The sequence below is a fragment of the Mycobacterium sp. genome, assembly GCF_032159775.1.
Lineage (GTDB): Bacteria > Actinomycetota > Actinomycetes > Mycobacteriales > Mycobacteriaceae > Mycobacterium.
Map to the genome: position 1 here is coordinate 1 of NZ_JAVHWK010000046.1, position 48551 is coordinate 48551.

General features: G+C 66.6%; 48 protein-coding genes. 33 read left to right on the forward strand and 15 right to left on the reverse strand.

What is annotated here, in order from left to right:
* Positions 1-846 (forward strand): vitamin B12 dependent-methionine synthase activation domain-containing protein (locus tag QOJ24_RS04730; RefSeq protein WP_526259606.1); only part of this gene is annotated, 846 nt, incomplete at its 5' end.
* On the opposite strand, the gene QOJ24_RS04735 is transcribed toward QOJ24_RS04730, so the two are convergent.
* The gene (locus tag QOJ24_RS04735) at positions 828-1652 is read right to left on the reverse strand and encodes an SDR family oxidoreductase (protein ID WP_526259608.1); all 825 of its coding nucleotides are present in this window, start codon (positions 1650-1652) and stop codon (positions 828-830) included. The genes QOJ24_RS04730 and QOJ24_RS04735 overlap by 19 nt on opposite strands.
* Positions 1653-1691: 39 nt before the next feature.
* Here QOJ24_RS04735 and QOJ24_RS04740 point away from each other — a divergent pair, with 39 nt between their 5' ends.
* The 6 genes from QOJ24_RS04740 (at position 1692) to QOJ24_RS04765 (ending at position 7083) form a co-directional block, all read left to right on the forward strand.
* Positions 1692-2375, forward strand: coding sequence for an HAD family hydrolase (locus QOJ24_RS04740; RefSeq protein ID WP_526259610.1), 684 nt, complete (start codon positions 1692-1694; stop codon positions 2373-2375).
* 85 nt (positions 2376-2460) lie between these two features.
* Entirely contained in the window at positions 2461-3939 is a 1479-nt protein-coding gene (locus QOJ24_RS04745; RefSeq protein ID WP_526259612.1) for a sugar porter family MFS transporter, read from the forward strand.
* Positions 3940-3975: 36 nt separating this feature from the next.
* Positions 3976-4257 (forward strand): phosphoribosyl-ATP diphosphatase, encoded by a 282-nt coding sequence (locus QOJ24_RS04750; protein WP_526259613.1) that lies wholly within the window; start codon positions 3976-3978, stop codon positions 4255-4257.
* A 5-nt stretch (positions 4258-4262) separates the two neighbouring features.
* Complete coding sequence (hisG, locus tag QOJ24_RS04755; protein WP_526259691.1) at positions 4263-5114, forward strand: ATP phosphoribosyltransferase; 852 nt, start codon at positions 4263-4265, stop codon at positions 5112-5114.
* A 70-nt stretch (positions 5115-5184) separates the two neighbouring features.
* The gene (locus QOJ24_RS04760) at positions 5185-5685 is read left to right on the forward strand and encodes a DUF4126 domain-containing protein (protein ID WP_526259615.1); all 501 of its coding nucleotides are present in this window, start codon (positions 5185-5187) and stop codon (positions 5683-5685) included.
* Complete coding sequence (locus QOJ24_RS04765) at positions 5686-7083, forward strand: FAD-containing oxidoreductase (protein ID WP_526259617.1); 1398 nt, start codon at positions 5686-5688, stop codon at positions 7081-7083.
* Here the strand turns inward: QOJ24_RS04765 and QOJ24_RS04770 are convergent.
* The 4 genes from QOJ24_RS04770 to QOJ24_RS04785 form a co-directional block, all read right to left on the reverse strand.
* The gene (locus QOJ24_RS04770; RefSeq protein WP_526259619.1) at positions 7016-7651 is read right to left on the reverse strand and encodes a flavodoxin family protein; all 636 of its coding nucleotides are present in this window, start codon (positions 7649-7651) and stop codon (positions 7016-7018) included. The genes QOJ24_RS04765 and QOJ24_RS04770 overlap by 68 nt on opposite strands.
* A gap of 2 nt (positions 7652-7653) precedes the next feature.
* Entirely contained in the window at positions 7654-8148 is a 495-nt protein-coding gene (locus QOJ24_RS04775) for an SRPBCC family protein (RefSeq protein ID WP_526259621.1), read from the reverse strand.
* Positions 8145-8462 carry an ArsR/SmtB family transcription factor gene (locus QOJ24_RS04780; RefSeq protein WP_526259623.1) on the reverse strand — a complete coding sequence of 106 codons (318 nt, stop codon included), beginning with the start codon at positions 8460-8462 and terminating at the stop codon, positions 8145-8147. Before QOJ24_RS04780 ends, QOJ24_RS04775 begins: the two co-directional genes overlap by 4 nt.
* 66 nt (positions 8463-8528) lie before the next feature.
* On the reverse strand, positions 8529-9428 hold the full coding sequence (locus QOJ24_RS04785) for a RecB family exonuclease (protein WP_526259625.1): 900 nt from the start codon (positions 9426-9428) through the stop codon (positions 8529-8531).
* 75 nt (positions 9429-9503) lie between these two features.
* Between QOJ24_RS04785 and QOJ24_RS04790 the strand changes: the two genes are divergently transcribed.
* Positions 9504-10340, forward strand: a complete 837-nt coding sequence (locus QOJ24_RS04790) for a class I SAM-dependent methyltransferase (protein WP_526259627.1) — start codon at positions 9504-9506, stop codon at positions 10338-10340.
* On the opposite strand, the gene QOJ24_RS04795 is transcribed toward QOJ24_RS04790, so the two are convergent.
* From QOJ24_RS04795 to QOJ24_RS04805, 3 genes are read right to left on the reverse strand one after another with little or no spacing between them, the layout of a single operon-like run.
* Positions 10337-10633, reverse strand: coding sequence for a DUF503 domain-containing protein (locus QOJ24_RS04795; protein ID WP_526259629.1), 297 nt, complete (start codon positions 10631-10633; stop codon positions 10337-10339). The genes QOJ24_RS04790 and QOJ24_RS04795 overlap by 4 nt on opposite strands.
* 17 nt (positions 10634-10650) lie before the next feature.
* The gene (gene lppK, locus QOJ24_RS04800; protein WP_526259693.1) at positions 10651-11181 is read right to left on the reverse strand and encodes a lipoprotein LppK; all 531 of its coding nucleotides are present in this window, start codon (positions 11179-11181) and stop codon (positions 10651-10653) included.
* An 8-nt stretch (positions 11182-11189) separates the two neighbouring features.
* Positions 11190-11618, reverse strand: a complete 429-nt coding sequence (locus tag QOJ24_RS04805; protein ID WP_526259631.1) for a hypothetical protein — start codon at positions 11616-11618, stop codon at positions 11190-11192.
* Positions 11619-11765: 147 nt separating this feature from the next.
* Between QOJ24_RS04805 and arc the strand changes: the two genes are divergently transcribed.
* A complete protein-coding gene (gene arc, locus QOJ24_RS04810) occupies positions 11766-13586 on the forward strand; it encodes a proteasome ATPase (protein ID WP_526259633.1) in 1821 nt (606 codons plus the stop codon).
* On the opposite strand, the gene QOJ24_RS04815 is transcribed toward arc, so the two are convergent.
* Complete coding sequence (locus QOJ24_RS04815; RefSeq protein WP_526259634.1) at positions 13583-14746, reverse strand: hypothetical protein; 1164 nt, start codon at positions 14744-14746, stop codon at positions 13583-13585. The genes arc and QOJ24_RS04815 overlap by 4 nt on opposite strands.
* Positions 14747-14803: 57 nt before the next feature.
* Positions 14804-15967 (reverse strand): hypothetical protein, encoded by a 1164-nt coding sequence (locus tag QOJ24_RS04820; RefSeq protein ID WP_526259636.1) that lies wholly within the window; start codon positions 15965-15967, stop codon positions 14804-14806.
* Between the two features lie 40 nt (positions 15968-16007).
* Between QOJ24_RS04820 and dop the strand changes: the two genes are divergently transcribed.
* The 12 genes from dop to QOJ24_RS04880 all read left to right on the forward strand — a co-directional run bounded on the left by dop (position 16008) and on the right by QOJ24_RS04880 (position 31542).
* The gene (dop, locus tag QOJ24_RS04825) at positions 16008-17504 is read left to right on the forward strand and encodes a pup deamidase/depupylase (RefSeq protein WP_526259638.1); all 1497 of its coding nucleotides are present in this window, start codon (positions 16008-16010) and stop codon (positions 17502-17504) included.
* Between the two features lie 106 nt (positions 17505-17610).
* Positions 17611-17805, forward strand: coding sequence for a ubiquitin-like protein Pup (locus tag QOJ24_RS04830; RefSeq protein WP_264010673.1), 195 nt, complete (start codon positions 17611-17613; stop codon positions 17803-17805).
* Entirely contained in the window at positions 17802-18710 is a 909-nt protein-coding gene (gene prcB / locus QOJ24_RS04835; protein WP_526259640.1) for a proteasome subunit beta, read from the forward strand. Before QOJ24_RS04830 ends, prcB begins: the two co-directional genes overlap by 4 nt.
* Positions 18707-19429, forward strand: coding sequence for a proteasome subunit alpha (gene prcA, locus QOJ24_RS04840; RefSeq protein WP_526259642.1), 723 nt, complete (start codon positions 18707-18709; stop codon positions 19427-19429). Before prcB ends, prcA begins: the two co-directional genes overlap by 4 nt.
* Before the next feature lie 124 nt (positions 19430-19553).
* Positions 19554-22025: an FAD-dependent oxidoreductase gene (locus tag QOJ24_RS04845; RefSeq protein ID WP_526259644.1), complete on the forward strand. Its 2472-nt coding sequence runs from the start codon at positions 19554-19556 to the stop codon at positions 22023-22025.
* Between the two features lie 7 nt (positions 22026-22032).
* The gene (gene solA / locus QOJ24_RS04850; protein WP_526259646.1) at positions 22033-23166 is read left to right on the forward strand and encodes an N-methyl-L-tryptophan oxidase; all 1134 of its coding nucleotides are present in this window, start codon (positions 22033-22035) and stop codon (positions 23164-23166) included.
* Positions 23163-24296 carry an aromatic ring-hydroxylating oxygenase subunit alpha gene (locus tag QOJ24_RS04855; protein WP_526259648.1) on the forward strand — a complete coding sequence of 378 codons (1134 nt, stop codon included), beginning with the start codon at positions 23163-23165 and terminating at the stop codon, positions 24294-24296. The genes solA and QOJ24_RS04855 overlap by 4 nt, the downstream gene beginning before the upstream one ends.
* 39 nt (positions 24297-24335) lie before the next feature.
* Positions 24336-25826 (forward strand): aldehyde dehydrogenase family protein, encoded by a 1491-nt coding sequence (locus QOJ24_RS04860; protein ID WP_526259649.1) that lies wholly within the window; start codon positions 24336-24338, stop codon positions 25824-25826.
* Between the two features lie 12 nt (positions 25827-25838).
* Entirely contained in the window at positions 25839-27383 is a 1545-nt protein-coding gene (locus tag QOJ24_RS04865; RefSeq protein WP_526259651.1) for an amino acid permease, read from the forward strand.
* 1 nt (position 27384) lies between these two features.
* Positions 27385-28923: a GMC family oxidoreductase gene (locus QOJ24_RS04870; protein ID WP_526259653.1), complete on the forward strand. Its 1539-nt coding sequence runs from the start codon at positions 27385-27387 to the stop codon at positions 28921-28923.
* Positions 28898-30736, forward strand: coding sequence for a putative nucleotidyltransferase substrate binding domain-containing protein (locus QOJ24_RS04875; protein ID WP_526259654.1), 1839 nt, complete (start codon positions 28898-28900; stop codon positions 30734-30736). Before QOJ24_RS04870 ends, QOJ24_RS04875 begins: the two co-directional genes overlap by 26 nt.
* A gap of 11 nt (positions 30737-30747) precedes the next feature.
* Complete coding sequence (locus QOJ24_RS04880) at positions 30748-31542, forward strand: IclR family transcriptional regulator (protein ID WP_526259656.1); 795 nt, start codon at positions 30748-30750, stop codon at positions 31540-31542.
* Between the two features lie 5 nt (positions 31543-31547).
* On the opposite strand, the gene QOJ24_RS04885 is transcribed toward QOJ24_RS04880, so the two are convergent.
* Both QOJ24_RS04885 and QOJ24_RS04890 read right to left on the reverse strand, forming a co-directional pair.
* Complete coding sequence (locus QOJ24_RS04885) at positions 31548-33137, reverse strand: alpha/beta hydrolase (protein WP_526259658.1); 1590 nt, start codon at positions 33135-33137, stop codon at positions 31548-31550.
* Positions 33134-33412, reverse strand: coding sequence for a DUF7162 family protein (locus QOJ24_RS04890; protein ID WP_526259660.1), 279 nt, complete (start codon positions 33410-33412; stop codon positions 33134-33136). Before QOJ24_RS04890 ends, QOJ24_RS04885 begins: the two co-directional genes overlap by 4 nt.
* 136 nt (positions 33413-33548) lie before the next feature.
* On the opposite strand from QOJ24_RS04890, the gene pafA reads away from it, so the two are divergent.
* Positions 33549-34907: a Pup--protein ligase gene (gene pafA, locus QOJ24_RS04895; protein WP_526259662.1), complete on the forward strand. Its 1359-nt coding sequence runs from the start codon at positions 33549-33551 to the stop codon at positions 34905-34907.
* Positions 34908-34932: 25 nt separating this feature from the next.
* Here pafA and QOJ24_RS04900 read toward each other — a convergent pair whose 3' ends face one another.
* Positions 34933-35523 (reverse strand): class I SAM-dependent DNA methyltransferase, encoded by a 591-nt coding sequence (locus QOJ24_RS04900; protein WP_526259664.1) that lies wholly within the window; start codon positions 35521-35523, stop codon positions 34933-34935.
* 82 nt (positions 35524-35605) lie between these two features.
* Here QOJ24_RS04900 and QOJ24_RS04905 point away from each other — a divergent pair, with 82 nt between their 5' ends.
* The 8 genes from QOJ24_RS04905 (at position 35606) to QOJ24_RS04940 (ending at position 44372) form a co-directional block, all read left to right on the forward strand.
* On the forward strand, positions 35606-36214 hold the full coding sequence (locus tag QOJ24_RS04905) for a TetR/AcrR family transcriptional regulator (protein WP_526259665.1): 609 nt from the start codon (positions 35606-35608) through the stop codon (positions 36212-36214).
* Positions 36214-37590, forward strand: coding sequence for a phenylacetate--CoA ligase family protein (locus QOJ24_RS04910; protein ID WP_526259667.1), 1377 nt, complete (start codon positions 36214-36216; stop codon positions 37588-37590). Before QOJ24_RS04905 ends, QOJ24_RS04910 begins: the two co-directional genes overlap by 1 nt.
* Positions 37591-37623: 33 nt before the next feature.
* Complete coding sequence (locus QOJ24_RS04915) at positions 37624-38616, forward strand: helix-turn-helix transcriptional regulator (RefSeq protein ID WP_526259669.1); 993 nt, start codon at positions 37624-37626, stop codon at positions 38614-38616.
* The gene (locus tag QOJ24_RS04920; protein ID WP_526259671.1) at positions 38613-39587 is read left to right on the forward strand and encodes a helix-turn-helix transcriptional regulator; all 975 of its coding nucleotides are present in this window, start codon (positions 38613-38615) and stop codon (positions 39585-39587) included. Before QOJ24_RS04915 ends, QOJ24_RS04920 begins: the two co-directional genes overlap by 4 nt.
* A 30-nt stretch (positions 39588-39617) precedes the next feature.
* Positions 39618-39863, forward strand: a complete 246-nt coding sequence (gene tatA / locus QOJ24_RS04925; RefSeq protein ID WP_526259673.1) for a Sec-independent protein translocase subunit TatA — start codon at positions 39618-39620, stop codon at positions 39861-39863.
* A 70-nt stretch (positions 39864-39933) separates the two neighbouring features.
* Positions 39934-40884, forward strand: coding sequence for a twin-arginine translocase subunit TatC (gene tatC, locus QOJ24_RS04930; RefSeq protein WP_526259675.1), 951 nt, complete (start codon positions 39934-39936; stop codon positions 40882-40884).
* Positions 40868-43612 (forward strand): DEAD/DEAH box helicase, encoded by a 2745-nt coding sequence (locus tag QOJ24_RS04935; RefSeq protein ID WP_526259677.1) that lies wholly within the window; start codon positions 40868-40870, stop codon positions 43610-43612. Before tatC ends, QOJ24_RS04935 begins: the two co-directional genes overlap by 17 nt.
* A gap of 43 nt (positions 43613-43655) precedes the next feature.
* Complete coding sequence (locus tag QOJ24_RS04940) at positions 43656-44372, forward strand: DUF4333 domain-containing protein (RefSeq protein WP_526259679.1); 717 nt, start codon at positions 43656-43658, stop codon at positions 44370-44372.
* Positions 44373-44382: 10 nt separating this feature from the next.
* Here the strand turns inward: QOJ24_RS04940 and QOJ24_RS04945 are convergent, their stop codons facing one another.
* Positions 44383-45342 (reverse strand): 5'-3' exonuclease, encoded by a 960-nt coding sequence (locus QOJ24_RS04945; RefSeq protein WP_526259681.1) that lies wholly within the window; start codon positions 45340-45342, stop codon positions 44383-44385.
* Between the two features lie 23 nt (positions 45343-45365).
* Here QOJ24_RS04945 and QOJ24_RS04950 point away from each other — a divergent pair, with 23 nt between their 5' ends.
* From QOJ24_RS04950 to QOJ24_RS04960, 3 genes are read left to right on the forward strand one after another with little or no spacing between them, the layout of a single operon-like run.
* A complete protein-coding gene (locus QOJ24_RS04950) occupies positions 45366-45761 on the forward strand; it encodes a VOC family protein (RefSeq protein WP_526259683.1) in 396 nt (131 codons plus the stop codon).
* A 10-nt stretch (positions 45762-45771) separates the two neighbouring features.
* On the forward strand, positions 45772-46896 hold the full coding sequence (locus tag QOJ24_RS04955; RefSeq protein ID WP_526259685.1) for a M24 family metallopeptidase: 1125 nt from the start codon (positions 45772-45774) through the stop codon (positions 46894-46896).
* Between the two features lie 14 nt (positions 46897-46910).
* Complete coding sequence (locus QOJ24_RS04960; RefSeq protein WP_526259687.1) at positions 46911-47792, forward strand: DUF732 domain-containing protein; 882 nt, start codon at positions 46911-46913, stop codon at positions 47790-47792.
* 10 nt (positions 47793-47802) lie between these two features.
* On the opposite strand, the gene QOJ24_RS04965 is transcribed toward QOJ24_RS04960, so the two are convergent.
* Positions 47803-48551, reverse strand: a 749-nt coding sequence (locus QOJ24_RS04965) for an HNH endonuclease signature motif containing protein (RefSeq protein ID WP_526259689.1), incomplete at its 5' end; no start/stop codon positions are given.

Sequence of the window (48551 nt, forward strand, 5' to 3'; positions counted from 1 at the left end):
CCGTTCTTCAACGCCTGGGAGATGAAGGGCCGCTTCCCCGACATCCTCAACAACCCGGTCTCGGGCGAGACGGCCCGCAAGCTGTACGACGACGCCCAGGAGATGCTCGACACCCTGATCAAGGAGAAGTGGCTGACTGCCAACGGCGTGATCGGGTTCTTCCCGGCCAACGCGGTCGGCGACGACATCGAGGTCTATACCGACGAGACCCGTACCGAGGTGCTGACCAGGCTGCACAACCTGCGCCAGCAGGGTGAGCACCGGGACGGCATCCCGAACCGGAGCATCGGCGACTTCGTCGCGCCCAAGGACACCGGTCTGGCCGACTACGTCGGCGCCTTCGCCGTCACCACGGGGCTCGGTAGCGCAGACAAGATCGTCGAGTTCAAGGCGGCCAACGACGACTACAACGCGATCCTGCTGGAGTCGCTCGCCGACCGGCTGGCAGAGGCGTTCGCCGAACGGATGCACCAACGGGTCCGCAAGGAGTTTTGGGCGTACCAGCCCGACGAGCAGCTGGACAACGACGCACTGATCGGTGAGAAGTACCGGGGGATCCGGCCTGCCCCCGGCTACCCGGCCTGCCCGGAGCACACCGAGAAGGCGACGCTCTGGGAGTTGATGGACGTCAAGGAGCGGACCGGCATCGAGCTGACCGAGTCGATGGCGATGTGGCCCGGTGCCGCCGTCAGCGGCTGGTACTTCTCGCACCCGCAGTCGCAGTACTTCGTGGTCGGCCGGATAGCGCAGGACCAGGTCGCCGACTACGCGAAGCGCAAAGGCTGGACGCTTGCCGAAGCCGAGCGCTGGCTTGCGCCCAACCTCGGCTACAACCCCGAGGACTGACCCACGCCGAACAGCGCGGCGTTCTGTCGCGCCCAGTCGGCGACCGACTGGGCGGGTACGCCGGTCAGCCCGGCGACCAGCTGATTGGCTTGCTGCGGCTTGTCGGCGAAATCTGCGACCGTGTCGAGGTACCACGCGGCTTCGGCGCCCATCGCCGGTCGCAGCGCCTCGATCGCCTCATCGCGGCTGCACTGTTCGAACGACACATCCACGCCGATGCCGACACCGATCTCCTCGGCGATCTGTGCACGGGTCAACGACTGCGGGCCGGTGATCGCATACATCCGACCGTGGTGGGACTGCTCCGGCTGCATCAACAGCGTCGCGGCCACCCTGGCGATGTCGTCCATCGAGATCGGTGCCTCCACCACGTCCGGATACGGGTCGCGGACGGTCGCCGTTCTCGTGATCTGGTCGGCCCACAGGGCAAGGTTCTCCAGGAATTCGCCCGGCCCGAGTTGCGTGTTGGCGAGCCCGGAGGCCGCGACAGCGTCGGCTTGCGCCTGCCAATATCCGACGCCGGACAGCGCGACGAGGTAGGAGACGTTGGCCGCTTTGGCCAGTTCGAGTGTCACGTCGAGCGTTTTGGGCAGCGGCGCGAGATACATCCGATCGACGCCTTCCAGCGCAGCCGGAAGCGACTCGGGCCTGCCGAGGTACCCGACGACCGGCGTCACACCGGCGGGCAGGTTCGCCTTAGCCGGATCGGTGGTCAAAGCGCGGATGTCGTTGGCGCCCATGTCGATCAGGTGATTGACGATGCGCCTGCCGATGTTGCCGGTGGCACCGGTCACGAGAATGGTCATGATTTCACGCTACGTGGCGCCCGTGACACAATCGCGGACGTGAAGGCGGTGCTGTGGGACATGGACGGCACCCTCGTCGACTCGGAAAAAGTATGGGACGTGTCGTTAGCCGCCCTGTACGAAAAGCTCGGTGGCGTCCTGACGCCGGGCGTGCGGGCATCGATGGTGGGCAGCGTGGCCGAGAACACCATGCGGATCATCTACACCGACCTCGGGCTCGAACTCGATCCCGACGCGATGGCCGACTCCAGTCGCTGGCTCAACGACTACACCGCCGAGTTGTTCGACAGCGGTTTGCCGTGGTGTGCCGGGGCGCACGAGTTACTGGAAGAGCTTGCCGCCGAAGGCACTCCGATGGCGCTGGTGACCAACACCCAGCGCGCGCTGACCGAGCGTGCGCTGAACGGTATTGGCCGACATTATTTTTCGGCCACGGTATGCGGCGACGAGGTTGTCAATGGCAAACCCGCTCCGGACCCGTACCTGCGTGCCACCGAGTTGCTGGGATTGGCGCCGCAGCAGTGTCTGGCGGTCGAGGACTCGGTGACGGGGACGGCGGCCGCCGAAGGCGCGGGATGCCCGGTCCTGGTGGTGCCGAACGATGTCGACGTGCCCCCCGCACGAGGGCGAAGCCATTTGAGTTCGCTGGCCGGGGTGGACTCCGCCCAACTGCGGCGCATCCACGCCGACCTCGTCGGCGGCGCCGGAGAACGCTCGGCCTAACTTCACCCCGCAGCGTGCTTGCCAATGGTAAGACAGGGGTACACGTGACCCGGATCACGCACGCAACGCTGCGAAAGGGACGCCCATGGCAGGTTCCAATGCACCCGTAGGTGACGAATCGTCGTTACCGATCTCCGACGAGGACTTCTCATCGGGCCGAACCGCGGTCAGGATCGCTTCGGTGGCAGCCCTCGGCGGTCTGCTTTTCGGCTACGACAGCGCCGTGGTCAACGGCGCGGTGGATTCGATCCAGGAAGACTTCAATATCGACAACGCGAAGCTGGGCTTCGCCGTGGCGTCCGCGCTGCTCGGTGCCGCAGTCGGAGCGATGTCCGCGGGGCGGATCGCCGATGCGATCGGCCGCATCTCGGTGATGAAGATCGCGGCGGCGTTCTTCCTGGTCAGCGCAATCGGTACCGCGCTGGCGCCCAACGTGTGGCTGGTGGTCGCGTTCAGGGTCGTCGGCGGCATCGGGGTCGGCGTCGCATCGGTCATCGCCCCCGCGTACATCGCCGAGACATCGCCGCCGGGCATCCGTGGCCGCCTCGGGTCACTTCAGCAGCTGGCCATCGTGTCCGGCATCTTCTTGTCCTTTGCGGTCAACTGGGTGCTGCAGCACATCGCAGGCGGCCCGAACGAACCGCTGTGGCTCGGGCTTGATGCCTGGCGCTGGATGTTCATGGTGATGGCGATACCTGCGCTGCTGTACGGCGGCCTGGCGTTCACCATTCCCGAGTCTCCTCGGTATCTCGTTGCCAGCCACAAGATTCCGGAAGCCCGTCGCGTGTTGACCATGCTGCTGGGCAAAAAGAACCTCGAGATCACGATCGACCGCATCAAGGAGACGCTGGAACGCGAGGACAAGCCGTCCTGGAAGGATCTGCGCAAGCCGACCGGCGGCATCTACGGCATCGTATGGGTCGGTCTGGGGCTGTCGGTCTTCCAGCAGTTCGTCGGCATCAACGTGATCTTCTACTACTCCAACGTGCTGTGGCAGGCCGTCGGATACAGCGCCGACGATTCGGCCAAGTACACCGTGATCACTTCGGTGATCAACGTGCTGACGACGCTCATCGCGATCGCGTTGATCGACAAGATCGGGCGTAAACCGCTGCTGCTCATCGGATCATCCGGGATGGCGGTGACCCTGATCACGATGTCGGTCGTCTTTGCCAACGCCACGCTCGACGCCGACGGCAACCCGAGCCTTCCCGGAATATCCGGCTACGTCGCGCTGATCGCCGCGAACCTGTTCGTCGTCGCCTTCGGCATGTCCTGGGGCCCGGTCGTCTGGGTGCTGCTCGGCGAGATGTTCCCCAACCGCATCCGCGCGGCTGCCCTCGGCCTCGCCGCCGCCGGCCAGTGGGCGGCGAACTGGCTGATCACCGTCACCTTCCCCGGGCTGCGCGAACACCTCGGCCTGGCGTACGGCTTCTACGGCCTCTGCGCGGTGCTTTCCGGCCTCTTCGTGTGGAAATGGGTGATGGAGACGAAGGGCGTCTCTCTGGAGGACATGCACGGCAGCATCGTGCGTGAAGACGATCGGCCGACCGCAAAGGCGTAGTCCATGTGAAACCCGCGTGACGGTTGTGCCGCTGACGTGGAACAATCGCGTGCCGTGAAGACCTTCGACGCGTTGTTCGCCGAACTCAGCGAAAAAGCGCGCACCCGGCCGGACGGTAGCGGCACCGTCGCCGCGCTCGACGGCGGCGTGCACGGGCTGGGCAAGAAGATCCTCGAGGAGGCCGGCGAGGTGTGGCTGGCCGCCGAACACGAGGGCGACGACGCGCTGGCGTCTGAGATCAGCCAGTTGCTGTACTGGACGCAGGTGCTGATGATCTCCCGCGGCCTCTCCCTCGACGACGTGTACGAGAACCTGTGAACGGCATGCTGCGGGTCGCCGTGCCCAACAAGGGCACGCTGAGCGAACCGGCCGCCGAAATCCTCTCCGAGGCCGGTTACCGTCGACGGTCCGATCAGAAAGATCTGACGGTCATCGATCCGGTCAACAATGTCGAGTTCTTCTTTCTGCGTCCCAAGGACATTGCGATCTATGTCGGATCGGGCCAGCTGGATCTCGGTATCACGGGCCGGGACCTGGCCGCAGAATCGGATGCCCCCGTCCGCGAGCGGCTCGCCCTGGGATTCGGGTCGTCGACATTTCGGTACGCCGCCCCTGCAGGCCGCGACTGGACGGTTTCCGACCTGGCAGGCAAGCGAATCGCTACCGCATTTCCCCATCTGGTTCGAAAAGACCTGGCGGCGAACGGAGTTGAGGCCACCGTCATCCGCCTCGACGGTGCCGTGGAAATCTCCGTTGCGCTCGGCGTGGCCGACGCCATCGCCGATGTGGTCGGCTCGGGTCGCACACTGGGACTGCATGACCTCGTTCCGTTCGGTGAGCCGCTGTGCGACTCGGAGGCGGTGCTGATCGAACGCGCCGACCCCGGCGACAAGAACACCGCCGCCCGTGACCAATTGGCCGCCCGGGTGCAGGGCGTGGTGTTCGGCCAGCAGTACCTGATGCTGGATTACGACTGCCCGCGCACCGTGCTCGATGCGGCCACCGCCGTCACGCCCGGCCTCGAGTCGCCGACCATCGCACCGCTGGCCGATGCGGCCTGGGTGGCGGTGCGCGCGCTGGTCCCGCGGCGCGACGTCAACGCCATCATGGACAAGCTGGCGGCCATCGGCGCCAAGGCAATACTGGCCTCCGACATCAGGTTCTGCCGCTTCTGACTTCGCCCGGTCTCGTCCACCTCTGCGTGTTAGCGTCCGGGTGAGATTTTCCCCGGTCTGAGAGGTTCGCATGACGTATTTCCTGGTTCTGCTGCTCGCGCTGCTGCTCGGTGTGGTGGCGGGTCTGCGCGCGCTGACCGCGCCCGCGGTGGTGGCATGGGCGGGGGCGCTGGGCTGGATCGGCCTGGACGGCACATGGGCACAATGGGTGGCCCACCCGATCACGGTGACGGTGCTGACCATCCTGGCGCTCGGCGAGTTGGTCACCGACCAACTTCCGCGCACACCGAGTCGGCGGGTACCTCAGCAGTTCGGAGCACGGCTGTTCACCGGCGCGTTCGCCGGCGCGGTTCTCGCCACAGGTGCCGTCTTGAACCCGACGGCGTGGGTGGTGGTCGGGGCGATCGGCGCGGCGCTGATCGGCGCCGTCATCGGCACACTCGGCGGTGCCGAGGGGCGCCAGCGGCTGGTGGCGGCCAACGGCGGACACGATCTGCCGGTCGCACTCGTCGAGGACGCCATCGCGATCGTCGGCGGGTTTGCGGTTGTCGCGCTGGCATCGGTCATCTAAATGCCGACTGTGCCAACCAAATTGGATGCGATCATCATCGGCGCCGGTCAGGCGGGTCCACCACTGGCAGGCCGGCTGACCGCCGCGGGTCAGTCGGTTGCGGTGATCGAACGCAAACTCGTCGGCGGCACATGTGTGAACACCGGCTGCATTCCGACCAAGACACTCGTCGCCAGCGCGCACGCCGCCCAGACGGCTCGACGCGGTGCCGAATACGGCATCGGCACAGGCGATGTCAGCGTGGACATGTCGACGGTCAAGGCGCGCAAGGACAAGGTCATGACCGACGACCGGGCCGGCCTCGAGTCCTGGCTCGAGGGAATGGACAACTGCACGCTGATCCGCGGGCACGCGCGCTTCACCGATCCGCACACCATTGCGGTCGACGACCTGATTCTGCAGGCGGACAAGATCTTTCTGAACGTCGGGGGGCGTGCCGTCGTGCCCGACATGCCGGGTCTGGCCGACATCGACTACATGACCAACGTCGGAATCCTCGACCTGGACACCGTGCCGGAACACCTCGTCATCATCGGTGGCAGCTACATCGCGCTCGAGTTCGCCCAGATGTACCGGCGCTTCGGCGCCGAGGTCACCGTCATCGAAAAGGGCCCGCGGCTGACATCGCGCGAGGACGAGGATGTGTCGGCGGCCATCAAGGAGATCCTCGAGAAGGAGGGGATCGCCATCGAACTGGACGCAACCGCGATCTCGTTCTGCAAGCAGGACAAGGGCTTCGAGGTGATAACGCGCGACGGCGCCCAGCCCATCGTCGGCTCCCACCTGCTTGTCGCGATCGGACGGCGGCCCAACACCGACGACCTCGGTCTGGAGAACGCGGGCGTGCAAACCGACGCCCGCGGCAACGTCGTCGTCAACGACGAGTGCCGCACCAACGTCGACCACATCTGGGCGATGGGCGACTGTAACGGCAAAGGGGCGTTCACCCACACCTCGTACAACGACTTCGAGATCGTGGCCGCCAACCTCCTCGACAACGACCGGCGTCGGATCAGCGACCGGGTGCCCACCTATGCGCTCTACATCGACCCGCCATTGGGCCGCGCCGGTCTCACCGTCGACCAGGTGCGCGAGTCAGGCCGAAAAGCGTTGGTGGGCAAGCGACCGATGACCCGTGTCGGACGCGCCGTCGAAAAGGGGGAGACGCAAGGCTTCATGAAGGTCGTCGTCGACGCCGAGACCAAGGAGATTCTCGGCGCCGCGATCCTTGGCGTCGGCGGCGACGAAGTCATCCACTCCATCCTCGACATCATGTCGGCCAAGGACCCCTACACGTCTATCTCCCGCACGATGCACATCCACCCGACGGTCAGCGAACTGGTGCCGACGATGCTGCAGGAGATGACGCCGCTCGACCGAGATTCAGCTGCCGGGTGACCAGCGCGACGCGCCGACCGAGCCGGCGGCACGTCGCGACATCTGAGTGATGCACCTGATCCGCGCCTGCGTCCACATCGCTCTGCGCGCCCGCGCCGAGCCAGAAGCCGAGCCTGTTGAGGTCGTCCTCGCTGCCCGCCGAGCTGTTCCAGCCTGCAGCCAATCCCAGGTTCACCCAATGCATGTGGTGCTGCGCGGCGAACACCGCCAGCGACGTCAGCGTGTGCATCTTGTCACCGGCCTTCGCGCCGGAGTTCGTGAAGCCGGCTGACACCTTGTCGCGCCAGGTGCCGTTCTGGCACCGTCGTCCGGTCTGCTCGGCGAACGACTGAAATGCCGCGGACACGTTGCCCATGTATGTCGCAGTGCCGAAGACCATTCCGTCGGCGCCGTCGAGGGTGTCCCAGTCGTCGTCGGCCATCGCACCGACGGTGATCAGCGTGACGTGTGCGCCCTCGTCCCGCATGCCCGCGGCCACGGCCTCGGCCAGCATCGCGGTGTGGCCGAAGCCCGAGTGGTAGGCGACGACGAGTGTCGGCGCAGCGATGTGAGATCCGTTGAGTACCATGCTTACTCCTGATGTTCTCTAACAACTTCTTGGCGTCTGATCGCCCAGTCGGGTAGCTCATCGCCCGCGAGGTATGCCTCTAGGCGGTCGAGGAACGCGTGGGTTCCGCCGCGGAAGCCGCCGGCATTCCTGGCGCCGAGGCCGCGGTGGGTGAAGCGCAACAGGGTTCCGTCGCCATCGACATGCAGTTCGTAGCGCACCACGCTGTCTTCGACGATGGCCTGCTTCCATTCGTGCTCGAGCACGTGCGGGGGATCCCACACCAGGATGCGTCCGGTCATCCGCTTCTTCTCGACGGGCAGCGGCGGCCCCGTGGCGACCATGTCGATCATGCCGCCCTCGCGCGCATCGATCGATGTCTCGCCGAACCATTGGGCCCGTTCGCCTGGATCGGTGATCGCCGACCACACCGCCTCGACGGGATAGGGGAGTCGCCGCTCGAAGGTCAGTATTGCGCGGTCGCCCGAGACGCTGAGTCGTCCTTGCCGCCCGGTCATGTCGCGTCCCGGTGGCTGGCTTGAAGGTGGCGCTCAAGTGCGTCGAGGTGACCGGCCCAGTAGCGCCGGAATCGGTCTATCCATTCGTCGATCTCGACCAGTCCATCGGCGCGTAACGCGTATATCCGGCGTTGGGCGTCCGGTCGCACCTCGACCAGTCCGACTTCGCGGAGCACCCGCAGGTGGCGGGACACCGTCGGCTGAGTCAGCCCGGGCAGCGTGGCCACGAGTTCGCCCGCCGTTCGCTCACCTCGGGTGAGCGCGTCGAGCAGGGCGCGCCTGCTAGGTTCCGCGATCGCCTCGAACACGTCCATGGGACAAGTATTGCACCGTGTCTATATAGCCGCAAGGCTATATAGCGCTGCGTTAGATCGGGCTGGTCACGCAGCGGGCTCTGCGGAGTACAGCACCGGATCGTCACCGGGCCCGCCGCCTTCGGCGGGGTCGTCCGGCCAACCCGGGTACGGCGGTGGTGTCCCGCCGAACACCGGGCAGTGCGCGTGGTGGGCGCACCAGTCGCACATGCGCGACGGATGCGGCCGGAAATCGCCTGTGGCACCTGCCGATTGGATCGCCCGCCAAATGGCGATCAAGGTTTTCTCGAACCGTTCCAGCTCATCGAGGTCGGGGGAGTAGTCGAGCACCTGGCCGTCGGCGAGATACAGCAGCCGCAGCCGGGCGGGCAGCACGCCGCGTGACCGCAGCAGTGCGACGGCGTAGAACTTCATCTGGAACATCGCCTTGAACTCGGCGAGCGCACGCGCCTCGGGCGGTGCCTTGCCCGTCTTGTAGTCGACGACCCGCATCTCGCCTGTGGGGGCGATATCGATCCGGTCGACGAAACCGCGAAGGAGGGTGCCGTCGGCGAGCTCGACCTCGACGCGTTGCTCGCAGCTTTCCGGGTCGAACCGGGTGGGGTCCTCCAGCCGGTAGTACCCGGACAACAGCGCCCTTGCCTCATCGAGGAGCGCTGCCCGCACGGCGGAGTCGACGCCATCGGCCAGGCCGGGCTCGGCGGCGACGATGCGGTCCCACGCCGGGTCGACCAGGGAGCGGGCCGTCTCGGGGACGCGATCGGGCGCCGGAAGCGTGTAGAGCTGTTCGAGCGCGGCGTGCACCACCGACCCGCGCAGCTGCGCGGTCGAGGACGGCTCGGGCAGCCGATCTATGGCGCGGAACCGGTACAGCAGCGGGCACTGCTTGAAGTCGCTGGCCCGCGACGGCGACAGTGCAGGCCGTCGATGCTCCGTTGGCCGAGGCGGGACCTCTTGCTGGTCCATAACGGGAAGCTTATGGCTCCGGTCCGACAACCCCGGGCACGTAGGTCGGCGCGTCTGCTGGCAGGCTGATCGGCTGTGTCAGGGAAAGCGCGGACCGGTCCGTTCGCCGCCGACGATCGCGTGCAGCTGACCGACGTCCGGGGTCGGCACTACACGGTGGTGCTGACCCCCGGTGCCGAATTTCACACCCATCGAGGGGCGATCGCCCACGACGCCGTGATCGGGCTGCCGGAGGGCAGCGTGGTGAAGTCCGCCAACGGCGATCCTTTCCTGGTGCTGCGCCCGCTGCTCGTCGATTACGTGATGTCGATGCCTCGCGGGGCGCAGGTGATCTACCCCAAGGATGCGGCGCAGATCGTGCACGAGGGCGACATCTTCCCCGGTGCCCGCGTACTTGAGGCCGGCGCGGGGTCGGGGGCGATGACGTGCTCGCTGCTGCGTGCCGTCGGGCCGGAAGGCCGGGTGGTGTCCTACGACGTACGCGACGACCACGCCGAGCACGCTTCACGCAACGTCGCGACCTTCTTCGGCGGGACGCCCGAGAACTGGGATCTGGTGATCGCCGACGTCGCCGACTACAGCGGGCCCGAGGTGGACCGCGTCGTGCTGGACATGCTCGCACCGTGGGAGGTGCTGGGCAGCATCGCCGACGCATTGGTGGCGGGCGGCGTGCTGGTCGTCTACGTGGCGACCGTGACGCAGCTGTCGCGCACCGTCGAGGCGATGCGCGAACAGCAGTGCTGGACCGAACCGAGGGCGTGGGAAACGATGCAGCGTGGCTGGCATGTGGTCGGGCTCGCCGTGCGCCCACAGCAGACCATGCGCGGACACACCGCATTTCTGATCAGCGCTCGAAAGCTGGCTCCCGGTGCCGTCGCCCCGATGCCGGTGCGCCGCAAGAAGCAGATCTAGTCGTCGTCGCTGCGCCGTAGTCCGCGCCGCGCGCAGAGCAGTTCCATCTCCGGGCGTGCGGCGACCAGACGCTCGGCGGCGTCGAGCACGTCCACGACGTGCGTGCGGTCGCCCGACACGACGGCCATGCCAACGCCGGCGCGCCGGTGCAGCTGCTGGGATCCAGTCTCGGCCGCGGAAACGCCGAACCGCCGGTGCAGTTCGGCTATCACCGGCCGCACAGCCGACCGCTTCTGCTTCAGCGAATGGACATCCCCGAGCAGAAGGTCGAACTCCAGCCAGCCGATCCACATACCTCTATGGTGACGGGTCACGGAGGAGGCGATGTGGCGGTCGCTCCTTCACCGAATTCGAGCAGCAGGTTGGCCGTCTTACGGGTCAGCTGCCAGCCGTCGCGGATGGGTGTGAACTCCATCGGAAAGCTGAACTTGCCCGGCGGTTTGTTGGCGGTCGTCACGTTGACGGTGGCCACCACGTTTCCCACCTCGGTCTCCGACCATTTCAGGTCGACGGCGTCGAACGTCAGCGGCAGGGCACCGTTGTCGGCCAGCGCCTTGCCGAATTTGTCCAACGCCGCGGCGTCGTCGGCGGTCGCCAACTCCACCAGGCCGATCTTGTCGGCGCCGGCGACGGCGGGATCCGACAGCCGGGCCAGTACATCGGTCAGCGCCTGCGGGGCCGGAAGCGGAGAAGAGGCGGGCGCCGCGACAGGCGTCGTCATCGTCGTCGCCGCGGTCGGCTCCGCGGCAGGGGGCGCGTCGCTGTTGCACCCGGATACGGCGATCAGGCTACAGAACGCAAAAGCGGCCAACGGGATAACCGTTGACCGCTTCCGCACGATGACCGAGCTCACTTCAAAGCGGCAAGCACCGAATTCGCCGATGATGCGGTGACCTTCCACCCGATCCCGTCGTTCACGAACGTGATCGGCATGGTCTTGCCGAGCGCCGAGACCTGGGCGGTCGCGGCATTGCCGTTGCAGGTGGGCGCGCCGACGCTGACATCGGTCGGCAGGACGCCCCGTGCGTACAGGCTTCTCAGCTGACCGTTGGCGAGCTTGCCGGAGGTGAAGCCGAGCGCCGGTGAGATCAACTGACCCTTCGGGCCTGCGAAGTCGCCGTCGGGGGAGATGATGCTGTCGACCACGCCTTGCAGGGTGCCCTGGTCGGCACAATCTGCCGAGGCGATCGCGGGGGAAGCAATGGACGTCACACCCATCGCGGCACCACCCATCACTGCGGCGGCGGCAACGCCGGTAACGAGGGTTTTCAGGGTCACGGCTGTCCTTTCGATTGGACCTAGTCGAGCTTCAGGTTAACAAGTGTTGCTGGTGTGTCGAATCCCTACACCACACACAAAGGCTGAATCGCCGGTAGCGTTGATGTTGTTACTGCACCAACTTGCGGTGCGGGGAGGGAGCGCAACATGAGCGAGTCAGAGCGTTCTGAATCCTACGGGACACCGATGTCCAGCGACGAAGCGGCTGAGCTGGAGGAGCTTCGGCGCGAGGCAGCGGTCCTGCGTGAGCAGCTGGAGAGCGCGGTGGGTCCGCAGAGTGGTCTGCGCAGCGCCCGCGATGTGCACCAGTTGGAGGCGAGGATCGATTCGCTCGCTGCCAGGAACTCCAAGCTGATGGAGACCCTCAAGGAGGCCCGCCAGCAGTTGCTTGCGCTGCGCGAGGAGGTCGACCGGCTTGGTCAGCCACCGAGCGGCTACGGCGTGCTGCTCGGCGTCCACGAGGATGACACCGTCGATGTCTTCACCTCCGGGCGCAAGATGCGGCTGACATGCTCGCCGAACATCGACACGAAGGGCTTGAAGCAGGGCCAGACGGTCCGCCTCAACGAGGCGCTGACAGTCGTGGAGGTCGGAAACTTCGAGTCGGTCGGAGAAATCTCCACCCTGCGCGAAATCCTTGCCGACGGACATCGCGCGCTCGTGGTCGGCCACGCCGACGAGGAGCGCATCGTCTGGCTGGCCGAGCCCCTGGTCGCCACGGCCGACCTGCCCGACCGGTACGACGACGAGCGCGACGACGACCTGCGGCCACGCAAGCTGCGGCCCGGCGACTCACTGCTCGTCGACACCAAGGCCGGCTACGCGTTCGAGCGCATCCCCAAGGCCGAGGTCGAGGACCTGGTGCTGGAAGAGGTGCCCGACGTCAGCTACAGCGACATCGGTGGCCTTGGTCGCCAGATCGAGCAGATCCGCGACGCCGTCGAGCTGCCGTTCCTGCACAAGGAGCTCTACCGGGAGTACTCCCTGCGACCGCCTAAGGGTGTGCTGCTGTACGGGCCTCCCGGTTGCGGCAAGACGCTGATCGCCAAGGCCGTGGCCAACTCGCTGGCCAAGAAGATGGCCGAGGTGCGTGGCGACGACGCCCGCGAGGCGAAGTCGTACTTCCTCAACATCAAGGGCCCCGAGCTGCTGAACAAGTTCGTCGGCGAGACGGAGCGTCACATCCGGTTGATCTTCCAGCGGGCTCGCGAGAAGGCGTCCGAGGGCACCCCGGTGATCGTGTTCTTCGACGAGATGGACTCGATCTTCCGCACCCGCGGCACCGGCGTCAGCTCCGACGTCGAGACCACCGTGGTTCCCCAGCTGCTGTCGGAGATCGACGGTGTCGAGGGCCTGGAGAACGTCATCGTGATCGGCGCGTCCAACCGCGAGGACATGATCGACCCGGCGATCCTGCGGCCCGGCCGCCTGGACGTCAAGATCAAGATCGAGCGCCCGGACGCCGAAGCGGCACAGGACATCTACAGCAAGTACCTCACCGAGGATCTGCCGATCAATGACGACGACCTCGCCGAGTTCAGCGGCGATCGCAGCCTGACGATCAAGGCGATGATCGAGAAGGTCGTCGACCGGATGTACGCCGAGATCGACGACAACCGCTTCCTGGAGGTCACCTACGCCAACGGTGACAAGGAGGTCATGTACTTCAAGGACTTCAACTCCGGAGCCATGATCCAGAACGTCGTAGACCGGGCGAAGAAGAACGCGATCAAGTCGGTGCTCGAGACGGGCCAGAAGGGTTTGCGCATCCAGCATCTGCTCGACTCGATCGTCGACGAGTTCGCCGAGAACGAGGATCTGCCAAACACCACCAATCCCGATGACTGGGCACGGATCTCGGGCAAGAAGGGCGAACGGATCGTCTACATCCGCACGCTGGTGACGGGCAAGTCGTCGAGTGCCTCGCGGGCCATCGACACCGAGTCCAACCTGGGTCAGTACCTCTAGCCCACGGGGTCGGGCTTAACGCTGCGGTTCTCGATCTCGAGATAGGCGTCGCGGCCGGCCAGGCTGGTCGCCACGTCGGACACCAGCGGGTCGAAGAAGCGCTGCCGGTACAGCGGGTCGACGCTTGTGCTCACGGTGAAATAGAGCCCCGAAAGCACCGCGACGAACAGCGACGTGTGCACCACGGTCTGCGGTATGGGGATGTGGACACCGAACCATGTTCCCGCGCAGGGTGGTTGGCCCACGGAACAGGTTTGCTCGGCGGACCACAACACGCTCACGTCGTCGGGAATGGCGATGATGCCGAGTGCGAGGAAGAACGCGAACAGGCCCGCGGTGAAGAACACCACCTGGATCGCCTGGGACACCACCATCACCGCGACCACATTGATCTGCTCGGCAAGCGACAGCGGGGTGCGCGTCGGCTGATGCCCCGCTTCGGGTTCCAGCGGCGTGCCCGCGAGCAGCTTGGCGGGATCGTGTTGTTCGGCGCGATCATCGCGCAGTGCGTGTACCTCGTCGCGAATCGTGGTGACCATGAAGGCGATTGCCACGACAGCAAGGAATCCGACTGTCTGCCATAGCCTTTGCCGGGTCATCCTGGCAGCCAACTGCCACAGCTCGCCGGTGAAATACACCACGACGGTCAGCATCAGCAGTGGCAGCGCACGGCTCATCAGCGTGCCTAGCGCGCCAACCTGTACCAGCGCGTACCGGAACGCCCACAACGCGATGGCGCCGAAGCCGAGGTAAGTCAGCCACACCGCCAGCAGCGCGACGAGCGCGAACCCGAAGATCTCGGCGGCGGCGAACCCGGAGAAACCGCTGTCGGCGAACGGAAGCCCGAAGACGAAGAGCGCCATCACCAGAAGGGCGGCCGAGCGCCTGCCCGCCTTACCCAGCGTGGTGCCGCTCTGGTGTAGCAGATACAGCGCGACCGGGGCGGCCATCAGCAGCAGGGTGAGCACTCCGAGCCGGATCACATTCCCGTAATCGGGGTCGCCGCCGGTCAGCTCGGCCAGCATCATCGTCAGCGAGATGATCGCGCCGACGCCACTGACCACAGGCGCAGACCGCTCGATCAGCGCGCGCGAGCGCACCCGACGGGTCAGCACCAGCGGCAACCCGCGATGCAGGAACCACTGATTCACCTCGCGCATATTCGGCACGGCAAACATTGTCCGCGACGATGGCGGAATTGCAGTGTGAATGACTGCTCAGGAAACGGCCGCCCGGTAGCGGCTGCGCGCCACCAGGGTGAGCCGGAGATCGTCGATGAGCGGGTCGAGGAAGCGGGTCCGGTAGTCGTTGTCGCCGACGGCGCGTGCGCTGATGTACATGAACGTCATTGCGCCAAGGAACATGCTGACCTGGATGAGCGACTGAGGCACCGGCAATGTCATACCGAGGAACTCGCCGTCGCCGGGCCCGTTGCGCGACCACAGCGCCAGCAGCTCCGGGCTGAGCACGATCAGACCGAGGACGAAGAAGATCAGGCCGGAGACAATCGCCACCAACCCGACCTGAAGCACCTGCGATGTGGCCGCTACGAACACCACGTTGATGCGTTCGGGCCGGGAGAACGGCGCGGCCGAAGGGGGGTCGGGCATCGTCTCGAACGGCGTGCCTGCCAAGCGTCCGTCGTCGTCCTCGGAGGGCCGGGGTGCCGACAACATCGGTCGAACCCGGTCGGCCGTGGCCGAGGTGATGAACGCGACCGCGATGGCGGCGAGGAACAGCAGGGCCAGCCACAGCCGGCCGCGGCTGATGGTCGAAGCCATCGACCACACGTTGGTGTTGAAGAAGACCAGGACGGTCAGCAGCACGACGGGCAGCGCACGCACGAACAGCGCGCCGACGAAAGCGAGATTCTCCATGGCGGACCGCAGTCCCCATCCGAGGATGGAGCCAACGCCGCACGCGGTGAGCACCAACGCACCGCCGATCACGATGCCCTCGTACACGAGGTTGGTGACGATCCGCGGGCTCGGCCCGCCCACAATTCCGGCTGCGACTGCTATCGCCACCGACACGAACGCCGCCAGAGTGCGGGCGCGCACACTGCGGATTCGCGAGACCCGCCAGCCGACTACCGCAGCGACGGGAAGCACCAATACCAGCATCGCCAAGACGAACCACTCTGTGCGGGTGGGGTGGCCGTTGATGTCGATCGTGTGCTTGCCGGTGACGAGAACGACGAGGACGGAGAACGCCATGGACACCGCGAACCCCGCCAACGCCGATGCCGATCGCGGCCAGAGCCGACGCACCAGGGCCCCCGGCCGAAGCACGCCAGGCAGGCCCCGCTCGAGGAACCAGCGGTCGGCTGCCCGGCGTTGGGCGACCTCTGCCGCGTCAGCCTTGCCCCGGTCCGATGGCACAGCCGCAGGCTACTTCGCTCCGTCCCCTAGTCTTGGGGATATGCAACGGATTATCGGGACCGAGGTCGAGTACGGCATCTCGTCGCCGTCCGACCCCACCGCCAATCCGATCCTGACATCGACGCAGGCGGTGCTGGCCTACGCGGCGGCGGCGGGGATTCAGCGGGCCAAACGTACCCGGTGGGACTACGAGGTGGAATCGCCGCTGCGCGACGCGCGAGGCTTCGACCTGAGCCGGTCGGCGGGCCCGCCGCCGGTCGTGGACGCCGACGAGGTCGGCGCGGCCAACATGATCCTGACGAACGGGGCGCGGCTGTACGTCGACCACGCGCATCCGGAGTATTCGGCGCCCGAGTGCACGGACCCGATGGACGCGGTCATCTGGGACAAGGCGGGCGAGCGGGTGATGGAGGCCGCCGCGCGCCACGTGGCCAGCGTGCCGGGAGCGGCGAAGCTGCAGCTCTACAAGAACAACGTGGACGGCAAGGGCGCGTCCTACGGTTCGCACGAGAACTACTTGATGTCGCGGCAGACGCCGTTCTCCGCCGTGATCGCGGGTCTGACGCCGTTTCTGGTGTCCCGCCAGGTCATCACCGGCTCCGGCCGGGTGGGGATCGGCCCGTCGGGTGACGAGCCGGGCTTTCAGCTGTCGCAGCGCTCCGACTACATCGAGGTCGAGGTCGGCCTGGAGACGACGCTCAAGCGGGGCATCATCAACACCCGCGACGAGCCGCACGCCGACGCCGACAAGTACCGGCGGCTGCACGTCATCATCGGCGACGCCAACCTCGCCGAGACGTCCACCTACCTCAAGCTCGGCACCACGTCGCTGGTGCTGGACCTGATCGAAGAGGGCGTGGACCTCACCGACCTGGCGCTTGCCCGTCCCGTGCACGCCGTGCACGTGGTCAGCCGTGACCCGTCGCTGCGCGCCACCGTCGCGCTGGCAGACGGTCGTGAACTGACCGCCCTTGCGCTGCAACGGATCTACCTCGACCGGGTAGCCAAGCTGGTGGACAGCCGCGACCCCGATTCGCGTGCCGCCGACGTCGTCCAGACGTGGGCGCACGTACTCGACCTGCTCGAGCGGGACCCGATGGAATGTGCCGAGATCCTGGACTGGCCCGCGAAACTTCGGTTGTTCGAAGGCTTCCGCAGCCGGGAGAACCTCAACTGGTCGGCGCCACGCCTGCACCTGGTCGACCTGCAGTACTCGGATGTCCGTCTCGACAAGGGTCTCTACAACCGGCTCGTCGCGCGGGGCTCGATGAAGCGGCTCGTCACCGAACAGCAGGTGATCGACGCCGTCGACAATCCGCCGACGGACACCCGCGCCTACTTCCGCGGCGAGTGCCTGCGCCGCTTCGGTGCCGATATCGCCGCCGCCAGCTGGGACTCGGTCATCTTCGACCTCGGTGGGGATTCGCTCGTCAGGATTCCAACGCTCGAGCCGTTGCGGGGCAGCAAAGCGCACGTCGGAGCGCTGCTGGACTCCGTGGACAGCGCTGCGGAATTGGTAGAACAGCTCACCAACTAGCCCCACTATCCCCGGCAATCCGGCGACCGAACGGTAGTGTGGAGTAACCGGCGGGCTGCAACATGGCCCGCCGGAAACAGGCTTAAGACGATGGGTGGAGGCAGCGATGGCTCAGGAGCAGACCAAGCGTGGTGGTGGCGGCGGCGAGGACGACGACGTCACCGGAAGCACGGCCGCCGGCCAAGAGCGTCGCGAGAAGCTGACCGAGGAGACCGACGACCTGCTCGACGAGATCGACGACGTTCTCGAGGAGAACGCCGAAGACTTCGTGCGCGCGTACGTCCAGAAGGGTGGCCAGTGAGCTGGCCGCAACGCGATCAGCTGCACTTCCCGTCATCGCTTCCCGGAGCACCATCTGTACCCGTGAACCTGTCATCCTTTTCTGAACTGCTGCGCCGTCAGGCGCCCGAGCTTCTGCCCATGAACAGGACCGGGTCCGAGCATCAGGGGCTCGCAGCCGGTGACGCGCTGCCGCACGGAACCACGATCGTGGCGCTGACGTATCCCGGCGGTGTGGTGATGGCGGGCGACCGCCGTGCCACGCAGGGCAATATGATCGCCAGCCGCGATGTGAAAAAGGTGTACATCACCGACGACTACACCGCGACGGGCATTGCCGGCACCGCGGCGATCGCCGTCGAGTTCGCCCGGCTGTATGCCGTCGAGCTCGAGCACTACGAGAAGGTCGAGGGTGTGCCGCTGACGTTCCCCGGCAAGGTGAACCGGTTGGCGACCATGGTGCGCGGCAATCTCGGTGCGGCTCTGCAGGGCTTCATTGCGCTGCCGTTGCTTGCCGGCTACGACTTGGGCGACCCCAACCCGCAGGCCGCCGGTCGGATCGTGTCGTTCGACGCTGCGGGCGGCTGGAATTTCGAGGAAGAGGGCTATCAGTCCGTCGGCTCCGGCTCTATCTTCGCCAAGTCCTCCATCAAGAAGCTGTACTCCCAGGTGGTCGACGCCGATTCGGCACTGCGGGTGGCGATCGAGGGCCTCTACGACGCCGCCGATGACGACTCCGCGACCGGCGGCCCCGACCTGGTCCGCGGCATCTACCCGACCGCGGTGATTCTGGGAGCCGACGGCGCCGAGGAGGTGGCCGAAGAGCGGATCGCGGCGCTGGCCCGTGAGGTCATCGAAAGCCGTTCTCGCGAAGACACATTCCACCACACGTCCGGCCCGTCGACCGATGCACGGGGTGACTCGTGAGCTTCCCGTATTTCATCTCGCCCGAGCAGGCGATGCGCGAGCGTTCGGAGCTCGCCCGCAAGGGTATTGCGCGGGGGCGCAGCGTGGTGGTGCTCGCATACGACTCCGGCGTGCTCTTCGTCGCCGAGAACCCGTCGCGCTCACTGCAGAAGGTCAGCGAGCTGTACGACCGGGTCGGGTTCGCCGCGGTGGGCAGGTTCAACGAGTTCGACAACCTGCGGCGCGGCGGCATCCAGTTCGCCGACACCCGCGGCTATGCCTACGACAGGCGTGATGTCACCGGCCGCCAGCTGGCGAATGTGTACGCCCAAACGCTCGGCACGATCTTCACCGAGCAGGCCAAGCCCTACGAGGTCGAGCTGTGCGTGGCCGAGGTCGCGCACTTCGGCGAGACAAGGGCGCCGGAGCTCTATCGCATCACCTACGACGGCTCGATCGCCGACGAACCCCACTTCGTGGTGATGGGCGGCACGACCGAACCGATCATCGAGAAGCTCAACGAGTCGTACGCGGAGAACGCCAACTTCTCCGATGCGGTGAGGATCGCCATCGACGCCCTGAAGGCGGGGGGCAGCGGTTCGGACACCCGCAGCCTGGGACCCGACACGCTGGAGGTAGCGATCCTCGACGCGAGCCGTCCCCGGCGGGCGTTCCGGCGCATCGTCGGTCCCGCGCTGGATGCCGTGCTCCCGGAAGACGAACCGGAGACGAGCGAGTAGTCCGGCGCTGAGCAACTGCCCAGCTCACAGCCCGTTCCCAGGGTCTGATCTTTCCGCGTGTCCCGGTTGACGCCACGTGCCCGCCGGAGGACGATGTGTTGCGCACTGCACAACACGTTGCGCTATGAGCAACAGTCCACAGATCGGCTCATTCATGCCAAAAGTCGTCGTGATCGGCGCCGGAGTCGTCGGGGCGGCCCTCGCCGACGAGCTCACCGCACGCGGGTACACCGACCTGGCGGTGCTTGACCGGGGTCCGCTGTTCACCACGGGCGGCTCGTCCTCCCATGCCCCCGGTCTGGTGTTCGCGACCAACCCGTCGAAGACGATGAGCGCGTTCGCCAGCTACACCATCGAGAAGTTCTGCTCGTTGGAACACCGCGACGGCCGGGTGTTCAACCAGGTCGGCGGTCTCGAGGTGGCGACCACACCGGAGCGGCTGGCCGACCTGAACCGCAAGGCAGGCTGGGCGGCGGCGTGGGGGATCGAGGGCCGACTGCTGAGCCGCGCCGAATGCCTGCAGATGCATCCGCTGATCGACGCCGACCGCGTGCTCGGCGGCTTCCACACACCCGCCGACGGGCTGGCCAAGGCGGTGCGCGCCGTCGAAGCCCAGGCCGCCCGCGCGACCGCCCGCGGTGCCCGGTTCGTGCCGCACACCGAGGTCGTCGGGATCGTCGAGGGGGGCGGCCGCGTAGCCGGAGTCCGCACGAAGGACGGTGTGGTCGACGCCGACATCGTGGTGTGCGCGGCCGGATTCTGGGGTGCCCAGCTGGCCAAGGAGGTCGGCCTCGTCGTCCCGTTGGTGCCGATGGCGCACCAGTACGCCCGCACCGGACAGATCGCCGCCCTCGTCGGCCGCAACACCGAGCAGTCGGAGGCCGGCCTGCCGATACTGCGCCATCAGGACAAGGACGTGTACTTCCGCGAGCACGTCGACCGCCTCGGCATCGGTTCTTACAGCCACCGGCCGATGCCGGTCGACTTGTCCACGCTGATGGCCGACACCGCAGGCGAGCCGATGCCGTCGATGCTGCCGTTCACCGAAGAGGACTTCGCGCCCGCCTGGGCCGCGGCCACCGAACTCATTCCGGCTCTTGGTGATTCCAAGGTCGAAGAGGCGTTCAACGGCATCTTCTCGTTCACCCCTGACGGGTTTTCGATCATGGGTGAGCATCGGGAACTGAGCGGATTCTGGGTGGCCGAGGCGGTGTGGGTGACCCACTCCGCCGGTGTGGCCAAGGCGACAGCCGAATGGATCGTCGACGGCGCCCCGTCGATCGATGTGCACGAATGCGACCTGTACCGGTTCGAGGACGCGGCCCGCAGCCCCGAGTTCATCATGCAGACAAGCTCGCAGGCCTTCGTCGAGGTCTACGACATCATTCATCCGTACCAGTTCCGTGACGCGCTGCGCGGCCTGCGCACCAGCCCGTTCTACGACCGGCACAAGCAGCTCGGTGCCTTCTTCTACGAAGGTGCGGGATGGGAACGTCCGGCGTGGTTCGAGGCGAACGCCGAACTGGCGCAACGGCTTCGCAGCGACGGGGTGGCGTTTCCGGAGCGCGACGACTGGTCGTCGCGGTTCTGGTCGCCGATCTCGATCGCCGAGGCGCACTGGACCCGCGAGCGGGTCGCGATGTATGACATGACGCCGCTGACCCGCTACGAGGTCGCGGGCGCAGGCGCGGCGGCGTTCCTGCAACGGATGTCCACCAACAACGTCGACAAGAGCGTCGGGTCGGTCACCTACACGATGCTGCTCGACGAAAAGGGCGGGATCCGAAGCGACATCACCGTCGCCCGGCTAGCGGACACCAGGTTCCAGGTTGCCGTCAACGGCCCGATGGACTTCGACTGGTTGTCCAGGCACCTGCCGGACGACGTGACGCTGCGCGACATCACCGGCGGCACCTGCTGCGTGGGTGTGTGGGGACCGCGAGCCCGCGACATGGTGGCACCGCTGTGTCCCGACGACCTGTCGCACGAGAAGTTCAAGTACTTCCGCGCGCTGCAGACCTACCTCGGCGCGATCCCCGTCACGATGCTGCGGGTGTCCTATGTCGGCGAGTTGGGCTGGGAGATCTACACGAGCGCCGAATACGGTCCAGCCCTGTGGGATCTGTTGTTCGACGCAGGTCGCCCTCATGAGGTCATCGCGGCAGGGCGGATCGCCTTCAACAGCCTGCGCATCGAGAAGGCCTACCGGCTGTGGGGGACGGACATGACCGCCGAGCATCAGCCCGCGGCCGCGGGGGTGGATTTCGCGGTGAAGATGTCCAAGGACGACTTCATCGGCAAGACGGCGCTGGAGGGCGCGGCCACACCGCAGAATGTTTTGCGCAGCATCGTCTTCGACGATCCGACCGCCGTCGCACTCGGCAAGGAACCGGTCTTCGTCGATGACCGGTGCGTCGGATATGTGACCAGCGCCGGGTATTCGCCGACGGTCGGCCGCACGATCGCCTACGCCTGGCTGCCCGCAGACACCGAGGTGGGTGACGGCGTCACCGTCGACTATCGCGGCAGCCGGTTCGCGGCCACCGTGCATGCCGAACCCGTCTTTGACCCCGAGATGGCACGGATCAAGAGGTAGCAGCACCATGGGATACGACGTCATCGTCATCGGCCTCGGCGGGATGGGCAGCGCCGCGGCCTACCATCTGGCCGCCAGGGGTCAGCGCGTGCTGGGCCTGGAGAAGTTCACGCCCGCACACGACAAAGGGTCCAGCCACGGCGGGTCGCGGATCATCCGGCAGTCCTACTTCGAGGACCCGGCGTATGTGCCGCTGCTGTTGCGGGCCTACGAACTGTGGGAACAGCTCGCGAACGACACAGGGCTCGAGGTGTACCGGCTGACGGGCGGCCTGTTCATCGGGCCGCCGGACGCCATGACGGTGGCGGGAAGTCAACGGGCCAGCCAGGTTTGGGACCTGCCGCACGAGATGCTCGACGCCGAAGAGATCCGTCGCCGGTTTCCGACGCTGAGCCCGTACCCCGGCGACGTTGCACTCTACGAAGCGAAGGCCGGCTTCGCGCGGCCGGAGATGACCGTCGCGGCGCACATCAACCTCGCCGAATCCGCGGGCGCTGACCTGCATTTCGGCGAGCCGGTGATCGAGTGGAGCGAAACCGCGGGCGGTGTCAGCGTCACCACGGCGCGCGGTACCTACACCGCGGGGCAAGTCGTCATCTGCCCCGGCGCATGGGCCCCTGCGCTGCTTGCCGAGTTCGGCATCCCGATCACCGTCGAACGCCAGGTCCTCTACTGGTTCGACCCGCGCGGCGGCACAACGCCGTTCGAAGAACACCCGATCTGGATCCACGAAGACTCCACCGGTATGCAGGCATACGGATTCCCCGCGATCGACGGCCCCGGCGGCGGTGTGAAGGTGGCGTTCTTCCGCAAGGGTGTTGTGTGCACCCCGGAGACCATCGACCGGACCGTGCGCGAGGCGGAGATCAGCGAGATGAGGGACCGGGTCGCCCGGGTGGTGCCCGCACTCGACGGGCCGTGTCTGCATTCGGCGACGTGTATGTACTCCAACACGCCCGACGAGCATTTCGTCATCGCCCGCCATCCGGACTCCGAGAACATCACCGTCGCATGCGGATTCTCGGGCCACGGCTTCAAGTTCGTCCCCGTCGTCGGGGAGATCCTCGCCGACCTCGCCATCGACGGCGTTACCGGCCATCCCATCTCGTTGTTCGACCCGAAGCGACTGGTGACCACATGACGACCATGAACCCACCTCCCGCCCTACGAGCCACGCTGGCAGGCGATTACTACGTCAGCGACGCCGTCTTCGCCAGGGAGCAGGAGCACATCTTCGAGACCACCTGGTTCTGCGCGGTGCGGTCCTCCGATCTCGCCTCCCCGGGCAAGTTCAAGAAGGTCCAGGTCGGCCGCGAAAGCGTGCTGCTGGTGCGCGGTCGCGACGGACTGTTGCGGGCGTTCCTGAACGTCTGCCGCCACCGCGGCGCCCAGCTGTGCACAGAACCCGAAGGCGAGGTGAAGCGCAGCATTCGTTGCTCCTATCACTCGTGGACTTACGCGCTGGACGGCAAGTTGATGGCCGCGCCCAACATCGCGTCGCTGACCGACGAGACCGGCGCGGCGATCGACAGGTACCGATACGGCCTCGTCCCCGTCGCACTGACCGAATGGCTCGGCTACGCCTGGGTGTGTCTTTCCGACACCCCGCCACCGTTCGAGGACGTGGTAGCCGAAACGACCAGGACACTCGGCGACTCCGACGTCATCAACCGCTACGGCATCGGCGGCCTGGACGTCGGTCATCGCGTCGTCTATGACGTGTCGGCCAACTGGAAGCTGATCGTCGAGAACTTCATGGAGTGCTACCACTGCAGCTCGATCCATCCCGAGCTCGTCGGTGTACTGCCGGAGTTCGCCAAGGGTATGGCCGCTCAGGCGAATATCGGTTTCGGCGCCGAATTCGGTTCGGAGGTAGCCGGATTCACGGTGGACGGCACAGAGGGGTTCGACCGCCTTCCTGGCATCACCGCAGAGCAGGATCGTCGTTACTACGCGATCACCGTCAAGCCGACGGTGTTCATCAACCTGGTTCCCGACCACATCATCTTCCACCGGATGTTCCCGATGTCGGCATCGCGGACCATCGTCGAATGCGACTGGCTCTACACCGGCGATGTGCTGTCCTCCGGTCGAGACGTCTCGCACTCTGTCGAGCTGTTCCACCGGGTCAACGAGCAGGATTTCGAGGCGTGCGAGCGAACTCAGCCGTCAATGTCCTCCCGCGCCTACCGCAAAGGTGGTGTGCTCGTACCTGCCGAACATCACATCGCGGAGTTCCATGAGTGGGTAGTGTCCCGTCTCGGTGCCTGACGGCGTCGCGGAGCTGCTCCGCATAGCGAGGTGAGCAAGATGAACGGTGAACCCGATCTCCTGATCGGTGGGAAGTGGCGGCACGCGTCCGACGGCAGGACCCGCGAGATCGTCAACCCTGCCGACGGCAGCGTCGCCGCGGTGGTCGACGAAGCCACCCCGGAGGATGCGCGCGACGCCGTGGCCGCAGCGCGAAAAGCCTTCGACGACGGCCAGTGGCCGGCCACAAGCGTCGCCGACCGTGCCGCGCTCCTCGACCGGATCGCAGATTTCCTTCAGCGCGACAAGGAGTCGCTGGCCGAACTCGAGACCAGGGACACCGGTAAGACACTGGCCGAGAGTCGAATCGACATCGACGATGTCACTTCGGTGTTCCGCTACTACAGCAAGCTCGCCGCGGTCGAGTCGGACCGCATCGTCGACGTCGGCGATCCCGCAGTGATCAGCCGGGTGGTGCGTGAACCCATCGGGGTGTGCGTGCTGATCGCGCCGTGGAACTATCCGCTGCTGCAGATGTCCTGGAAGATCGCTCCCGCGCTGGCCGCCGGTTGCACGATGGTGGCCAAGCCCAGCGAGGTCACGCCGCTGACGACGATCGCGTTCGCGCACCTCTGCCAAGAGGCCGGTGTGCCGGACTCGGTGCTGAACCTGGTGCAGGGCAGCGGCGCCACGCTGGGTGCCGCCCTCACCGATACCCCCGACGTCGACTTCATCTCGTTCACCGGCGGGGTGGCCACCGGCAAGGCCATCTCCAAGGTCGCTGCCGAGCATGTCACCAAGGTGGCTGTCGAACTCGGTGGCAAGAACCCGCACATCGTCTTCGCCGACGTCGCCGACTCGGGTGATTGGGACGCGGCTGTCGACCACGTCCTCACCGGAGTGTTCCTGCATTCCGGACAGGTCTGCTCGGCAGGCACCCGGCTGATCATCGAGGAATCCATCGCCGACGACTTCGTCGCCGAGCTTGCCGCGCGCGCGGAGAAGATCAAGATGGGCGATGGGATGGACCCGGCAAGCGAAACCGGCCCGCTGGTCTCCGAGCAACAGCGCGCGAAGATCGAAGCCTTTGTCCAGCAGGGGATCTCCGAGGGTGCGAAACTGGTCACCGGTGGTGCCCGGCCGAGCGACGCAGCTCTGGCCACAGGCAGTTTCTACCGACCCACGATCTTCGACCGGTGCGACCGGTCGATGCGAATCGTCGCCGAGGAGACCTTCGGGCCGATTCTGACGGTGGAGCGGTTCACGACTGAAGCCGAGGCGATCGAGCTCGGTAACGACACGGAATACGGTCTCGCGGCGGGCGTTCGGACGTCCGATCAGGCGCGGGGCGAACGTGTGGTGCGGGCACTTCGGCACGGCACGGTCTGGCTCAACGATTTCGGCTATTACACCGCGGCGGCGGAGTGGGGCGGATTCGGAAAGTCGGGCAACGGTCGTGAGCTCGGGCCAACCGGGCTTGCGGAATATCAAGAGATGAAACACATCTGGCACAACACCGCGCCAAAGCCGGCCGGCTGGTTCAAGGGTTAGGGAGAATTAGTCATGGTGATCAAGGATCCGCATGCCGATAGCGGCATGGAGGACTTCGGCTACAAGCAATCGTTGGATCGCAGCATCGGAAAGTTCGCGAGCTTCGCCGCGGGTGTCAGCTACATCTCCATCCTCACCGGCACATTCCAGTTGTTCTACTTCGGCTTCGGCACAGGAGGACCCGCCTACCTGTGGTCGTGGCCGATGGTGTTCGTCGGGCAGATGGCCGTGGCGTTGTGCTTCATGGAGCTGGCAGCCAAGTACCCCGTCGCAGGATCGGTCTACAACTGGAGCAAGAAACTCGGCAGCCGCCTTGTCGGTTGGTCGTCGGGCTGGTTGATGTTGACGGCGTCGATCGTGACGATCTCCGCGGTGGTGCTGGCCTACCAGCTCAACCTGCCGCGAATCTGGAGCGGATTCCAGATCATCGGTGACGGCAGCGGCGAGTACGACTTCGCCGCCAACGCCGTGGTTCTCGGCAGCGTGCTGATCGTGTTCACCACCGTGATCAACGCTCTCGGCGTGAAGCTGATGGCCAGGATCAACAGCGCAGGCGTCTTCATCGAGCTGATCGCCGCCGTGCTGATCGCCATCATCTTGGCGCTGAACATCAAGCGTGGGCCCGACATCTTCTTCTCGACGCAGGGCTACGGCGCCGGTGAGAGCTACGGCTACCTCGGGGCCTTCCTCGTCGCGTCGCTGGCATCGCTGTACGTGATGTACGGCTTCGACACCGCGAGCTCGCTCGGCGAGGAGACGGTCGACCCGCGCCGCACCGCGCCGAAGGCGATCTTCCGGGCGATTCTCGCCTCGTTCGTCATCGGCGGCGCAATCCTGGTGTTTGCGGTGATGTCGGCGCCCAACCTGGACGACCCGCAGATCGGCGAGAGCAGCGGTGGCCTTCAGTACATCGTCGAGGCGGTGATGTGGGGACCGCTGGGCAAGATCTTCCTGGTCTGCATCGTCGTCGCGGTCACCGTGTGCACGCTCGCGGTGCACACCGCGGCCATCCGGCTGACGTTCGCGATGGCGCGTGACAACGCGCTGCCGTTCGGCGAGAAGCTCGCGAGGGTCCACCCGAAGACGCAAACGCCGATCATCCCGGCCATCGTCATCGGCCTGATCGCGGCGATCATCCTGGTGATCAACATCGGTCAGCCCAAGATCTTCACGGTGCTGACGTCGATCGCCATCATCATGATCTATCTGGCCTACCTGATGGTGACCGGCCCGATGCTCAAGAAGCGACTGCAGGGCCAATGGCCACCAAAGGATCTCAAGGAGGGTGGCTACTTCTCCATGGGTCGATGGGGGCTTCCGGTCAACATCTTCGCGGTGGCCTGGGGCGCACTGATGGCGCTGAACCTGGCGTGGCCGCGTGCCGACGTGTACGGCGAGCCCTGGTACAACACCTGGGGCGCCTTCGTCTACATCGGCGTCATCCTCGGATCCGGCCTGCTGTGGTACTTCATCAAGGGCCGCCATCACATCGGGACCTTGGAATCGCACGCCGCGGCGACCGTAGCCGAGGCACAGAAGCCTCTCGAGCAGGCGTGAGATGGCGCACGACGCCGGCACATTCGACTATGTGATCGCCGGTGGTGGCACCGCCGGCTGCGCGCTTGCCGCGCGGTTGTCGGAGGACCAGGACGTCACGGTGTGCGTGCTCGAGGCCGGGCCGACCGACGTCGGCGACGACAACATCCTGGTCTTGTCCGAATGGATGCACCTGCTGGATTCCGGCTACGACTGGGACTATCCGGTGGAGCCCCAGGAACGCGGCAACTCGTTCATGCGGCACGCACGGGCCAGGGTGCTCGGCGGCTGCTCGTCGCACAACTCGTGCATCGCGTTCCTGCCGCCCGCCGAATGCCTCGACGAATGGGTAACGATGGGCGCCGACGGCTGGAGCGCCGCCGAGGTACTGCCGCTGACCGACAGGCTGAAGCAGACGGTGTTGCTGCGAGACGTGCCGCCCGAAGATCCATGCGGGGCAGCAGTTCTGGAATCCGCGGCGAAGGTCGGCATGCCAACCGTCGGGTTCAATCGCGGCGAGACCGTCCGCAACGGCGCGGGCTGGTTCCAGATCAACGCCGCCGAGGACGGCACCAGGATGTCCAGCTCGCATGCGTATCTGCATCCGATCCTGGAATCGAGGCGCAACCTCCAGGTGCGCACCGGCTGCTGGGTGTCCGAGATCCTCTTCGATGACACCGTATCCGCTACCGGCGTCCGCTACCTGCGCCCCGATCTGACGGGGTCCGACACCGTCTCGGCGCGGCGCGAGGTCATCGTCACGGCCGGCGCGATCGATACGCCGAAGTTGTTGATGCTCTCGGGAATCGGCCCGAGCGTGCACCTGCGGGAGATCGGCATCCACGTCCGGGTCGACTCCCCGGGTGTCGGATCGAATCTCGACGACCATGTCGAGGGCCTGGTGTTCTGGGAGGCGTCCAAACCGATGGTGACGACGTCCACCCAATGGTGGGAGATCGGGTTGTTCACCTGCGTCGACGAGACGCCCGGGGGAGGTCCGGCTCAACCCGACCTGATGATGCACTACGGCAGCGTGCCGTTCGACATGAACACGCTGCGCCGTGGCTATCCGACGACCGACAACGGATTCTGCTTGACGCCCAACGTGACTCAGGGCCGGTCGCGGGGCATGGTGCGGCTGCGCAGCCCGGACTTCCGCGATCGTCCCCGTGTCGACCCGCGCTACTTCACCGACCCCGAGGGCTACGACGAACGCATCATGTTGACCGGCGTCCGGTTGGCCCGCACGATCGCCGAGCAGGCGCCGCTGGCGCCGTGGGTGGGTCGCGAGCTCGCGCCTGGTCCGGACGCCACGACCGACGACGAACTGCTCGACTACATCCATCAATGCCACAACACCGTGTATCACCCCGCGGCGACGGCGCGGATGGGCTCGGTCGCCGACCCGATGGCGGTGCTCGATCCGCAGCTGCGGGTCAAGGGCACCAGTCGACTGCGCGTCGTCGACGCGTCCGCGATGCCGAAGCTGCCTGCGGTCAACCCCAACATCACGGTGATGACGATGGCGGAGAAGTGTGCCGACCTCATCCGGCAGTCCTGAATTAACGGCGTTCCTCGGCGAGCACACGCCGTTTCAGGCGATGGCCGACGAGGAGCTCGCCGACCTCGCCGCCGAATCGGAGCTGGTCGAATTTCCGGTCGGCGCTATCGTCGCCGACTACGCCAAACACGTGCCCGGCGACGTCTGGATGGTCCGCAGCGGGCAGGTGACACTCCAGGCCAGTGCCGACGCCACCACAATCGATGCCGTCGAGCCGGGCGGCATCTTCGGTTACACGCCGTTGCTCACCGGTGGCGGAATGGAATTCGTGGCGCGAGCCACCATACCCAGCACGCTGATCCGGCTGCCGGGTGCCGTCGTGCGGGCCCAGTTCGCCAAGCCTGCGGGTCTGGCGTTCCTGGCGTCGACGGCGTGGAACGTGAGCCGCGCCGACCGCCCGACGATCGCGCCGACGACCGACAGCAGGCCGGTCGGCGAACTGGTACACGGCGAGGTGCTTGTCGTCGGGCCCGACGCCTCGGTGCGCGACGTGGTGTGCCGGATGACCGCGCACCACGTGTCCTACGCGCTGATCCGGCTGCCGGACGGCGAGTTGGGCATCTTCACCGATCGCGATCTGCGCACCCGGGTGGTCGCCGCCGGTGTCTCGATCGACGCGCCGATCACCCAGGTGATGAGCGCGCCCGCCCGCCGTGTCACCGCGGACCTGACCGCCGAGACCGTGCTGATGGACATGCTGGAGTGCGGCCTTCGGCATATGCCGGTCGTCACGTCGCGCGGAGAGGTCGTCGGCGTCCTGGAAGACGCGGACCTGCTGGCTGCGTCGGCCAGGCAGAGTTTCATCCTTCGCCGCTCCATCGGACTGGCCGCCGACGCGGCGGAATTGCAGCAGGTCGGGCAGCGGGTCACCGGGGTGGCCGCAGACCTGTTCCGCAACGGCACGAAGGCGTCGGCGACCAGTGCGATCCTGTCGGTGGTCATCGACAGCCTGGTGCGAAGGGCACTCGAATTGGCGCTCGTGGAGGTCGGAGGCGATGTCGACGGGTTCGCCTGGTTGACGCTCGGCAGCGTCGCACGGCGTGAGGCGGTGCCGTCTTCGGATGTCGACAGCGCGCTGTCGTGGCCAGACGACATGTCCTCGGCCAGTGCACAACTGCGGGCCATCGCGGTTCGCACGCACGACATCCTCGACGGCTGCGGGCTGCCATCGGACCGCAACGGCGCCGTCGCGTATCAGCCGCTGTTCTCGCGCTCGCAGTCGGAGTGGTTCGCCGCGGCTAAGGGCTGGCTCGATGATCCTCTGCGCGGCCAGGGCCTGATGATGTCGTCACTGCTCATCGACGGGCGGGTGGTGTGGGGCGACGCATCGCTGCACACCGTTCCCGCCGCCTACCGCTCCATGCGCGATGACCATTCCGAGGCCCTGCGGCTGCAACGCCTCGACGCGCTGGCCGCCAGGGTGAAGACACGGTCGCTGCGCGACGTGTTGTCCAGGCGCGGCGGCACATTCGACCTGAAGCAGCACGCGATAACCCCGATCGTCAACCTCGCGCGATGGGGTGGTCTGAGCGCCGACGTCGGATCGGCTTCCACACCAGCGCGACTGAGCGCCGCCGCACAGGCGGGCGCCATCAGCGACAACGACGCCGACACGCTGTCCGATGTCTTCGTGATGCTGCAGCGGTTACGGATGGCCCATCAGGTCGCCCAGGTAGCTGCGGGCCATACGCCCGGCGACGTGATCACGATGTCTGAACTCTCCCCGCTGAATCGCAGCCTGCTGAACGAGGGGCTGCGAGAAATCGTCGGCGTGCAACGACGGGTCCGCAACGTCGGAATCCCACCCGGATAGGGTTGCCGGTCATGGGGGAGCAGAAGCCGGTTGCGCGGGCCGAAGCCGCGGTTCAATCGGTCGACCGCGCGCTGTTGGTGCTGGAAATCCTGGCGACGCTGGGGCGGGCCGGTGCTACCGAGATCGCCGCTGAGCTGGGCGTGCACAAGTCGACGGTGTCGCGGCTGATCACCGTGCTGGAGTCGCGAGGTTACGTCGAGCAGACCTCCGAGCGCGGCAAGTACCGGCTCGGGTTCGCGATCTCACGGCTGGCCAGAGCGGGCAGTGGTCACCTCGATCTGGTGAAACTCAGCCAGGACGTTTGCGACGCGCTCGCTCCGGACGTGGGAGAGACGACGAACCTGGCGATCCTGGACGAAGCCCGAATCGTGAACATCGTCGAGGCGATCGGTCCTGAGCAGATCACCCTGCGGACCTGGGTCGGTCAGAGCTGCCCAGCGCATGCCACGTCGAGCGGCAAGGTACTGCTCGCCGGGCTCGAACCGGCCGAGGTCCGCAACCGGCTGCCCGCCACGCTGGAATCATTCACCGTGAACACCGTGGTGCGGATCTCGGATCTGGAGCGCGAGTTGGCAACCGTGCGTGAGCGCGGATGGGCCACCGTTGTCGAGGAACTCGAGATCGGCCTGAACGCCGTATCTGCCCCCGTCTACGACTCTGGATCGAACATTGTTGCGGCACTTAGTGTTTCGGGACCGGCTTATCGTTTCGGTGAGGACCGGTTCTCGGAGGTGGCCAAGAGGACGACGGCCGCCGCAGAGGTGATCAGCCGGCGCCTTGGTTGGGTCGAACGCGATCGAGGATGAGGCGCTCAGCCGGTCTTGTGCAGGGTCGGCGAATCACCGGTGATGACCGCCAGAATGTTGCGCCATGAGTCCGAGGGGACGTCAACCATGTCAGTGTGCGCCCACGGACCGGCCACGGCTCGGCCGTCGTCGTAATCACCGGCCGCCAAATGGATTACCCCCGGCATCCGGTCGGGATCGGCGCCGTGCGGGCTGGCCGGGTTGCCCTGCACCACCCCGATGAGGTCACCCGGAGCCGTCATCGAGAACCTCAGCACGTCCGGGTTTCGGTTGTGCCAGTCGGATGGATCGTCGACACCCACGCCTGCCCCCGCGGCTGCCAGGTACAGCGTGCGGTCGGCGGTCAGACCGAAGACCTCTGCGGTGCCGAGGATCGAACCGCCGTAGGAGTGGCCGATGTAGGTGACGGGGATGGCGCGCCCGGTGGCGTCGACCGTGCGGTCGACGTCCTCGCTGAAAGCCGCCAGGCGCGGCGCCATGTCGAGGGCGTAGCGCGGATCCGCCGCATCGACGACGCCGGTCGCCACGTTGGCGCCGTGCGGGAAGGCGCCGCCGAGGTAGGTGATGGTCGCGACCTCGCCGCGGGTGGCGGACACGAACCGCCTGGCTGTTCTCGTGTTGGCCGCCGAGTCTTCGATCGTCGTGTTCATGCCGGGGACCATGACCGCGACACTCCTTGCGGCGGCCAGGTTTCCGTTCAACTCGATCAGCGACGCCCTGTCCGGGTCGAAGGCGAGGATCTGGCGATCGACCCGGCGGCCGCTGCGCGCGGGGTCGTCGACCTCGGCGAGCAGATCTTGGTAGAACGCGACGCGGGCCTGCGTTCCCGGACCAGCGGTACGTCCCTCGTCGGCGATCGCTTGCGCGATGTTCACCCGGTTGGCTGCCATCCGCATGTCCCACGGCACACCGTCGGTGTTGCCCACCTGCTTGGGGAACTCGTCGATGAGGCGTTGGCGCTGTTCGGGTGTCATCGCGACGATCTGGTTCGCGATCCGGTCCTGCCCGATCGTTGGCCAACCCGCGACGACGTCGGCCAGCGGAGCCGGCCACGCACCAGCGGGCGCAGTCGGTGCCTGCGGTGCATGAGACGGGCTCAGCGCCTCGGTGATGTCATGTGCGGTGTCTGCATCGGCTGCCCCCAACCGGTCGAGGGCGGCAACGACCCTCGCGGTCAGCACGTCGGTGGTCACCGCGGTGCTGCCGCCGACCAGAGAAACCAGGAGCGGCGACGCGCTGCCGCCGGTGACGACACCGTCGTCGGCGACCGCGAATCCGTCGGCTCGTGCGGCGGCCAGCAGAGCCAACAGATCGTCTCGTGCCGAACCGAGCTGCGCGGCGCCGTCACGCGCGGCGACGGCGGCGGTGATCAGGCACCGCGTCGCGACGGCGCCGCCCGCCGCGATGGTGCCGCCGTCACCGCGGGCCGCCTGCGCGGCGGACCCGGACCAGAAGTCGCGGCTGCCGGCGATCGTGTGCACGACCGCGTCGACGCGGCTCTGCAGATCAGCTGCCGCGGCGTCCCAGTCGTCGGCGGTCCTGCGCAGTGCGTCCGGGTCCCAGGCCTCCGCCTGCGCGACGGTCGGTCGATTCACCTGCGCGGGAAGCGGTCGGCGCTGCTCTTGTCGGCGCGCTCGAACGCGTCGGCGGCCATGCGTGCCGCGACCGCCCACCCGCGCATGTTCGCGATGACGTCGGTGAGCTTGGCGGCGATCAGATCGGGAGCGGGCACGGCGCCGGTCGACGATCCTCGCAGCTCATCGACCGGCGTTGCGGGCCAATGCAACCCGGCGATCGTGTCGGCGGCCTCGGTGACGTGGTCGGCGACGGCACGCAGAGCGTTCAAATCGACTTCGGTGTTTCCCCCCATGCCTCATGCTGGCAGATCGCCGCGTTGCGGCGCTGACGTTATCCACAGGCGCCTGCGCGGGCCACACCCGGTTTAAGGCCCCGCAACGCCGCGGTTGATGCGCCGCCATTCCGAACCACCCCGTAAGCTCGATGAGGTGCAGCGGCGGATCATGGGCATCGAGACCGAATTCGGTGTGACCTGCACCTTTCATGGGCACCGGCGGCTGAGCCCCGACGAAGTCGCACGGTATTTGTTTCGCCGTGTGGTGTCGTGGGGCCGCAGCTCCAACGTCTTCCTGCGCAATGGCGCACGGCTGTACCTCGACGTCGGCAGCCACCCCGAGTACGCGACCGCCGAATGCGACAGCCTCATCCAGCTCGTCACCCATGACCGCGCGGGCGAACGGGTGCTCGAGGACCTGCTGGTCGACGCCGAACAGCGGCTGGCCGACGAGGGCATCGGCGGCGACATCTATCTGTTCAAGAACAACACCGACTCGGCGGGAAACTCGTACGGCTGCCACGAGAACTATCTGATCGTGCGGGCAGGCGAGTTCTCCCGGATCTCCGACGTGCTGCTGCCGTTCCTGGTCACCCGCCAGCTCATCTGCGGGGCAGGCAAGGTGCTGCAGACTCCGAAGGCCGCCACGTTCTGCCTGAGCCAACGGGCCGAGCACATCTGGGAGGGCGTCTCGTCGGCGACCACTCGAAGCCGCCCGATCATCAACACCCGCGACGAACCGCATGCCGATGCGGAGAAGTACCGGCGCCTGCACGTCATCGTCGGCGACTCCAACATGAGCGAGACCACCACGATGCTGAAGGTGGGCACGGCCGCGCTGGTGTTGGAGATGATCGAATCCGGGGTGGCGTTCCGCGACTTCTCGTTGGACAACCCGATCCGCGCGATCCGCGAGGTCAGCCACGACCTGACTGGCAGGCGGCCGGTGCGGCTGGCCGGCGGCCGGCAGGCCAGCGCCCTGGACATCCAGCGCGAGTACCACTCACGCGCCGTCGAACACCTGCAGACCCGTGAGCCCAACCCGCAGATCGAACAAGTCGTCGACCTGTGGGGGCGTCAGCTCGATGCCGTCGAGAGCCAGGACTTCGCGAAGGTGGACACCGAGATCGACTGGGTCATCAAGCGCAAGCTGTTCCAGCGCTACCAGGACCGCTACAACATGGAGCTGTCCGACCCCAAGATCAGCCAGCTGGACCTGGCCTACCACGACATCAAGCGCGGCAGGGGCGTCTTCGACCTACTGCAGCGCAAGGGTCTGGCAACGCGGCTGACCACTGACGAGGAGATCGAGGACGCGGTGAACACCCCGCCGCAGACCACGCGGGCGAAACTGCGCGGCGAGTTCATCAGCGCAGCACAGGAGGCGGGCCGCGACTTCACCGTTGACTGGGTTCACCTCAAGCTCAACGACCAGGCCCAGCGCACCGTGCTGTGCAAGGACCCGTTCCGCTCCGTCGACGAGCGAGTCAAGCGGCTCATCGCCTCGATGTAGGCACGCTCCTCGCGTGCGCGGATGCCTATTTGCTCCTCGCGTGCGCGGAGACGGCGTAGTCGTCCCCGTCGAATGGCTTGCGGTCCCAGGTTGACCAGCGGTGCACCAATTCGAGGCCTGCAGCCGCGGCGTACTCGTCGTAGCGGTCCAGCGTCAACCGCCCCGTGTTGAGCTGGAATCCGGAGACCAGCAGTCCGTCCGGCGCCAGGCGCTTCGCGAGTTGGTCGACGACCCCGCGTTCTGATCCCGGCGCGAGGAAGATCATCACGTTGCCCGCCGCCACCACGACGTCGAACTCGGTATCCACATGGCTGTCCATCTCGACGAGATCGGCGTGCACCCAATCCAATTCGGGTGCCTTCGCGCGAGCGGTGTGCAGCATCGCCGCGTCGGAATCGATCCCGGTCACTGAGAAGCCGCGATGCGCCAGCTCGATCGCCACCCGACCGGTGCCGCATCCCGCGTCCAGTACCCGCGTCGCGCCCGAGTCGCGCAACAGGTTTTCGACAAGATCGGCCTCGCCGTGGATGCCTCGGCCCGCGGCAGCCAGCTTTCGCCAGCGGTCGTCGTAGTCGTCGCCGCGGGGCAGCGAGGTGTCCTGCCATCGAGTGCCCATGACTCACCGTAGAGCCGGCACGAAGGGGAAACCCAAGCGGGATTTTCGCATAGCGTTGACATTCAAATAATAGCGTTATCTAATGATGCACATGCCGAGGCTGCGTCGAGCTGAACAAGTCGCCCGTAATCGGGACCTCGTCCTCGCTGCCGCCCGCCAAGTGTTCCTTGAACGTGGCTACGCCGGCGCAAGCGTGGACGCGATTGCAGATATGGCCGGCTTCTCGGTCGGCGTGGTGTATTCGCAGTTCGGTAGTAAGGCAGATCTTTTCTTCGCGCTGCTCGACCGCAGGATCGAAGACCGGGCCGTGGAGAACGATCAGATTGCGGAGAAATTCGCCGGTGCGGACGGTGTCCGCGCATTGTTGCGCGCTGGTCAGCAGGACGCGGCGGCAGAACCCGGCTGGCCATACCTGTTAGCCGAGTTCCGTGCGATCGCGATGCGAGATGCGGAACTCAGTGTCCGATATGCCCGAGCGCATTCGCGAACACTGGACGGCATCGCGTCGGCATTCGAAAAGCTGTATGAGCCAATTGGTCTCAAGCCACCAGTACCCGTTCGTTCGATCGCTGAGTTCGTCCAGGCCGGTGCGGTCGGAGCTGCATTGGAGCGCGCTGCCAACCCGGATGCGCTACCTGAGGGTGATGCTGAGCAGCTCCTGCTGCGCGCGCTCGGGCTCGAGGATCGATGATGAGATTCCGGGACTGGGAGCCGTTCCGCGATGACCTCCAGGAACGGATACTCACACGCGTCGTCGATCAATTCGACCGGATGTCGTGGAGCGCAGACCGAATCAAGAGCGCACAGCGCGACGGCCTCCGCACGTTGCTTCGGCGGGCGGCCGAACACTCCCCCTTCCATCGACTTCGATTGGCGGACATCGACATCGAGCGAGTTGAGCCCGACGACCTCTCAGCGCTGCCCGTGATGACGAAGGCTCAAATGATGGACAGCCTCGACGACGTCTTCACCGATCGCCGATTGCGGCGCGCGACTGTGGAGTCGACGCTGGCGGCCACTGATGACGAACCAGTTCCGATACTGGACGAGTACATCGCGCTGGCGTCGGGTGGTTGCTCTGGCAGACGCGGAATTTTCGTTCTCGATCGTGCGGCGGCCAGCGCATTCATGTTGTCGGTGACCCGCCAGCCTGGTCCGGTGAATCCAATGGCCGCTGCGCCGGGGGTGCAGCCACGAATGGCGCTTGTCGCCTCGCCGTCCGCCGTGCATGCCACCGGCATGCTTGCCGCCCTCACGTGCGCAGGCGCGGCGCCAGTCCGGTCTCACCTGGTGCCCGCGACACTGCCAGTAGACGAGATCGTTGACCGCTTAAACTCATTGCGGCCCACAGTCCTTGCCGGCTATGCCTCGATGCTGGTCCGCCTCGCCGCAGAAGGATCCGCCGGCCGCCTCCGGATCGCACCGGTGGCGGTCAGCTCGACGAGCGAGACGCTGCTGCCCGAGATGCGCGCCGCCATTCGCGACGCGTTCGGCGTTCCCGTCCTGGACGGCTTCGGATCCACGGAGGGCCTGTTCGGCAAGACTTCTGCCGATGACGATGTCTTCATGTTCAACTCCGACCTGTGCATCGTCGAGTTGGTCGACGCCGACAACAACCCCGTGGCCGAGGGCGCGCCTTCGGCAAAGGTCCTTCTGACCAACCTGTACAACCTCACCCAGCCGCTGATCCGCTACGAGCTGACCGACAGTTTCATCCGACAGGCCGATGCGGCCGACCACGGCCATCTAATGGCACGCGTTCAGGGACGCAGTGACGACGTGCTGTATTACGGCACCGTGGCCATACATCCGATCGCGATCAGATCCGTGATGGTGAAGACACCCGAGGTCATCGACTACCAGGTGCACCAGACCCGATGCGGCGTCGATGTGTTCGTCGTGACTGACGCCGGCTCCCACATGGCCAGCCTGACTGATCGTCTGGCGCGCGCGCTGGTCGCGGGCGGTCTGCGTCGCCCGAAAGTCATCGTCAGGACGGTCGACCGCTTGGACCGCCATCCGGTGACCGGGAAGCTTCGCCGCTTCATCCCGCTCACCACTGCATAGCGGTCGCCCCGGCACGCCCTAAGCTGTGAAGCCGTGGGGATCTCCAAAGTCGAGCGGTTGATGAATCTCGTCATCGCGCTGCTGTCGACCCGCACCTTCATCAGTGCAGAGCGGATCCGCGAGACGGTCTACGGCTACTCCGACACCGCAAGCGATGAGGCCTTCTCGCGAATGTTCGAGCGCGACAAGAACGAACTGCGCGATCTGGGCATCCCGCTCGAAACCGGGCGGGCCTCGCAGTTCGACCCGACCGAGGGTTACCGGATCAACCGCGACGCCTACGCGCTGCCCGCCGTCGACCTGACCGCCGATGAAGCGGCCGCCGTCGCGGTGGCCACCCAACTGTGGGAGTCGCCCGAACTGATCACCGCCACGCAGGGCGCCCTGCTCAAGCTGAGGGCGGCGGGCGTCGACGTCGACGCGGGAGACGCGGGCATCGCCATCACCTCAACGGCAGGCATGCCCGGCATCCGTGGAAGTGAGGAGGTGCTGGGAATCCTGTTGTCCGCCATCAACTCCGGCCAGGCTGTGCAGTTCCCGCACCGGCCCGCGCGCAGCGAGCCGTACACGACCCGCACCGTCGAACCGTGGGGAGTGGTCACCGACCGCGGACGCTGGTACCTCGTCGGCCACGACCGAGACCGGGACGCCACCCGAACCTTCCGGTTGTCGCGCATCGGTTCCGACGTGAAGCCCGTCGGCCCGGCCGGTGCGGTCGAGCCGCCGCAGGGAGTGGACCTGCGCGAGATCGTGCACAAGGTCATCGGCGAAACGCCGAGCGGAACACAGGCCAAGGTGTGGGTCGCCGACGGCAGGGCCACCGCGTTGCGCCGCAGCGCCATCGTGGTCGGCCCGCGGGAACTCGGCGGCCGCAGCGGTGAGGAAATCGTCGTCGACATCGGAATGTCCGACCGGTTGGCGCGCGAGATCGCGAGCTACGGCGCCGACGCCATCGTGCTCGAGCCGCAGGCGCTGCGCGATGAGGTGCTCGACCGGCTGCGAGCGCACGCGGAGGTACGAGGGTGAGCCCGATTTCCGAGCGGCTGGTCCGGCTGCTGAACATGGTTCCGTACTTCCAGGCCAACCCGAAGATCACCTATGCGGAGGCGGCGTCCGATCTCGGCGTGACCGAGAAGCAGTTGCGCGACGACCTCAACCAGCTGTGGATGTGCGGGCTGCCGGGGTACGGGCCTGGCGACCTGATCGACTTCGAGTTCTCCGGCGACACCATCGAGGTCACGTTCTCCGCGGGCATCGACCACCCTCTCCGGCTGACCTCACCGGAAGCCACCGGGGTGCTGGTTGCACTGCGGGCACTCGTCGACGTGCCCGGAATGGTCGACCCCGAAGCCGCGCGCAGCGCGATCGCCAAGATCGAGTCCGCGGCGGGCACGGTCAACCACGGCTCGGACGCCACCGCCGTGGACGAGCCCGCGCCGGTGGAGAGCCAGGCCGCGGCCGCGGTCCGCGAGGCGGTGCGGGGCGGCCGGGCGCTGTCCATCGAGTACTACTCCGCCTCTCACGACATGCTGACCAGCAGAATCGTCGACCCGATCCGCGTTGTGCTGATCGACGAGCACAGCTATCTGGAGGCATGGTGCCGGTCCGCCGAAGGGGTGCGGCTGTTTCGCTTCGACCGCATCGTCGATGCGTCGGTGCTCGACGAGCCGTCCGCGCCGCCGGAGCCCGCCGTGCAGGCACCACCCGATACCTCACTGTTCGACGCGGACCCTTCGCTGCCGTCGGCGACGCTGCTCATCGACCGCTCGGCGTCCTGGATGTTCGACTATTACCCGCTTCGGGTGGTCCGCGAGCTGCCTGACGGGGCATGCGAGGCCGCGATGACCTACGCCTCCGACGATTGGATGGCCCGCTTCGTTCTCGGTTTCGGCTCAGGAGTCCAGGTGGTGTCGCCGGAAACGCTGGCCCAGCGGGTTCGCGAATCGGCGGTGGCCGCACTGCGTGCGTATGACGTCGGCGTCGAGGCGGGCGGGTAGACTCGCCCCAGACGTCTGGAGGTAACCAAATTGGGCGGTTTACAACCCTGGCACTGGATCATCGTCATCGCTGTCTTCGTTCTGCTCTTCGGCGCCAAGAAGCTTCCCGACGCGGCCCGTTCGCTGGGCCAGTCGATGCGGATCTTCAAGTCCGAGGTCAAGGAAATGAAGACCGACCCGAAGCCGGACGCCGACAAGCCGGCGACTCCGATCGCATCGGAGCGTGTCGACACCCCAGAACCGCAAGCCGAGCCCACCGACAAGCGCCCGGCCTGAGCCCTCGTCGACCGAGCACGGCAGCGGGCCGTGCCGGCTGTCCGTGTCCATAGATCTATAGGCGAGTTGCGTGCAAACCCCCGGATTCCTCAAGCGACTGGATCCGCGCCGACGTCGCGCGAAGGTCAATCCGGACGGCACCATGTCGCTCGTCGACCATCTCAGCGAGTTGCGAAACAGGCTGGTGATGGCGGCGGCCGCGGTCGTGCTGACGACGATCATCGGGTTCTTCTGGTACACCAACGGTTTCTTCGGCTTTCACAGCCTCGGTGAATGGCTTCGCGGACCCTACTGTTCGCTGCCCGCCTCCGCGCGGGCCACAATCGCGCCCGACGGCCAGTGCCGGTTGTTGGCCACCGCGCCGTTCGACCAGTTCATGTTGCGACTCAAGGTCGCGCTGACAGCAGGCATCATTCTGGCCTGTCCGGTCTGGCTGCACGAGATATGGGCGTTCATCACGCCCGGCCTGTACCGCAAGGAACGTCGCTTTGCGATGGCGTTCGTCGGCGTCGGCGCGGTGCTCTTCGTGACGGGTGCCGTGCTGGCCTACATCGTGATGGCGAAGGCGCTGCACTTCCTGCTGACCGTCGGCAGCGACGTCCAGGTCACCGCGTTGTCGGGCGAACAGTACTTCGGTTTCCTGCTCAACCTGCTGCTCGTGTTCGGCATCAGCTTCGAGTTTCCGTTGCTGATCGTCATGCTCAACCTGGTCGGCGTGCTGCCGTACGAACGCCTCAAGTCCTGGCGGCGTGGCCTGATATTCGGTCTGTTCGTGTTCGCCGCGTTCGCGACGCCCGGGTCGGATCCGTTCTCGATGCTGGCGCTGGCGCTCGCGCTTTCGCTGTTGCTCGAGGTCGCGATTCAGATCGGTCGCATCCACGACAAACGCAAGGCGCGCCGCGAGGCGGTCGAGCACGTGCCAGACGACGAAGCCTCGAGAATCGGCGAAGTCGAACCGATCGAACCACCGGCCTCAGTGTCAACCTCGTCGCGGCCAGTAGTCGATGACGACGCCACTTAGCGGCGAACTCGCCGCGTTCACCAAGGCGCTGTCGTTCACGCTGGACGACTTCCAGCAGCGCGCGTGCCGGGCGCTCGAGGACGGACACGGTGTGCTGGTGTGCGCACCGACCGGAGCGGGCAAGACGGTGGTGGGGGAGTTCGCCGTCCATCTGGCGCTGGCGGCGGGCCGAAAGTGTTTCTACACAACGCCGATCAAGGCGCTGAGCAACCAGAAACACGCCGACTTCGTGCGCCGGTATGGCGCGGAGCGCGTCGGCCTGCTCACCGGCGACCAGTCGATCAACGGGGATGCGCCGGTCGTGGTGATGACCACCGAAGTGCTTCGCAATATGCTGTACGCCAATTCGGATACGCTGCACGGTCTTTCGCACGTCGTGATGGACGAGGTGCATTTCCTTGCCGACCGGATGCGCGGCGCGGTGTGGGAGGAGGTGATCCTGCATCTGTCCGAAGAGGTGCGCTTGGTCAGCCTTTCGGCAACGGTCAGCAACGCCGAGGAGTTCGGCGGCTGGATTCAGACGGTTCGCGGAAACACCACCGTGGTGGTCGACGAACATCGGCCGGTGCCGCTCTGGCAGCATGTCATGGTCGGGAAGCGGTTGTTCGACCTGTTCGACTACCGGTCCGGCGACCCGGGAAAGAACGGCCGCGAGCTGCTGGTGGACCCACAACTGTTGCGGCACATCGTCCATCGACGTGAAGCCGACAGACTGGCCGACTGGCAACCACGCGGGCGCGGTGGTCATCGGAGCCGGCCGAGCATTTTCCGCGGGCCGTCGCGACCAGACGTCATCGAGCTGCTGGACGCCGAGGGACTGCTGCCCACCATCACCTTCATCTTCTCGCGAGTCGGCTGTGATGCCGCGGTCAAACAGTGTCTGCGCAGCTCGCTGCGGCTGACCACCGACGACGAACGCGCCCGCATTGCAGAGGTCGTCGAGCGCCGCTGCGCCGACCTGTCCGAATCCGACCTCGTCGTGCTCGGGTACCACGAATGGCGCGAGGGGCTGCTGCGCGGACTGGCCGCACACCACGCCGGAATGCTGCCCGTCTTCCGTCATACCGTTGAAGAGCTCTTCACCCAAGGCTTGGTCAAGGCCGTATTCGCCACGGAGACACTGGCATTGGGTATCAACATGCCCGCCAGGACGGTCGTTCTGGAGCGGCTGGTGAAGTTCGACGGCGAGCAGCACGTTCAGTTGACGCCTGGCGAGTACACCCAGCTGACCGGCCGCGCGGGCCGCCGGGGCATCGACGTGGAAGGCCACGCGGTGGTGCTCTGGACGCCGGACGTGGACCCCGCCGAGGTGGCCGGTCTCGCGTCGACCAGAACCTTCCCGCTGCGCAGCTCGTTCGCACCGTCCTACAACATGACGATCAACCTGGTGAACCAGATGGGGCCGACGCAGGCGCACCAGCTCCTCGAACGATCGTTCGCGCAGTACCAGGCGGATCGCTCGGTGGTCGGACTGGTGCGAGCCATCGAACGCGGCGAGCGGATGCTCGACGAGATTGCCGCCGACCTCGGCGGACGAGATACCCCGATCCTCGAATACGCGCGGATGCGCGCGACGATCTCGCAACGAGAGAAGGCGCAGTCGCGGGCGTCGCGGGTGCAGCGAAGGCGGGCGGTCAACGATGCGCTGTCGTCGCTTCGGCGCGGCGACATCGTCAACATCGCCAACGGGCGGCGTACCGGGCTTGCCGTCGTCCTCGAGGCCGCCCGTGACGAGGACGACCCCCGACCGCTCGTGCTGACCGAAAACCGTTGGGCAGGGCGTATTTCATCCGCCGATTACGCGGGCGCATCGGCCAAGGTGGGCTCGATGACGCTGCCGAAGCGCGTCGAGCACCGTCAGCCGCGGGTGCGCCGCGATGTGGCGTCGGCACTACGCACGGCGACGGCCGGGATGGCGATTTCCAAGGGCAGGCGCAGCGGCCCACCGGGTGACCACGACGTCGACCCCGAGCTGGCCGGCCTTCGCGAGCAGCTGCAGCGCCACGCCGCCCACCGCCTTCCTGATCGCGAGGAGAAGGTGCGGCTGGCCGAGCGGTATCTGCGGATCGAGCGCGACAACGAGCAGATCCAACAGAAGGTCGCCGCGGCGACCAACTCGCTGGCCCGCACCTTCGACCGGATCGTCGTCCTGCTCACCGAGCGTGGCTTCATCCGCGGCGACGACGGTGACCCGACGGTCACCGACGACGGCAGGCTGCTGGCCCGGATTTACAACGAAAGCGACCTTCTGGTGGCCGAGTGCCTACGCGGCGGCGTGTGGGAGGGTCTGTCGCCCGCGGAGCTTGCCGGCGTGTTGTCCGCGGTGCTCTACGAGGCAAGGGGAGACTCGTCCGGAACCCCGCAGGCCGCCGAGATCCCGACCGGCAAGCTGCGTCGTGCACTGGCCGACACCCGCCGGTTCGCCGCCGAGCTACGCACCGACGAGCAGCGCCACCGGATCTCGCCGAGCCGGGAACCCGACGAGGGTTTCGTCGCCGCGGTCTACCGGTGGGCCACCACCGGCGACCTGGCCGCCGCGCTGGAGGCATCCGACGTCGGCGGCACCGGCTCGCCGCTTTCGGCGGGTGATTTCGTCCGGTGGTGCCGTCAGGTTCTCGACCTGGCCGACCAGGTGCGCAACGCCGCTCCTTCGCCGGAACTCCGGACCGTCGCGAAACGCGCAATCGCCGACGTTCGACGCGGCGTCGTCGCTGTTGATGCGGGGTAGGGTGTCCGGCAGGATCAGCGTTCACTAGTTACCAGGAGAGACGATGAGCGGACCGCAAGGGCCTGACCAGACGCAACCGTGGCCGGGTCAGGACCAGCCGTCGAGCGACCCGTCCCACCAACCGGCGTGGCAGCAGCCCGCCCCCGGCCAGGATCAGCCTGCGTGGCAGCAACAGCCTCCGGCCTACTCGCCGCAGCAGTACCCGTCGTATCCGCAACCCGGACAACAGCCCTACACGCCGCCGCAGCAGTATCCGCCGACCGAGCAGTTCGGCCAGGGTCAGGAATACGGCCAGCAGGCCTATCCGCAGTACGGCCAGCCGCCGGGCCAGTACGGGCAGCAGCCCGGGCAGTACGGGCAGCAGCCGGGTCAGTACGGCCAGTATCCGCAGTACGGCTCCACCGAGACCCCGGAGGGTTCCAAGCGGTCACTGGCACTCGTCGGCGGCATCATCGGTCTGGTCGCCGCATTGGTGGTCGCCGTGGTAGCGGTGCTCGGCTTCTGGAAGCCGGGTTTCTTCGTCACCACCAAGCTGGACGTCAGCGCCGCGCAGTCCGGTGTGCAGCAGATCCTCACCGACGAGTCGAACGGGTACGGCGCCAAGAACGTCAAGGACGTCAAGTGCAACAACGGCGACAGCCCGACCGTGAAGAAGGGCGAGACGTTCGACTGCGAAGTCAGCATCGACGGCACCAAGCGTCAGGTAACGGTGACCTTCCAGGACAATAACGGCACCTACGAGGTCGGCCGACCGAAGTAGTCCCGCCCCGCTAAGCGCCGGGCAGGGCGTCAAGTGCCTTCTGCAGTCGGCCAATTGACGACGTGACGCCGTATTGCTCGGCGAGCTTGGCCACCTTGCGCGGATGCTCGGCCGCCAGCGGCAGCTCATCGGACGTGGTGGAGAAGTTCACGTCGGCGTCGGTAGCGACCTTGACTACCGGCTCGGCGGCCTCGATGTAGTCGGTGGCGGCAAGCAGCTTCGTCCGATAGGCCTTGGGCATCTTCGACTTCGGGTCGTGGGCGGCGGCGAGGATTTTCTCGAGCGAGCCGTGTTGCGCGAGCAGGGTGGCGGCCGTCTTTTCACCCACACCGGGCACGCCGGGCAGGCCGTCGGACGGGTCGCCTCGCAGCAGCGCCAGTTCGGCGTAGGCCGGCCCGGCGCGGTCGATGGGAACTCCGTAGGTCTCGGCAACCTCCTTCGGCCCCCACTTGGTCGCCTTGGCAAGGCCGCGGCCGAGATAGAGCACACGGACCTGCACCGGCTCGTCGCGAACCAGCTGAAGCAGGTCGCGGTCGCCGCTCACGACGACGACGGGGTCCTTGCGCTCGCGGCTTGCCAGGGTGCCGAGCACGTCGTCGGCCTCGCAGTCCGGCGCGCCCGCGGTCGGAATGCCGAAGGCGTCAAGCATTTCCATGATCATGTCGACCTGGGGCGTCAGTTCGTCGGGAACCTCTTCGATATCGGGCTGGCCCGTCGGCTCCTCTTCCGCGACCCGGTGCGCCTTGTAGGAGGGGATGAGATCCACCCGCCACTGCGGCCGCCAGTCGTCATCGCGGCACACGACCAGCCGGGACGGCCGCTCGCGTGTGATCACGGTGGCGACGGCGTCGAGGAAGCCGCGCAGCGCGTTGACGGGCCTGCCGTCGGGAGCGGTGATCGAGGAGGGCACGCCAAAGAAGGAGCGAAACCACATGCTGGCGCCGTCGAGCAATAACACAGGTGCTGCCACGGTCACCGACAGTAGCGTGACGTATGGCCTTCGTCGTGAACCGAATCGACCACGTCGTGCTCAACTGCCGCGATGTCGACACCACCACCGACTGGTACGTGCGGGTGCTCGGGATGGAGCGCGAGGTGTTCGGCGAAGGCCGGGTGGCGTTGCGGTTCGGAAACCAGAAGATCAACGTGCGGCCCACCGGAGCGCCGAACTGGGAGACGGGCGCGGTCGATGCGCCGGGCTCGCTCGACCTGTGCTTCATCGCGGAGATGAGCCCAGACGACGTCGGTGCGCGCCTGCGGTCGTGCGGAGTGACCATCACCGAGGGCCCCGTCCCCAAGACCGGTGCGCTCGGCCCGATGACATCGCACTACTGCCGCGACCCGGACGGCAACCTGATCGAGGTCGCCAGCTATTCGAGCCCGGATTAGCCTGAGTGCCATGACAGCGGGCCGATTCAGCACCGACGTGTACGCGCAGCGACTCCAGGGCGCGGCGGCGGCCGCAGCCGACGCCGGGTTGGCCGGGTTGGTCATCACGCCCGGATACGACCTGCGCTACCTGATCGGCTCGCGGGCCCAGACCTTCGAGCGGTTGACCGCGCTGGTGCTGCCCGCGTCCGGCGAGCCGGCGATCGTGGTGCCGCGGATGGAACTCGCCTCGCTGAAGGAGTCCGCGGCCACCGAACTCGGTATCACGGTGCGCGACTGGGTGGATGGCCATGACCCCTACGGAATGGTGGCCGATGTGCTCGGCGGCGCCCCCGCGGGTGTTGCCGTCACCGACGCGATGCCAGCGCTGCACCTGCTGCCGTTGGCCGAAGTGCTCGGCGTGGTGCCGGTGCTCGCCACCGACGTGTTGCGTCGACTGCGAATGATCAAGGACGGCGCCGAGATCGACGCGCTGCGCAAGGCGGGTGCCGCCATCGACCGGGTGCACGCCAGGGTGCCGGATTTCCTTGTGCCGGGCCGGACCGAGGCCGACGTGGCCGCCGACATTGCCGAAGCGATTGTCGCCGAGGGGCATTCGGAGGTGGCGTTCATCATCGTCGGATCTGGCCCGCACGGTGCCGATCCGCACCACGAGTGCTCCGACCGTGAGCTTCGGGCCGGCGACATCGTCGTGATCGACATCGGCGGCCCTTACGAACCCGGCTACAACTCGGACTCCACCAGGACCTACAGCATCGGTGAGCCGACCCCGGAAGTGGCGCAGCAGTATTCGGTGCTGCAACGGGCGCAGCGGGCAGCAGTCGAAGCGGTGCGTCCTGGGATTACCGCCGAACAGGTCGACGCGGTGGCGCGCGACGTGCTCGCCGAGGCGGGTCTGGCCGAGGCGTTCGTGCACCGCACCGGCCACGGTATCGGCCTGTCAGTGCACGAGGAGCCCTACATCGTGGCGGGCAACGATCTGCCGTTGGCGGAGGGCATGGCGTTCTCCGTCGAGCCGGGCATCTACTTCTCCGGGCAGTGGGGCGCCCGAATCGAGGACATCGTCATCGTCACCGCCGACGGCGCCGAGCCGGTCAACAGTCGCCCACATGAGCTGATCGTGGTGCGGACCTAGGCGCAGGGATTCCCGTGGCGTGCCCGTTCTGCGGCTCCGACGTCGGCAAAACCGACGTGTGCCCGAACTGCGGCGCTCTGAAGGGAGCCGGCACCCAGACCCAGTGGCGACCGGACCCCACTGCGCGTCATGAGGGCCGCTATTACGTGGCCGGCCGCCCTACCGGCCGGGTTCGGAATGGAAAATCCGAAGCAACCGATGTCGAGGGCGGCAAGATGCTTCCGGCGTATCTCGACACGCCACCGAGAAGCAGGACGAGCATTCGATCGACGTGGCTCGGCACGGGTATCGCGACCGCCGTTCTGGTCGTACTGGCCGCCGTCATCTGGGCCGTCCTGCTGCCGCGCCACAACGCAGGCTCGCGAGACGCCGACTACCTGTCCGTGCTGAAAGACTCGGGGTTAGCCGACGGCTTCAACTCCGATGCCAACGCGGTGGCCCATGGCAGGCAGGTCTGCAGACAACTCGAAGACGGCGGACCGCAGCAGGGGCTCGCGGCGGACAAGTTCGCGGTCGACGCGTTCTGCCCGCAGTTCTCCGAGGGATTCCGCGTCCTTGAAACAGGAATCGCATCAGGCACCTTCGTCTTGATCGACACGCGCAAGGAGTACGTCAGCTCGATAACGTCGGACGGCACGAAATGTCATGGGACGCAGGGGTACTCCGATGTCGGTGGCGGCACCCAGGTCATCGTGAAGAACGGTAGGGGTGAGATCCTCACGTCCACGTCACTCGGCGACGGTCACGGCGACGACGTCAATTGCAGGTTCGCGTTCACGTTCCCGATCACCGAGGGGCAGGACCGCTACGTGTTGTCCGTCGGTCATCGCGGGGAGTTCAGTTACAGCTTCGAACAGCTGCAGCGAGGCGCTATCGAGATTCACCTCGGCGAGTAGGCGGCGATGACTAACCGTCGTCGTCGTCGGGAACGAGGTAGCGCTCGGGGTGATGATAGAAGTTGATACGCGCTTGGCCGGTATCGAGGTTCGGCGGTGGGATCCATTCGGTGCGACCGTCTTTGCGCTTGCGGACTGCCCAGCCGGTTTCATGCAGCAGCCGGTTGTCGGGTCCGCAGGTGAACGACATTGTGGTGACGTCGGTGTGACCGCCCGTAGACCACGGGTCATCGTGGTTGGCTTCACACCAGTAGCCGGGAACGGTGCAGCCCGGTCGGGTGCAACCGCGGTCGCGGGCGTGCAGGACGATGCGCTGGCCGGGGGATGCAAGGCGCTTGGCGCGGGCTAGCGCCAAAGGCACGCCGGTATGGTCGTCGAACACTGTCAGGTAGTGATGTGCCTGGGAGGCGAGGCGGATCAGGTCGCGCATCGGCAGCAAGGATCCGCCGCCCGTGACGCCGTGTCCCGCGCCGGATTCCAATTCCTTGAGGGTTGTTGAGACGATGACGGTCACGGGTAGACCTTTGTGGCTGCCCAACTGGCCTGAGGCCAACATCGCCCGCAGCACCGCTTTGAGCGCGTCGTGGTTGCGCTGCCCGGTCGTGCGCACGTCACCGGTGCGTGCCTGCTGACTGGGTTCGCCGTCGACACACGGGTTGTCGTCGTCAGGGTTGCACATGCCCGGTGCGGCCCATTTGGCGAACGCCGCATCCAGCAGCGCTGCGAGTTCGGGGTCGGCGCGGCCGCGGATCTCGGTCG

Bases quoted from the DNA above. Each gene is read 5' to 3' on its own strand.
- QOJ24_RS04735 (WP_526259608.1), bottom strand. From the start codon at position 1,652: ATGACCATTCTCGTGACCGGTGCCACCGGCAACATCGGCAGGCGCATC.
- QOJ24_RS04745 (WP_526259612.1), top strand. From the start codon at position 2,461: ATGGCAGGTTCCAATGCACCCGTAGGTGACGAATCGTCGTTACCGATC.
- hisG (WP_526259691.1), top strand. From the start codon at position 4,263: ATGCTGCGGGTCGCCGTGCCCAACAAGGGCACGCTGAGCGAACCGGCC.
- QOJ24_RS04760 (WP_526259615.1), top strand. From the start codon at position 5,185: ATGACGTATTTCCTGGTTCTGCTGCTCGCGCTGCTGCTCGGTGTGGTG.
- QOJ24_RS04765 (WP_526259617.1), top strand. From the start codon at position 5,686: ATGCCGACTGTGCCAACCAAATTGGATGCGATCATCATCGGCGCCGGT.
- QOJ24_RS04770 (WP_526259619.1), bottom strand. From the start codon at position 7,651: ATGGTACTCAACGGATCTCACATCGCTGCGCCGACACTCGTCGTCGCC.
- QOJ24_RS04775 (WP_526259621.1), bottom strand. From the start codon at position 8,148: ATGACCGGGCGGCAAGGACGACTCAGCGTCTCGGGCGACCGCGCAATA.
- QOJ24_RS04780 (WP_526259623.1), bottom strand. From the start codon at position 8,462: ATGGACGTGTTCGAGGCGATCGCGGAACCTAGCAGGCGCGCCCTGCTC.
- QOJ24_RS04785 (WP_526259625.1), bottom strand. From the start codon at position 9,428: ATGGACCAGCAAGAGGTCCCGCCTCGGCCAACGGAGCATCGACGGCCT.
- QOJ24_RS04795 (WP_526259629.1), bottom strand. From the start codon at position 10,633: ATGTGGATCGGCTGGCTGGAGTTCGACCTTCTGCTCGGGGATGTCCAT.
- arc (WP_526259633.1), top strand. From the start codon at position 11,766: ATGAGCGAGTCAGAGCGTTCTGAATCCTACGGGACACCGATGTCCAGC.
- QOJ24_RS04815 (WP_526259634.1), bottom strand. From the start codon at position 14,746: ATGCGCGAGGTGAATCAGTGGTTCCTGCATCGCGGGTTGCCGCTGGTG.
- dop (WP_526259638.1), top strand. From the start codon at position 16,008: ATGCAACGGATTATCGGGACCGAGGTCGAGTACGGCATCTCGTCGCCG.
- QOJ24_RS04830 (WP_264010673.1), top strand. From the start codon at position 17,611: ATGGCTCAGGAGCAGACCAAGCGTGGTGGTGGCGGCGGCGAGGACGAC.
- QOJ24_RS04845 (WP_526259644.1), top strand. From the start codon at position 19,554: ATGAGCAACAGTCCACAGATCGGCTCATTCATGCCAAAAGTCGTCGTG.
- solA (WP_526259646.1), top strand. From the start codon at position 22,033: ATGGGATACGACGTCATCGTCATCGGCCTCGGCGGGATGGGCAGCGCC.
- QOJ24_RS04855 (WP_526259648.1), top strand. From the start codon at position 23,163: ATGACGACCATGAACCCACCTCCCGCCCTACGAGCCACGCTGGCAGGC.
- QOJ24_RS04860 (WP_526259649.1), top strand. From the start codon at position 24,336: ATGAACGGTGAACCCGATCTCCTGATCGGTGGGAAGTGGCGGCACGCG.
- QOJ24_RS04865 (WP_526259651.1), top strand. From the start codon at position 25,839: ATGGTGATCAAGGATCCGCATGCCGATAGCGGCATGGAGGACTTCGGC.
- QOJ24_RS04870 (WP_526259653.1), top strand. From the start codon at position 27,385: ATGGCGCACGACGCCGGCACATTCGACTATGTGATCGCCGGTGGTGGC.
- QOJ24_RS04880 (WP_526259656.1), top strand. From the start codon at position 30,748: ATGGGGGAGCAGAAGCCGGTTGCGCGGGCCGAAGCCGCGGTTCAATCG.
- QOJ24_RS04890 (WP_526259660.1), bottom strand. From the start codon at position 33,412: ATGGGGGGAAACACCGAAGTCGATTTGAACGCTCTGCGTGCCGTCGCC.
- QOJ24_RS04900 (WP_526259664.1), bottom strand. From the start codon at position 35,523: ATGGGCACTCGATGGCAGGACACCTCGCTGCCCCGCGGCGACGACTAC.
- QOJ24_RS04905 (WP_526259665.1), top strand. From the start codon at position 35,606: ATGATGCACATGCCGAGGCTGCGTCGAGCTGAACAAGTCGCCCGTAAT.
- QOJ24_RS04910 (WP_526259667.1), top strand. From the start codon at position 36,214: ATGAGATTCCGGGACTGGGAGCCGTTCCGCGATGACCTCCAGGAACGG.
- QOJ24_RS04935 (WP_526259677.1), top strand. From the start codon at position 40,868: ATGACGACGCCACTTAGCGGCGAACTCGCCGCGTTCACCAAGGCGCTG.
- QOJ24_RS04940 (WP_526259679.1), top strand. From the start codon at position 43,656: ATGAGCGGACCGCAAGGGCCTGACCAGACGCAACCGTGGCCGGGTCAG.
- QOJ24_RS04950 (WP_526259683.1), top strand. From the start codon at position 45,366: ATGGCCTTCGTCGTGAACCGAATCGACCACGTCGTGCTCAACTGCCGC.
- QOJ24_RS04955 (WP_526259685.1), top strand. From the start codon at position 45,772: ATGACAGCGGGCCGATTCAGCACCGACGTGTACGCGCAGCGACTCCAG.